We start from the raw sequence: 52,980 nt of genomic DNA on the forward strand, positions 1-52,980 counted from the left end.
AATGTCCGTTCCGGAGCGCCCGCCTTGGCGGAAGCGCTCCGGAAACCGGCAAGGCTCAGCGCGGGGCCATGCGAATGGCACCGTCGAGGCGGATGGTCTCGCCGTTGAGCATCGGGTTCTCGATGATGTGCGAGGCCAGCAGGGCGAACTCCTGCGGCGTGCCCAGACGCTGCGGGAACGGCACGCTGGCGCCCAGCGACTGGCGCACCGGCTCCGGCAGGCGGCCGAGCAGCGGCGTGTCGAAGATGCCGGGCGCGATGGTGTTGACGCGGATGCCGCGGTTGGCCAGGTCGCGTGCGGCGACAATGGTCATGCCAATGATGCCGGCCTTGGCCGAAGCGTACGGGATCTGGCCGATCTGGCCCTCATAGCCAGCCACCGAAGCGGTGTTGATCACCACGCCGCGCTCTTCGCCCACCGGATCATTCTTCGCCATGGCGGCGGCGGCCAGACGCAGCACATTGAACGTGCCGATCAGATTGATGCGCACCACCATTTCATAATGATCGAGCGCGCCAGGATTGCCGGCCTTGTCGAGAATGCGCAGGGCGCCGCCGCGACCGGCGCAGTGCACCACCGCGCGCAGGTTGTTGTTGGCGTTGGCGAGATCGACCGCCGCCTGCATGTCGGCTTCGCTGGTGACGTCGCCGGCCGCGAACTGCGCCTTGGGGCCCAGTTCCTTCGCCGTGTTGGCGCCATCGGAGGTCGGCAGGTCAACGATGACGACGTTGGCGCCGCCGGCGATCAGCTTCTCCGCAGTGGCGCGGCCGAGACCGGACGCGCCGCCGGTGACGAGGGCGGTAATGCCTTCAAGCTTCATGGAAAACTACTCCTGTCGAATGTGATGGCGGCCGGCGCGATGCGTCCGCATGAAAACTGTCTTTCGCCACACCTGTTAGCGCATCTGACGGCGCTTGCCAGCGCCCTGGAGGAAATTCGGTCAACCTCAACCGGAATTTCACCCGACGACGCGGGCCGCCATGCGCCGCCTGAGTGGGTCCTTTACCGCTTGCGCGGAGCACTTGCGGCCTGCGTGGCGCAGTTCACCGCTTGCGCGGGCCTGGCCCCGTGAGTCGCGAACCGGCGTCGTAAGGGACGATTTCGCCGGTCATGAACCGCGAGCCCGGCCCCGCCAGGAACACGGCGGCTTCCGCGACGTCGTCAGGGGTCGGGGCGGCGTTGAGCGGCGTGGTCTGCTTCACCGACTCACGCAGCTTGTCGGCGGCGTCCTGACCGGTGCCTTTCACGAACCAGGGCGTGTCCATATAGCCCGGGCACAGGGCGTTGACGCGGATCAACGGCGCGAGCGCGCGCGCCAGCGACAGGGTAATGCCGTTGAGCGCCGCCTTCGAGCCGACATAAGCGATGGAAGAGCCGATGCCGGAAATGCCGGCGATGGACGACACGTTCACCACCGAGGCGGGAATGCCCCAGGCGTTGGCCCCGGCCTCCAGCAGGCTGCGTGCGGCGCGAACCATCTGGAACGGGCCAACCGTGTTGACGCCATAGATGCGATGAAAATCCTCAGCCGAAAGCTGGTCGAGCGCGCCATGCGGCACATGCATGGTCGTGCCCGCGTTATTGACCAGGGCGTGGATTGCGCCCCAGTCAGCAGCCGCGGCGACGATGCGACGGCAGTCCCCGTCGCTGGAAACATCGCCCTGCACCACGCGCACGTCGCGGGCGCCGGCGGCGCGGCAGGCCTCGGCCGTCGCCTCGCAGGCCTCCTTGCTGGACGAATAATTGAGCGCCAGACGCAATACGCCGGCGCGGGCAAGGCCAATGGCCGTCGCCGCGCCAAGCCCCGTGGCCGCGCCCGTGACAATAACGTTCATATCGCTGAAATCAGCCATGTTTCCTCCCGGCGCGTCTGTTTTTTCATGATCTGCGCGGCGTCCGGCAGACCATGACATTTGTTACTGAACCATGTGTTGCTGACAGCGGTTGTAGAGCAAATGCGGCGAATTTGAACGGCTTTTTGCGCCCGGCAGCCCCGCGCCCCGCCACGTGCGGCGCGACACGCCGCAAAGCACAAAAATTCCCATGATGATGGGAACCATTGGAAGCGGGCCAACGTTACCACGCCAGACAACGGCGAGCCGCCTGATCGTCCGGTCAACCGCCCCGCCCCATATGAAAACAGCACGCACCCGCCGGCACGATCGCGCCGGAATGATCTGGCGCGGCCAGAGGCCAGCCAGACAAGGGCGCGCAACTTCAGAAAGCCCGGCGCGGCAGCGGCGGGGTCAGAGGCGCATCATGACATATGATATCGGTCACCAGGTTTCCGCCGCCCAGGCAAAAGGGGGCCACGCCGGAGCGATCCCGGTTCAGGAAACTGGCCATGAAGGCAGCGTGCGCGCCGCGGTCGTGGCTCTCGTGCTGGTCGTGGTGTCCGCCCTCGCGATTTTCCCGTTTATCCTGCCCAGCGTTCCGGTCTGATACGCGTCAGGCATTCCCCGTAGGCGCAAATGCGCCTGCGACCTGCAAGCCCGGATCTGCGTGACGCATGTTCTTGCCGGACATGCCGCGCGCCGCCAGAAACCCGGAAAACCGCTTCGCTCGCCCCCCAATGAGCCAAGCTCATTGGGTTTTGGGCGTCAGTCCTCCGCCTCGTCATCCATAACCGGACGGCCAGGAATGGCGTAAGACCCCGTGAGCCAGCGGTTGAGATCGACATCCGCGCAACGCGCCGAACAGAATGGATCGTGCGCAGCGCTGGTGGGCTTGCCGCAGACCGGGCAGGCCACAACGCGCGCGGCCTTGCCCGTTGCCGGACCACCAGCGCGTTTGCCGGCCGCACCCCCAGCCTGGGGCTGGTTGTCCTGCTTCAAACTGTTGTCATTCATATCGCAGTCTCCCAAGACCCTTCATGCGCCTTCATGCGCGATCGCGAAGATGCTGACGCGCCTGCGACCTGCAAAAAGCACGCATCAGCGCGGCGCATGTCCTGACCGAAAAATGCCTTGCGTCGCCGGGCCTTGTCCGCTTCACCAATACCGGTCGGGCACAGACCGGGTCTGGCCTCAGCCCGCCGACCAGCTGGCGCGCACGGGATAGCCTTCGCCGGCCAGCAGGTTGACTGTTTCATATAGTGGCAGACCGACCACCGCGGTATAGGAGCCGACCAGCTTGACCACGAAGCTGCCGGCAAGGCCCTGGATGGCGTAACCGCCGGCCTTTCCGCGCCATTCGCCAGAGGCGAGATAGGCCGCCAGATCCTCGCGCGCCAGATTCTTGAAGCGCACCCGCGTTTCAACGATGCGGTCGCGCTCGCCGCCACGCGGCGAAATCAGGCAAACCGACGTGTAAACCCGGTGCGTGCGCCCCGAAAGCAGGCGCAGGCAGGCGTCCGCCTCCTCCACCAGCTCCGTCTTCGGCAGAATGCGACGGCCGACCGAAACCACCGTGTCGGCCGCCAGCACATAAGAATCCGCCTGGGCGTCGGTTTCCCTGAGCAGCCGCTCCGCCTCGCGCGCCTTTTCACGCGCCATGCGCCGGGCGTAGTCGCGCGGCTTTTCCGCCTTCTGCGGCGTCTCGTCGATATCAGCCGGCAACAGGGCCGCGGGCTGGACGCCCGCCTGCTCCAGCAGGGCGAGCCGGCGCGGCGAAGCCGACGCGAGAACCAGGCGCAAGGCCGGCGAAGTTCCTGCCGTCATTCAATCAGTCTCCGGCGATCAGATCAGTACGGAAGAAAACCGGGAGCCGGCTCAGGCCCGGTCATCGGCGGGCGGCGACGCGGCGGCCGCTTCCACGGGCGTCGATGCCGACGCCGCCACAGTCACGGGCGGCTGCCGCTGGAGATTGCGCCGGTACGACAGCACCCCCACCGGAATCAACGCCAGATAGGCGATGGTGATCACCGACAGCACCTCGAAGGTGTAGCTGGCCAGCAGGCCGACCACGAGCACGCAGGCGACGAACAGCGGCAACACCCACTCGCGCGGAATGCGCTGGCCGAGGGTTTTTCCCGACCACGTGGGCGTCTTCGACACCATCAGGAAGGCGATGACCAGCATGAAGACGGCGATCAGCCCGGCGAAATTGCGCGTCGGCAGGCCCAGAAGATGGAAGTAAACCGGCAGCAGGGCGCACAGGGCGCCAGCCGGGGCCGGCATGCCGACGAAATAGTTCTTCATCCATTCCGGACGCGACGGGTCATCCAGCATCACGTTGAAACGGGCGAGCCGCAGCGCGGCGGCCACCGCGTAGACCAGGGCCACGATCCAGCCAACCGAACGCAGGCCGTCGAGCGTGAAGGTGTACATCAACAAGGCTGGAGCGACGCCGAAATTGACGAAGTCAGCCAGCGAATCCAGCTCGGCGCCAAAGCGCGACGTGCCTTTCAGCAGCCGGGCCACCCGCCCGTCGACGCCATCAAGGATCGCGGCGGCGAGGATGGCGACGACCGCCAGCTCCAGCTTGCCCTCGATCCCAAGGCGGATGGCGCTGAGGCCAAGACACAACGCCACCAGGGTGATGACGTTGGGAACCAGGACGCGCAATGGCACCGATTTCAGGCCGCGACGTCTTGGCTCGCCATTGTCAGGCGGGAAAGGTGGAAACAGATCGGCCATCGCGCGCCCTCCAGGTTCAGGCGCTGACGAAAGTGCGGCGCGGGCCGCCGGCGCGCAGGTCAGCCAGCACGGTCTCGCCGGCGACGGCGCGCTGGTTCAGGCCAACCAGCGGCGTGACGCTGATGGGCAGGAACACGTCGACGCGCGAGCCGAAGCGGATCAGGCCATAGCGCTGGCCGGTGGTCAGGGCGTCGCCCTCCTGGACGAATCCGACGATGCGGCGGGCGATCAGGCCCGCGATCTGCACCACGCCGACCGGGCCGCGCGGGGTTTCGATGACCATGGCGCTGCGCTCGTTGTCCTCGCTGGCCTTGTCCAGATCAGCGTTGAGGAACAGGCCCGGCGTATAGGCGATGCGCCGCACCTGACCGGCGACAGGGGCGCGGTTCACGTGCACGTCGAACACGTTCATGAATACGGAAATGCGCAGCATCGGCTCGGTTCCCAGCGCCAGCTCCGGCGGCGGAACCACCTCGACAATGCTGCTGACGCGGCCGTCCGCCGGGGAAATCACCAGGCCTTCGTCCTGGGGCGTGACGCGCACCGGATCGCGGAAGAAATAGCAGATCCACAGGGTGATGAGCGCGCCGATCCAGCCCAGCGGCTCCCACAGCCAACCCAGCAGCAATGACGCCACGACCCCGATGGCGATAAACGGGTACCCCTCCTTGTGGATCGGAACCAGCGTTTCACGGACCGAGTTGTAGATCGACATTCGCGCTCCCTGAGCATCCCCGGCGAAACGACCCCGCTTCCCGGATGACAATGCGTAGAACCAGAACCCCTGGCGTTAAAACAGCCCCGGGCCTTTAAACAACCTTGGGCGACAATACGGTTTGCTCAAATACAGCCGGAACTGGCCGCTCCAGGTTTCCCTGTCTTGAGCGAATTCTGATCGACCAGACACGCCCGTCTGGCTGGAAAGCGCTCAGGCGACCGCGCTGACCTGTCCAGACATGAACGTGATCCCCGAAAACCCGGCGGGCTTTCGGGGATCACGTCGAAGATGCAGCTACGCCGGCCCGACCGGATGGCGACCGCCCGCCCCATTGAGCTGACAGCGATCCGCCAGGGTCACCAGGCGCCTTCACATGCGCCATGTGTGGAACGGCCACGCATCGCCCCTTCACTGTAACACAACGGGCCAGCTGTGAACGCGGCAATTCTGACGCAAGGAGATTTTCAGATGGCGCCGGGACGGCTTCACACAGCCAATTGCACAGGTCGCCCCCGGCCGCGCGCTTCAGCCGGCGGCCTTGGCCCCCGCGGCCATTTCCTCCTCGCCGGTTTCTTTCAGCGTCTGCAGGGCCTGTTCGGCGCGGCGCTGGCGATTCCACAGGCCGGCGTAAACCCCGCCCGCCGCCAGCAGCGCCTCGTGGGTCCCGCGCTCCACCACCTCCCCCTGGTCCATCACCATGATTTCGTCGGCGTTGACGATGGTCGACAGGCGATGGGCGATGACCAGCGTGGTTCGCCCACGGCTCACCGCCGCCAGCGCGTCCTGGATCTCGCGCTCCGTGAAGCTGTCAAGGGCCGAGGTCGCCTCGTCCAGCACCAGGATCGGCGGCGCCTTCAGAATGGTGCGGGCGATGGCGACGCGCTGCTTCTCACCGCCGGAGAGCTTCAGGCCGCGCTCACCCACCAGCGTGTCGTAGCCAGCCGGCATGGCCGCCACCACCGGCGCAAGCTGGGCGAGGCGCGCCGCCTCCCTCACCTCGTCGTCGCTCGCATCCCAGCGGCCATAGCGGATGTTGTAGGCGATGGTGTCGTTAAACAGCACGGTGTCCTGCGGCACCATGCCGATGGCGGCGCGCAGGCTGTCCTGGGTCACCCTGGAAATGTCCTGACCGTCGATGAGAATGCGGCCGGAGGACGGTTCATAGAAACGGAACAGCAGCCGCGACAAGGTGGATTTACCGGCGCCGGAAGCGCCGACGATGGCCAGGGTGCGCCCGGCCGGAGCCTCGAAACTGACGCCTTTCAGGATCTGCCGGTCGGGATGATAGGCGAAGCGCACGTCCTCGAAGCGCACGGCGCCCCCGGTCACGGCCAGCGGCTTCGCATCCGGCGCGTCGCGGATTTCCGGCGCCTGATCGAGCACGGCGAACATCTGGCCAATGTCGAGCAGCGACTGCTTCACCTCGCGGTAGATCATGCCCATGAAGTTTAGCGGAATCGACAGCTGGATCAGCATGGCGTTGATCATGACGAAACCGCCGACCGTGGTCCTGCCGGCGCGGATGTCATGCACGGCCAGCGCCATGGCGGCGGTGAGGCCGAGCGTGAAGATAACCACCTGGCCGGCGTTCAGCACCGCCAGCGACACGTAGCTCTGCACGGAGTTGCGCTCGTAGCGGGCCATGGATTCGTCGTAGCGCTTCGCCTCGCGGGCCTCGGCGCCGAAATATTTCACCGTCTCGAAGTTGAGCAGCGCATCGACGGCGCGGGTCTGCACCAGATTGTCGCTCTCGTTGATGCGCTTGCGGATGGCGATGCGCCAGTTGGTGGCGAAAAAGGTATAGAGAATATAGCTCGTCACCATCACGACGACGATCAGGGCATACCGCCAGTCGAACTCCAGCGTCAGCACCGCCAGCACCAGGCCGAACTCGACGATGGTGGGCAGCAGTTGCAGCACGAACAGGCGCGACAGCTCCTGCACCCCGGTCCGCCCCCGCTCCAGCACCCGGGTCAGGCCGCCCATGCGGCGCTCCAGATGGAAGCGCAGCGACAGCTGGTTCATGTGGGTGAAGGTGTCGCGGGCCAGGCGCCGCACCGCCGCCATGGTCACGGTGGCGAAAATGGCGTCGCGCATCTGGGTGAGCACCGCGATGGCGATGCGGGTCAGCCCATAAAGCAGGGTCAGGACCAGAGGCGCCTGCCACAGCCACGCGAGGCTGGAGCCGGCCGCCAGCGGCTGGTCGCCGGCTAGCGCGTCGGTAGCCCATTTGTAGGCATAGGGCATGCCGACGGTGACCAGCTTGGCCGCCAGGATGAGCACCGTCGAGACATAGATGCGCAGGCGCAGGTCGCCGCGATCGGCCGGCGGCCAGACATAAGGCGCGAGCCGGCGGGCGGCGCCAAGCAGGCCGCCGTTGTCGCCGGACGATGCGGAGGAATCTGGCGCGGGCAGCGCGCCGGCATTACGCCCGAAACCGCGGGACATCCAAAACCTTCCAACCGAATGTCGCCGCTGGCGGCGGAGGCATTCATTCGCTCCAGTCGCCTGACCGCTGCCGGTGAACCCGGTTCGTCAGTAGCGACCGATCGCTTTGATCGGGCCCACTCCATTCGCGGAAAGCGGACCCCACTTTTCCCGAAAGCGCCCTGGCGGCAGCCTTACGCCATCGCGACGACCGGCGCAAAATCCTGTCAAACTGAATCGGGATCTTGCCCTATCGCACTGGACTGGCGGCTTTTTCGCCAGAAAACGTCCAGGCGATGACAAACGCGCCGGCGACCATCGCGGCGCCAGGATGATGATGGCCCCTGTCATATGCAAGCGCTGATTGTCGGCGCGTGCAGGCGAAGTCGCGCCGGGGATCGTCGCCGGGAACCGTCCCTGTCAGCCGGGACAAGCCAAGCGCGCCCGATCGATGGACAAACTGAATCAGAATTCCGCGCTATCCCGCTGTTTTATGGCCGGTTTCAAACGTGGCGACCAGGCTTCGCCAGGTTGCCGCCTTGCTGGCTGATCCGGCTACTTCTCTTCCCCAGGCCTCACGCCATGGTCCGGAGAAGGCCCCCCGGGCGCCGCATCGCCAGCGCGGGGTCGCGCGGTTGGGTCCTTCTCGGGCAGGACAAATACCTGCCCCGGATAAATCCGGTTGGCGTCGGTGATCTGGTCCTGATTGGCGTCGTAGATCGTCGTGTAGCGGGAGCCGAGCTGGTAGGTGCGGCGGCTGATGCTCCACAGGGTGTCGCCGCGCGCCACCACATGGGTGCGCACCGGGACCGCCTGAATGGCGTCCTGCGAGGGCTTCTTCGCGACCGAAGCCGCCTGCCCGTCCTTTGCCTGGCGCCCGGCGCCGCCCGAAACGGTCGCATGGACGTTCTCCCAGGGCGCCTCGGCCCGCGACAGCACCGCCCCCGTCGCCGGATCGACCATGTCCAGCCGCACGCGATAATCGCCCGCTGGCAGCGACGACTGCAGGGCGAACTCGATGACTCCGCTGGCGCTGGCGACGCCCGAAGCCAGCAGTGCGTCGTTGAGGTACAGTCTGACGGTTGCGCCCGGCCTGGCTGACCCGACCACGAACAGGCGCCCGCCATCGTCGGTCTCCACCTGGGATATGCGCGCGGCGGACGTCGCGCCGCCAGCCGCCCCGTTTGGACTGGCGGGCGGCCCGGCCCTGTCGCCGTCGCCAGAACCCGGGTTTTTTGCTTCCGCGTCCTTCGCCCCCGCCATGGCCGGCTTCTGTTCAGGACTTGAGATCAGCACCGTCGGCCTGTCCGGCGCCAGCAAGGCCACCAGCGGCGGCTTCGGCGGTTGTATGGTGACGCTGACGGTCTGGCGGGAGGCCGTCCATGTTCCATCCGGGGCCTTGACCCGCAGGGACAGCACATGGGCGCCTGGGGGCAGCGGGCCATTGGTCATGGCGAACAGGCCTGAGGCATCAGTCACCGCCCGCTGCAACACGCGCGGCTCCGCCGCCGGCGCCGCGCCGCCAGCCTCTGTCATCACCAGCTCGATGGCGGCGTCCGGCCTGGCGCGGCCGCCGATGACCGCCTCTCCGTTTGGCTCGACCCGAACAACGTCGAAGCTTGGCGCCCCTCCTGGCGCGGCCGTCCCTGCGGCGTCGCCTTGCGGAGCGACGGCCTGCCGGGGCGCCCCGCCCGTCGGGCCCGTCCTCTCGCCCGGAACGGCCGTCGCGCCCGATGCGTCGCCAGACGGCGCCTTCGCCGCGGGGCCAGCCTGCGAAAATGGCTGGGGATCTCCGGCGCCCGCGACCGGCGAATGCGAGCCCCTGTCACGCAATGGTCCGAATGTCAGGATCAGAATGCCGGCGCTCGCCAGCGCGACCAGCGCCAACGCCACGCGCGCAATTGTTTTGACGTTGACAGGCGGCAGTGCAGGCTCGCTCATCCGTGCTCAATCTCCATGCGACCACCCGGAAGCAACCGCGATGAGTATACAGACGCGCGTCGCCATTACATCATGCCCAGAGGAAGCAACGTACGCCAAATGACCAGTCCGGATTTCAGACGCCCCGATGGGGAGGCGCGCGCCATCTGCGTATTTTGCGGTTCGGGAGCCGGCGCCAGCCCGCAGTTCACGGAGGCCGCGCGTCTGGTCGGCGCCCTGCTGGCCCAGCAGGGCGTCGGCCTGGTCTATGGCGGCGGCGACATCGGGCTGATGGGCGAGGTGGCGCGCAGCGCGCTGGCCCATGGCGGCCGCGTCACCGGCATCATTCCCGATTTCCTGATCCGCCGCGAACACATGCCGGACCCGGCGGAAGCAGGCCGGGAAACCGTCATCGTCTCTGACATGCACACCCGCAAACGGTTGATGTACGAGCGAGCGGACGCCTTCCTCGCCCTGCCAGGCGGCATCGGCACCCTGGAGGAGCTGGTCGAGCAGATGACCTGGTCGCAGCTTGGCCAGCACACGCGCCCGATCATGGTGCTGAACACCCTGGGCTTCTGGGATCCGCTGTTCGAGCTTTTGCAACACATGCGTCAGGCGATGTTCCTTCGCCCCGGCCTCGACGCCTCCTACATGACCGCCACGGAGCCGGCTGAAGCCATCGACGCCCTGCTCGCCGCCATCGCGGTCGCCCGCGCGGCGGCGCCGGCCCCCGATGACGACCGGCCGCCGGCGCCGGGCCCGTTCTGAGAGGCGCTGCCCGCGCCGCGGCCGGCGGATTGCGCGGTTCGTTCTCAAGCTTCTTGAGCAGGTTGGGGCCTGGTCTGCTGGAGAGCCCTTTCCAGGCCTTTTCGAGTCATGCTCCTATCCTAAAGGCTCACGCGGACGTGATTGCGCCGCCGGGCTCGCCAGGCTAGTAGAGCCCCTTGTCTCATGCATGGCCCGTCAGCCCCTGACCGGTCCGCCATCACGCCGCCCTTTTGGGGAACAGCCCGGACAACGGGCGAGCGGCCCGGCGGGTCCTGGCCCGGAAGCGCGCGGCCGTGCTTCCGGGAGGGAATGATGAAATCCATGTTCTTGCGCTGCCTGGCGCTCAGCCTCGCGGTGGCGACGCCTCTGGCCGGTCTTTCGGCCCAGGAGAAGAAGTCGCTCAACATCGCCGTTCTCAATGACAAAAGCTCGGTGTTCGCCGACGCCGGCGGCGTCCGCTCCGTGCGCGCGGCCGAGCTGGCCGCCCAGGATTTTGGCGGCGAAATCAACGGCATGAAGATCAAGGTTCTGGGGCCTGACCACCAGAACAAGACTGACATGGGCGCCTCGCTGGCCCGCCAGATGTATGATCAGGAAGGCGTCGAGGCGATCTTCGACATCGGCAACTCGGCGATCTCGCTGGCGGTGCAGGAAATCGCCCGCGAGCGCGGCAAGATCGTCGTCCACTCCGGATCGGCCACCGCCGAGGTGTTCGGCAAGTCCTGCTCGCCCACCGGCGCCATGTGGCTGTACGACACCTATTCGCTGGCCAAGGGCTTCGCCAAGTCGGTCGTGGAACAGGGCGGCAAGACCTGGTACTTCATCACCGCCGACTACGCCTTCGGCCACGCCATGCAGAACGAGGTGACCAAGGTCGTTGAAGCCAATGGCGGCAAGGTGCTCGGCTCCGTCCGCCACCCGGTCGGCACCATGGACTTCTCGTCGTTCCTGATGCAGGCCCAGGCCTCCGGCGCCGACATCGTCGCCTTCGCCAATGCCTCCGGCGACACGGTGACCAGCCTGAAGCAGGCCCGCGAGTTCCAGGTGGGCGAAGGCAACCAGAAGCTCGGCGTGCTGATTTTCTATCTGACCTCGGTCCATGCGCTCGGCGCCAAGGCCACCCAGGGCGTGCAGTATCTCTCGGGCTACTATTGGGACCGTGACGATGAAAGCCGCGCGTTCGCCAAGCGCTTCGCCGCTGTCAATGACGGCCGCATGCCAGACCACACCCACGCCGCCGTCTACAGCTCGGTGAAGCATTACCTGCAGGCCGTGAAGGACTCTGGGTCCACCGATGGCAAGACCGTCATGCGCAAGATGAAGGAGACTCCGGTCAACGACTTCTTCGCCCATGGCGCGAAGGTCCGCGCCGACGGCCGCCTGATGAACGACATGCTGCTCGTCGAGGTGAAGAAGCCGGAAGAAGTGAAGAACGGCGAATGGGACCTGCTGAAGATCAAGCAGGTGGTCAAGGCCGACGACATCATGCGTTCGATCGCCGACGGCGGCTGCACCCGTCTCGACCCGCCGGTGGACGCGGAGAAGAAGTAAGCGCTTCTTGTCTGATGCGAACGAAAAGGCTGGCCTCGCGCCAGCCTTTTTTGTTATCCAACAATGGATTGCATCAATATTTCGCCATTGGGATTCAACCAGTCCGAGCAGATGACCCGCTGGCTGTTTACATCGCCTGGGAATAGCCCGGCGTAGACGCATCGCAGGATGTAACCACAACTCCGCGGCGTCTCCCGGAATTCGGCGACGCATGCGTCCCTCGCACTGACAGCGTCCGGCTTCGTTGGGGGCAGCCGCAGGGGGCAACGAACTCTGGTTTCTGCCGCCGCCGGGCTTGACTTGCCTGGATGATCTTCTGCTCCGCAAGGGCGCGATCCGACTCTGGCTGGGACAGGCGTTTCCTGCACATGCTGCGCGCCACAGTAGCAGTCGCTATTGTTAAACGCCCGGCAACCGACGATCTTCAGGAAAAATATGGGAATAAAATATTTGATCTATAAAAATTTACAATCACTACAGATAATTTGATAAATTACAATAAATTCGCCGGAACACACATCGCGTCCGGATCACTGACAACCCAAATTGACGTCTGATTATTCGTGCCGCAAGGCGATCAACCGGCGGCAACATGATCTCATCCGTCACCCGGTGCATCGACATGGTTGAGCTTCCTCCTGACAGTACGGGCAAGAAAAAAATCAACGCTGGCGACATCGGCGCCCCAACGGATTTCCGACATTTTCTTCATATCGCCCCACACTCAAGCCTGCCCGCGCCGAATGACATAGGGGACCTGTTCCAGGTCAGGGCCGAAACCACGACGCACTCTCCTGTTCAGATTCTTCCAGAGAGCAGCGTCCGCCTCCCTGGCGGCGAGGTCGTCCCGCCTCGGGATATCGTGCGAACCCGTATTCTCGGAGATCGCGAGCCGCTGCCTTTTCTTGGAGAATTCCGGGCAAGGCAGGCGAAAGCCGGAAGCGTCCTGCTTCCTCCCCCGCCGCCGAAACGTATCGGATCGCTCGCCGCGGCGCCGTCCCGGGAATTGCCACCGGCGATGGTTCCGCCAATCCCGGACAGGGCAACAAAACCGCGCGCCGCAATGCGCCCCCCGCAGCAAAAGCCAGACTCCATGCCTGCCGCGGCCAGAGCGGAAGAGTTCAGAGGCGCCAGCCGGGTCCACGACAAGACAGCCGGCATCGAAAGGGGTGAGCAGCCTTTGATGGATGCGCTTGAGCACACACCCTTTATCTGACGCCAGCGGGTGAACGCTCCGTGCAATCCGGGACACCGGGGCCCGCCAGAGGCGCCCCCGGCGCGAGCCGCGCACCCCGCCCAGGAACAACGACCGGTTCACAAGACGGGCGCCAACTGTTCCAGTTCGCCCGGTTCCAACGTCGGCTGTCCCTGCCCCGTCCGGTCACGCCTCCGCGCCGCTCTTCACCAGCTTGTAGACGATGGAATCGGTCAGGGCCTGGAACGAGGCGTCGATGATATTGGGGCTGACGCCGACCGTCACCCAGCTGTCGCCGCTACGGTCGCCGCTTTCAATCAGCACCCGGGTCACCGCGTCGGTGCCGCCCTGGAAAACCCGCACCTTGAAGTCGCGCAGGCCGAGGCCCTCGATTAACGGCTGGTACTTGCCCAGATCCTTGCGCAAGGCGACGTCGAGGGCGTTGACCGGGCCGTTGCCCTCGCCCACCGAAATCAGCTCCTCGTCGCCAACCCGGACCTTCACGACCGCCTGGGCCACCGTCACCTGCTCGCCCAGGGCGTTGAACCGGCGCTCGACGCTGACGCTGAAGCGCTCCACGTCGAAAAACTCCGGCAAATCGCCCAGCACGCGGCGGGCCAGCAGGTAAAACGACGCGTCGGCGCCCTCATAGGCGTAGCCCGCCGCTTCCTTTTCCTTCACCACCTCAAGCAGCCGGCCGATGCGGCGGTCATCCCTGTCGACCTGGATGCCGACCCGCTCCAGCTCGGCCAGGATGTTGGACTTGCCAGCCTGCAATGACACCAGCAACTGGCGGCTGTTGCCGACAGTTTCCGGCTCCACGTGCTCATAGGTGCGCGGGTCCTTCAGCACCGCCGAGGCGTGGATGCCGGCCTTGGTGGCGAAGGCGCTGGCGCCGACGTAAGGCGCATGGCGGTTGGGCGCGCGGTTGAGCACCTCATCCAGCGCCCGCGAGGCGTGGGTGAGACCGGCGAGCCCCTCCCGCGTTACGCCAAGCTGGAAGCGCGAGGCGTAGGGCTCCTTCAACATCAGGGTCGGGATCAGCGAGACCAGATTGGCGTTGCCGCAACGCTCACCGAGGCCATTGAGCGTGCCCTGGATCTGCCGGGCGCCGGCGCGCACCGCCGCCAGGGCGTTGGCGACGGCGCAGCCGGTGTCGTCATGGGGGTGGATGCCAAGGTGGTCGCCCGGGACATGGCGCGCGACCTCGCCGACGATGCGCTCCACCTCGTCGGGCAGCGTGCCGCCGTTGGTGTCGCACAGCACCACCCAGCGGGCGCCGGACTCCCAGGCCGCCTTCGCGCAGGCCAGGGCATATTCGGGATTGGCCTTGTAACCATCGAAGAAATGCTCGCAATCAAGCATCACCTCGCGGCCGGTCGCTTTCGCGGCGGCGACGCTGTCACGGATGCCGGCGATATTTTCCTCAAGCGGCACTTCCAGCGCCACGTGCACCTGGTAATCCCAGCTCTTGGCGACGAAGCAGATGGCGTCCGCGCTGCTGTCGAGCAGGGCTGCGACGCCTGGATCGTTGGCGGCGGAGCGGCCAGCCCGGCGGGTCATGCCGAAAGCGGTGAAGGTTGCGTTCTTCGTGCGCTTTTCCTGGAAGAACTCGGTGTCGGTGGGATTGGCCCCCGGATAGCCGCCCTCCACGTAGTCGATCCCAAGCCGGTCAAGCATGCTGGCGATCTGGCGCTTGTCATCGAGGGAGAAGTCGACCCCGGTGGTCTGGGCGCCGTCGCGCAGCGTGGTGTCGAACAGATACAGCCGTTCCCGCGTCATTGCCGCCCCCCAGGCGTGGTGTTTTTGTCATTGTTGCCGGCCAGTTGCTTGCGCATGGCGGTGCGGCCAAGCCAGACGCCGTCGATATCCACGGTCTCGCGCCGTTGCGGCTCAAACCCCAGTTTGCCGAACAGATGCGAGGCCACGTCGCTGACGTCCGCCGTCAACGCCGTGGCGCCGCGCGCCGTCGCCAGCTTTTCCAGGGCGCCGAGCAGCATGGCGCCGACGCCCTGCCCAGCGACGGATGGATGCACGAACAGCATGTCGATGTGGTCCTTGCCGCGCAGCGAGGCGAAACCGGCAGCCGAGCCGCCGACAACGGCGACCAGCGTCAGGTTTCCGGCAAGGCGGCCGGTGAAAGCCTCCGCGTCGTCAGCGGCGGAAGCCCAGGCGTCGCGCTGGGCGTCGTCATAGTCGTCCTCCGCCAGCACATGGATGGCTTCACGAAAGATGTCGGCCAGCACCGGGCCGTCCGACGGCAGAAACGGGCGCAGGCCCGCGCTGAATTGCTGTCCCATGGCCGGCCCCTATTTTCCCGCGACCCATTCGATGGAGACGCCGCCGTCCTTCGTATCCTTGACCACCGCGCCCATGGCGGCGAGTTCGTCGCGAATCCGGTCGGCCTCGGCCCAGTCCTTGCGGGCGCGGGCGTCGGCGCGGTCAGCGATGAGCGCGTTGACCCGCGCCAGTGCGGGATCGTCGTCCGCCTCGCTGCGGAAGGACACCAGACCGTTGGCGTCCGTCTCGATGGCGATCTTCTTGCGCGCCAGCTCCTCGCGGGTGGATTCCAGCAGGCGGGCGTCGCCATTGACGTGCGCCGTGCGCCAGATGCGGCTCATGCTGAAGCCGAACATGCCGGTTTCCGGGCTGAACTGGCCGCAGCCAAGCGGCGCGGCCAGGGCCAGCGGCGTCTGGCGGCTGACCAGGCCGAGGAACGACAAAGCGCGGATCACCTGGCCGGCGGCCTCCAGATCCGAGGCCATGCGGCCGATCAGCCCGCGCACCCAGCCGATGGCGCCGGGGGTGTTGAGATCGTCCAGCAGGAAACCGAGGAACGGCGCCGGCGGCGCCTGATCCAGATCGGCGATCCACCGCCGCAAGGTGATATCGCACCCGCCGAAGAATCGGCCCTGCAGGGCGCCGATGGCGCCAGCGATGGTTTCCAGCTCCGTCTGCGCCCGGGCAAGGCGCTTCTCGGTCCAGTCGATGGGCTGGCGGTAGTGCGTTTCCAGCATGGCCCAGCGGATCACCGGCCCGGCCCACGGGCCGCCGAACTTGCCGCTGGTCAGCAGGTCGCGAATGGTGACGAAATTGCCGAGCGACTTCGACATCTTCTGGCCTTCGACCTGAAGGAAGCCGTTGTGCAGCCAGTAGTTGGCCATGCGCGGCGCATCGAGGGCGCAGCACGACTGGGCGATCTCGTCCTCATGGTGCGGGAACACCAGATCGATGCCGCCGGCGTGAATGTCGAAGACATTGACCTCGGCCGGCTCGCAGGCGACGCGCCCGGCGAAGCCCTGGATCAGGTGCTTCCACGACATGGCCGAGCATTCGATATGCCAGCCGGGGCGGCCTGGAACGGCGATGTCGCCCGGCGACGGCCAGCCCGGCTCGTTCTCCTTCGACGGCTTCCACAGCACGAAATCCATGGGGTCGCGCTTGTAGGGCGCCACCTCGACGCGGGCGCCAGCCAGCATTTCATCCAGCGAGCGGTTGGCGAGGGAGCCATAACGCGGCATGCCTGCCTTGCGCCCCATGGCGGCCACGGAGAACAGCACGTGATCCTCGGCCACGTAGGCGATGTCGCGGGCGATGAGGCGCCCGATGAGATCGCGCATCTCGACGATGTGCTCGGTGGCGCGCGGCTCGATGAAGCGCGGCGGCTCGCCCTCCACGTTCACCTGGTCGGGCATCAGCACGCCAAGGGCGCGGATATCGGCGTGGAAGCGCCGCGCCGTGACTTCGGTGAGGTCGCGGATGGTGACGCCGCGCTCGGCGGCGCGGGCGTTGATCTTGTCGTCGACGTCGGTGATGTTGCGGACGTAGGTCACGCCGCTTTCGCCATAAAGCTGGCGCAGCGCGCGAAACAGCACGTCGAAGACGATGATGGGGCGCGCGTTGCCGATATGGGCGTCGTCGTAAACCGTGGGGCCGCAGGCATACATGCGCACATTGGCCGGATCGATGGGACGGAAGTCGTCCTTCGCGCGGGTCAGGGTGTTGTACAGGCGCAGGGCGCTGTCCCCGGATGCACCGTCCCCGGCCAGGCCTGCGCCAGCCTGCTGCGGCGCGGCGTCGCCGGCGCGGCGCGCGCTGTCGGGCGCGTCGTTCTGCACATCGATTTGCACGGTCGTACCTCTCCCAAGGCCGGCGGCCGGGAGTGCAATCCAATTTTCAGGTTCTGAAAAGGGGACGGCTCCGGGCCGCGCAGCGCGCTAGCCGGTTATAATGCAGATCGCAAAAATAATGCGGGCCGTCGTCATGGGACCGTTTTGCGACGGCGCGGACGCGCCGTCAAGCGCCTGCCGCCGAATGCTTCAGTTCATTTGAGCCAGTCGGCGCACTTCACCGGGCCGCCCTGGCCGCCCCAGGGGGCGATCGGCACGGCGGCGGTGGCGTTCTGGGGCGAGCCTTCGATCACCCGGTCTGAATACACCAGATAAACCAGCGTATTGCGCTTCGCGTCGCAGGCGCGGACGATCTGCATCTTCTTGAAAATCAGCGAACGGCGCTCGGAGAACACCACGTCGCCCTGGGCGAACTTCTCCTTGATCGTGATCGGCCCGGTCTGGTTGCAGGCGAGCGAGATATCGGAAACCTCCTCGGCCACCCCCAGCATGCCCTTGACGCCGCCGCGCTCCGGCAGCGTGTAGTGACAGGCGACGCCGTCAACCAGCGGATCGTCGATGCCATAGACCACCAGCTTGTCGTCCGGCGTCATGAACTTCCAGACGGTGGATTTCTTCAGGATGACGTCCGGCCCGTCAGCCAGGGCGGCCGGAGCCACGGCCATCGTCGCCGTGGCGGCGACAACGCCGGCGGCGAAGAGCCGCAAGGCGGTCCGGGTCAGGCCGCGCCCCGTCCCGACGCCGGTTCGATGGGCGCCGCCATTTTGGCTGGATGTCGTTCCGGCGCTGGTCATGTGCGTTGATTTCCTGCCTGCCAGAGCATGTCCCGCCAGGCGGACGCCGCCATGCCGGAAAACGCTTTATCCCCTGCGGGAAGAACTTCACTTCGGATGGATTCGCCGCCACGAAGGCAACGGCGCCCGGGTTGTCGCGACAATCCGGCTGGGTTCAGGTGGATCACGCCACTGCAATGGTCACACCGCTTCCAGGCACACACATGGCGACGAAGCAGGCGTCTGGCAAGCGAACCCGCCAGGCAAACCCGTCAGGATGCGGACCCGCTGCGCCGTGTCCGCCAGGCCACGCATGTGGGATCATGCAACGCCTGACGCACGCTGAGATCGCTGGAAAACTTGCGAACCGCCGCATTTGCGGCGAGATAGAATGGTCACTTGCGGACAGCTGCCGGATGACAGGCTTCAACACGCCTGAGATCTGGCCCAGGCTGACAGATACGCACTCTAACTTTTTGCTTTGGCGCATTTTCTCCCCGCGACGCGGCGTCCGCGTCTCCTGAAAATGCGATAGCGGGATGATTCGATGAACCTGCGGCGCGCGCCAGCTTCCAATGCCCTGTCCGACGCCACCGTCCCTTCCGGGATCGGCGCCCGACTGTCGGCGACAGGCCGGCGCATGCTGAAAATCGTCAGCCTTGGCGCCATGGCGCTCACGGCAAGCGCCGTCGTGGCTGCGGCGCAGTCGCCGGCCTGCGACCAGTATCGGGCCGAACTCGCGGCGCTGTCGCGCGGCAACCCGCAGGCGGCGGGCCAGGCCAGCCAGATTCGTGGCGAGATCATCCAGTTGCAGGCGCAGCGGTCGCGACTTGGTTGCGATCGCGGCTTCCTGTTCTTTGGCGACCGGCCGCCCCAGTGCAGCCAGATCGACGGGCGCCTGCGCGCGCTGCAGGGCGCCTACGCCAGCGCCCAGGGGCAGGCCCAGGGCAATCCCGCCCGACGCCAGGCGCTCATGGCCGCCATCGCCCGCTATTGCAGCCCCGGCGGCCAGCGTGAGCCAAACTTCTTCGAGCGGCTGTTTGGCGGCGGCCAGGCCGCCCCGCCTCCGCCGGACCAGCAGCAGTATGAAATGAACACGCACCGTCAGGCGACCGAAGGTTCGCCGCGTTACGGTGGCTCCCGCGTGGTCTGCGTGCGTGCTTGCGACGGCTTTTTCTTCCCTCTGCCCTCCAACCGTCGCGAGGGCGCGGAGGACATGTGCCAGGCGCTTTGCCCCAGCACGCAGACGCTGGTGTATTTCATGTCTGGCGATGGGGTCATCGAACGCGCTGGCAATCGTGAGGGCAAGCCCTATACGGAACTGCCGAACGCCGGAAAATACAAGAAATCCTTCGACCCCGCCTGCTCGTGCCGCAAGGCGGACGAGAGCTGGGCGACCGCGTTGCAGCCGGCCGAGAACATGCTGAAATCTGGCCGGGGCGACATGATCGTTACGGAGGAGAAGGCGGAAGAGCTGTCGCGCCCGAAAACCGTCGCCGCCAGCAGGAAGCCGGCGCCGACGCCAGCCGCCGAGGCTGATGAGGAAGCGCCCGTCGATCCGTCCACCCTGCCGACCGCCTCGCACGAATCCTCCGGCATTGGCCCGCAGACGATCAACGAGGAACAGACCGTTGGCGCCCGCGAAGGCCAGGTGCGCGAAACCGTGGGCCAGGGCGGCCAGCGCGCCAAGGTGCGCGTCGTGGCTCCGAACATCTTTGTGGAGCCGACAGAGCCAGGCAAGGAGCGCTGAGCAAGGATCGCTGAGGCAGAGCGCGGCCGGCGCGGCGTTTTGAGCGGCGCCCATCGCGGCGGCGCCAGGCGGCGCGCGGCGCAGCGGTTTTGACTGTCGAAGACCAGCGTCCTGCTGGAACTGGCGGCGCGACGAGACGCCTTGCGGCGCTTTCGGCCCGGGCTGGTGCGGGCCGCCTTTCAGCGGCGCCTTCGCGAATGGCGGCCATGGCAGGTCTTGGGGCAGGTCTTGAGGGCAAGTCTTGGGGGCAGATCTGGGGCAAGTCTGGCCAGGCCAATCCTCGCAAGCGACGAGCGGATGAAAGCCAGCGGCGCGCTGGCAAGGCGGCCGGCTGACTGATCGTCAGATTGACGCCGTCAGGACGTCGTGCGCAGGAACGTCCCGGAGGCCCCCTGCCCGCTTATGCGCCCCCGAGACGGCGCAGGGTCTCGGGCCGGCCGATCAGTGGCAGCAGGGCCGCCAGTTCCGGGCCGTGCTCCCGGCCAGTGAGCGCGAGACGCAGCGGCATGAACAGGGCCTTGCCCCTGGCGCCGGTCTGGTCGCGGATGGCGCTGGTCCACTGTTTCCACGTCTCCGTCGACCAGGGTTCAGCAGGCAGCGCGGCGAGGGCGGCGGCGCGGAAGCCGTCGGTCATGCCTGCATCCGACGCCTGCTCCGGACCTGAGGCGATGATGCGGATCCAGTCCGCCGTCTCGGCAAGACGGCTGATGTTGCCGCGCACCGCCAGCCACAGCGGTTCCGTCGCGGCAAGGCCCAACGCCGCCAGACGCGGCGCGGCGTCAATCCACGCCATGTCATGCAGCAGCCGGGCGTTGAGATTGGCCAGCTCGCTCTCATCGAATTTGGCGGGCGCGCGGGAAATGCCGGACAGATCGACCAGGGCGGCAAGGGCGTCGAGACCGGCGATGGGGCGCACCGCCTCCGCCGTGCCGACCAGAACCGCCAGCGAGGCGACCGCCATCGGCTCCAGGCCGCTGTCGCGCAGGCCGCGCAGGGAGAGGTGGCCGAGACGCTTCGACAACCCCTCGCCGCTCGCCGTGGTCAGCAGGTTATGATGCCCGAACAGTGGCGGCGCCGCGCCCAGCGCTTCAAAAATCTGGATCTGGGCGGCAGTGTTGGTGACATGGTCCTCGCCGCGCACCACATGGGTGATCCCCATGTCAACGTCATCGACCACCGACGGCAGCGTGTAGAGGAAGCTGCCGTCCTCACGGATCAGCACCGGGTCTGACAGCGAGCCGCTCTCCACCCGTGAGTCGCCGCGCACCAGATCGGTCCAGGTCACCACGCCCGGCTCCAGCAGAAAGCGCCAGTGCGGACGACGTCCCTGGGCTTCAAGATCGGCCTTTTCCGCTTCACTCAGCTTCAGCGCCGCGCGGTCATAGACCGGCGGCAACCCGCGCGCCAGCTGGCGCTTGCGGCGTCGGTCCAGTTCATCAGCGGTTTCATAGCAGGCGTACAACCGGCCGGCGTCGCGCAGACGCTGGGCCGCGGCCTCATAGACCGCCATGCGGTCGGACTGGCGGAACTCATCATCCGGCGTCAGGCCAAGCCAGGCCAGATCCTCACGGATCGCCGCCGCGTATTCGGCGCGTGAGCGCTCCAGGTCCGTGTCGTCGAGACGCAGGATAAAGCGCCCGCCGGCGCGCCGCGCCAGCAGCGCGTTCAGCAAGGCCGTGCGCGCGTTGCCGATATGCAGATAGCCGGTGGGCGAAGGGGCGAAACGGACGATCATGGGGACGCTGCCGGGGGCGATCTGGATCATGGGCCGGTTATGACCGAGCCCGGACGCAGAAGCAACGCCAGGGCAGCCCTGCTTCTGGATTTGCCGCCCCGGGCGCCCAGCCAATGGACAGGCCTGGCCCGCCATGCTGCACTCATCGCCACGCGCGCCATGGCGAGGCCCTGAATGCGCGCCTGACGCCCGAGGAGATCGCCGATGCCGCCTGCAACCGATACGCCCCGCACCCTGCTTTCGCTAGCCGGCGCCCAGCCGCAACGCGCCCGGCTTTCCCAGGCGACGCTGGTCATCGTCGACGCCCAGAACGAATATCGCTCCGGCAGCCTGCCGCTGGCCGGAATCGACCGGGCCGTGGAGCGGCTGGCCTTGCTCCTCCAGAGGGCCCGCGCAGCGGCGACGCCCATCATTCATATCGCCCAGATTGGCCGGCCGGGCGGCCTGTTCGATCCTGAAGGACCCGGCGGCGCTTTCCTGACCGAGGCAACGCCCCAGGGGGCCGAGCCGATCGTGCACAAGCGCCTGCCCAACGCCTTCGCCGGAACCGACCTGGACGCAATCGTCCGGGAACTTGGCCGCCCGCAACTGATTATCGCCGGGTTCATGACCCACATGTGCGTCAGCGCCACGGCGCGTTCGGCGCTGGATCATGGGCATAACAGCTTCGTGGCGGCGGACGCCGCCGCGACGCGGGCCCTGCCGGACGCCCTGGACGGCAGCCCTGTCGCGGCGTCTGAGGTGCACCGCGTTGCCCTTGCGGAAATCGCCGATCGCTACGCGGAGGTTATCGAAACCGACAACATCGCCAGTTAACCGGCGCCAGGCGCGCATTCCGGAAAAAAAAAAGCCCCGGATCGGCAGGATCCGGGGCTTTTGCCTGTCTGGCGCTTGTCGGTCTTACTCGGCCGCGGCGGCGCGCTGGTCGCGCAGCTTGTCGGAGCGCTCCTGCTTCAGGCGCTCGGCGACCAGGAAGGCCAGCTCGATCGCCTGCTCCGCGTTGAGGCGCGGGTCGCAGTGGGTGTGGTACCGGTCGGACAGACCGGCCTCGGAGATGGCGCGGGCGCCGCCGGTGCATTCGGTGACGTCCTTGCCGGTCATCTCCAGGTGGATGCCGCCGGCGTAGGTTCCCTCAGCCGCATGCACGTCGAAGAAGGTTTTGACTTCCGACATGATGAGGTCGAACGGCCGGGTCTTGAACGAGCCAGCCTTCACCGTGTTGCCGTGCATCGGATCGCACGACCACACCACCGAACGGCCCTCGCGCTGCACCGCCCGCACCAGGCCTGGCAGATGATCGCCAGCCTTGTCGGCGCCGAAGCGGCAGATCAGCGTCAGGCGGCCTGGCTCGTTCTCCGGGTTCAGCACGTCGATCAGCTTCAGTAGTTCATCGCCGCTGAGCGAGGGACCGCACTTGACGCCAATCGGGTTCTGCACGCCGCGGAAATACTCCACGTGGGCATGGTCGAGCTGACGGGTGCGATCGCCGATCCACAGCATGTGGCCGGAGGTGGCGTACCAGTCGCCGGTCGTCGAATCGACGCGGGTCAGCGCCTGTTCGTAACCGAGCAGCAGCGCCTCATGGCTGGTGTAGAACTCGGTCGAGCGCATCTCCGGATGGGTTTCCGGATCGATGCCGATGGCCCGCATGAAGTCGAGCGATTCGGTGATGCGGTTGGCCAGCTCCTGGTAACGGCCCGACTGCGGGCTGTCCTTGACGAAGCCCAGCATCCAGCGATGAACGTTGTCCAGATTGGCGTAGCCGCCGTTGGCGAAGGCGCGGATCAGGTTCAGCGTCGCGGCCGACTGGCGGAACGCCATGAGCTGGCGACGCGGATCCGGCGAACGCGCATCGGCGGTGAAACCGATGTCGTTGACAATGTCGCCGCGATAGCTCGGCAGTTCGACGCCGTCGATGGTCTCGGTGTTGGCCGAGCGCGGCTTGGCGAACTGACCGGCGACGCGGCCAACCTTCACCACCGGCGAGGCGCCGGCGAAGGTGAGCACCACCGCCATCTGCAGGAAGACGCGGAAAAAGTCGCGGATATTGTCGGCGCTATGTTCGGCAAATGCTTCGGCGCAATCGCCGCCCTGAAGCAGAAAAGCTTCGCCAGCAGCGACCTTGCCGAGCGCGCGCTTCAGTTGCCGAGCCTCACCGGCAAAAACCAGCGGCGGAAACGCGGACAGCTGCTCCTCGACAGCCGCAAGGGCGGCGGCGTCGGGATAGGCTGGCATCTGCTGCACTGGTTTCTGGCGCCATGAGGCGGGCGTCCACCGCTCACTCATCTTCGTCACTCCCGCGGCGGGCCGTTTGTGGATGGCAGCCGCCGCACTGCCCCCGGGCATTTGCCTGAAACGCAACCGCCCATGATGACGAATGCGCCCTGCCCGTTATTGTCGGGCGCCTCGCCGGCTGACGCTGTTGCGCTGCGACGGACATTCCCGGAAGCGGGGCTTATACCGCCGAAGTTAACAATAATGAAGTCTTTTGAGCGGCGCCTTCAGGGCGGAGCGACCTGGGGGCTGCGCGCCGCCCGGAGGCGCTCAAAAACAGGCGGGTCGCGCCCGCCTGTTTCCGGGTTACGGATTGACCGGCGTGCGCAGGGTCACCAACTCCTCGGCCGCGGTGGGATGCACGGCGATGGTCCGGTCAAAGTCCGCCTTGGTCGCGCCCATGCTCACGGCGATGCCGAGGACCTGGATCATCTCGCCCGCCCCTTCGCCAAGAATGTGCACGCCAAGCACCCGATCCGTGACGCGATCGACGATGATCTTCATCATCATCCGCTCGGCGCTGCCGGAGAGGGTCGCCTTCATGGGGCGGAACGCGGTGCGGAAGATCAGCACGTCGCCGTGGCTGGCGCGCGCCTGCTCCTCCGTCAGGCCGACGGTTCCGATCTCCGGCGTCGAGAACACCGCGGTCGGAATCAGGCGATGATCGACTGTGGTGGGACGACCGCCATACACGGTGTCGGCGAAGGCGTGGCCTTCGCGAATGGCGACCGGGGTCAGATTGACGCGATTGGTCACGTCGCCCACGGCATAGATCGACGGAACGCTGGTGCAGGAATAGTCGTCCACCTGCACCGCGCCCAGCGCATCCAGCTTGACGCGGGCTTCTTCCAGCCCCAGGCCACGGGTATTTGGCAGGCGGCCGATCGCCATCAGCACCGCGTCGACCTGAACCGTTTCGCCATCGCTCAACGCAACGTCCAGGCCGTCGCCGGTGCGATCGATGCGCGCCAACTGGCGGCCGAGGCGCAGGTCCATCTGCTGGTCAAGGGCGGCTGCGAGGCCATCCTGCAGGTCATGATCGAAGCCGCGCAACAGCCGGTCGCCACGATGAACAAGCGTCACCTCGCTGCCGAGGCCGGCGAAAATGCCCGCGAATTCCACGGCGATGTAGCCGGCGCCAACGACCATGATGCGGCGCGGCTGGCGCGGCAGGTGCAGGGCCTCATTGGAGGTGATGGCGTGCTCGACGCCAGGCACGCCGGGAAGCTGCGTCGGCCAGGCGCCGGTGGCGACGAGGATGCGCTCCGCGGTGACGATGCGGCCATCGGGCAGCAAGCGCACGGCGTTGGGACCGGCGATCACGGCGCGGGCGTCGACGATCTCGACGCCGGAATTGGCCAGATTGTTGCGATACAGGCCTTCCAGCCGGGTGATTTCCGCGTCCTTGCGGGCGATCAGGCTGGCCCAGTCGAACGCCGGGGCCTGGGGCAGCGTCCAGCCGAAACCGGCGGAGTCGCTGAATTCGTGAGCGAAACGGCTGGCGTAAACCAGCAGTTTCTTCGGCACGCAGCCGCGAATGACGCAGGTGCCGCCCATGCGAAACTCTTCTGCGACCATGACGCGGGCGCCGTGGGTCGCCGCGATGCGCGCCGCGCGCACGCCGCCGGAACCACCGCCAATGACAAACAGGTCCACGTCATACGCGCTCATCTGGCAAGCTCCTGTGACGGCGCGCCCCAAAGCTGGCGCCGTCTCTTTTCAAAAAACAGCCCCTGGAGCAATTCCCGAGCTACATGGATCGGGGATTGCTCCAGTTTCCTTGTTTGGAGCGAATTCTGATCGACCAGACCATTCCGTCTGGTCAAAAAGCGCTCTAGCTGGCGAGAGTGTCGCCCGCCGCGGAAGGTGGCGCCGTGTCGTATCGCACGGCTTCGAAGGATTTGCAGAACCAGATAGCCGCCGCGCCGAGAATGGCCAGCCACCACCCCTGCCAGGCGCCGTGCCCCACCTCGGCGATGATGATGACGGCGGATATCGCCGCCAGCGCGGGAGGCAACTCCTCGCGCCGGCGCAGCATCAGCAGCGCCTTGCCGAGCCAGGCGAGCGCCACCGCCGCCAGCAGCGCGCCAAGCGCGCCCAGTTCGGACCAGATCTGCAGAAACATGTCGTGGGGATGGCCAACGGCAAGCAGGGTTCGATGCTCGCCAGGAATCAGCCGCGCCACCGGCGCGTCGCCCATTTTCGGGCTGACGCCGAAGCCAACGCCGGTAAACGGCTGCAGCAGAACCACTTCGCCGAAGCTCTGCCAGATCTCGACCCGATCGCGGGCGTGCAGGGCTTGCAAACGGTCCAGCGCCCAGCCGGGCACGGCGCGCTGGGCCAGGTCGCCCTTCAGCGGCGCCAGAGCCAATGCGGCGAACAGGCCGGCCATCACCAGCCCCCAGGCGAAACGCGGGGCGAGACGGGCCAAGCCAAAAGTCAGGCCGCCGCATATCAGCGCCAGCATGGCGGCGCCGGAGACAGACTTGAACACCGCCACGGCCATCAGCAGACCCAGCGCGCCCATCGTCAGCCCGCGACGCGGCATGCCTTCCGACAGGCTCCATAGCGGCCAGTACAGCACGACGAAGCAGATCACCGGCTTGTTGAGCACGAACAACGCCGGACGCATGCCAACGGCGTAACGCCAGGCCATGCCGGTGAACAGCTCGACCAGCACCTCGACGCAGGCCAGGGCAAACAGGCTGGCGAACAGGATAAAGACAGCGCGTCGTTGCAGCCGGCCAAGGCTGAGGCCGAGGATGACGGCGGCGACCAGCGGCGCGAACGCCTCGCCCATGGCGAACAGTCCAAGCCGGGGAAACGGATGCCAGAGCAAAGACACGGCGGCGAGCGCCGCGAACAGGGGCAGGAAGGCGCCGGGCAGCGACCTGGCGCCGGCCCAGGCCCTGGCGACAAGAGCGCGCCCGCGCCCGCCAGTCACGGCGCCGGTCAGGGCAAGCAACGCGGCGACGCCAATGAGCGCCGCCGAGGAGCGCACGGCGAAGGCCAGGGCCAGCGGCATGGCCGCCAGCACCACCCATGCGGCCCGCTCCAGATAATCGCCAGGGCTGCGGGCGGGCGCCGGGGCTGGCATGTGGTTCAAGGGCGTGGCTCTCGACATGTCTGGCGTTCCCCGCCCTGTTCTTGCGCCATCTCGCAGGTAACCGGAACAGATCCGGCCATGACCCTGCGGGTGGGGTTGCGGCCGGAGCAGCAGTCAATATCCGCCCGCGCCATTGCCGTCGGCGCCAACCCGTCGACATCAGGCAACAACCGTCGCCCCATCGCCGTCAGCGCCGACGTCACGCCCGGAGCTGCTCCGGGCCTTCACGTCTTTGCGCGCATTGACGAACCGCCAGCTCCTCTGGCTGGACCAGAACGTCTTGTATCAGAATGTCTTGCCGCGCTTGCGCAGTTCGTTGCGGATGCGCTCGACCACGACGCCCGAGAGGGACTGCGTCCAGTCCTGCATGCGCGCCATCATCTCCTGCATGACGGCCGGCTGGCTCTGCACATATTTCACGCCCGCCGGCGAGGTGAAGAAGGCCGCGATCTGCTTGAGATCAGCTTCGGGAATCTGCTCGGCGAAAATTTTCGCCGCCACGTTGACCATGTCATTGGTCTTCGCGTTGATCTCGGGCGTGATCGTGGTGATGATTTCCTCAACGTCCGTCCTGATTTCGGGGCGCGTCACCAGCTGTTCGCGCACCTGGGCGAACAGGCCCGGAACCACGGCCTCAAAGGAACGGTCGAGGCCGGAAGCCTTCACGACTTCACGGGCCACGGTCATCTGGGCCTCAGTCGGCTCCTTGCTCTGGGCCAAAGCGGCGCCGGCGGCCAGAGGCGCCGTAACCGCGATCAGGCCGACGGCGGCAAGGCGGGCAAATCGATTCATCAGTCTCTCCAGCTCACCAGTTTCCAGAGCCATGCAGCTCCAACCTGTCGTCCTGCGCACCGCACGCGCGGGTTCGCGCGCCGTCGTCAGAAAACGTTTTCACCTCGCACCAAATTCCCGTGCGCGAAATCCTGTCGCCTGGGTGCATCCCCGGCGCCTGAACCTCATACGATCATTTTTGGCCTCGGGCCACCGCGTGTTCAGGAGCGGCGACAGCGCGCGTCATGTACGACGCCGTCGCGTCGTATTTCCGCGCCGCCGCCTGCAACGCCGCGTCCGGCGAAGACGCAAAGCCGCACCGTCGCCAGAATGCCGCTGCGCCATTCACCGCCACCAGGCCAAGGCAATCAAGGCCAGCTTGCGCCGCCACCGCCGCGGCGCGGGCCACCGCCGCCCGCGCCGCGCCGGTTCCGCGCGCGACGGGCAACAGAGCCAGGTCATGCAGATAATACAGCGCCGGAAACGGCGGCAACGCGCCGAGCAGGCTGTCAAGCGCGGGCGGCGCGCCGGCGGTCCATGGGTGGGAAACCAGATACCCGCCCAAACGGCCGCCAGCATCGCCACCGGGATCGTCCCCCGCCGCTGCCGGCGTCTCCAGCACCATGCAGCCTTGCGGATACAGGCCGAGACGCTCGGCGAACACGGCGGCGTCCTCGGGGTAGTCGGGGTGAATGACGGCGGCCAGCTTCAACACCTCCGCCAGATCCCCGGCGGCCATTGCGCGCCAGGTTCCGCCGCCGGAAGCCGCCGCCGCCATGCTCACACCTGCCCCAGTTCGATCAGCCCGCCTGGCGCGGCCAGCACCACGCCGGTGGCCAGGCCAATGAACAGGCCATGCTCCACCACGCCCGGGATGGCGACGAGCGCGTCGGCCAGCGCCTCCGGCTGCGGCAGAACGCCGAAGTGGCAGTCGATGATGCAATGGCCGCCATCCGTGACGAAAGTCTTGCCATCGCGCTGGCGCAGAGTCAGTTCGCCATTGCAGCCACAGCGGGCGGCGGCGGCGGCGATCTGCCGGCGGGTCACTTCCAGGCCGAACGGATTGACCTCGACGGGCAGCGGGAACTTGCCAAGCGTGGCGACCTTCTTGCTGTCGTCAGCAATGACGATCATGCGCCGGCTAGCTGAGGCGACGATCTTCTCGCGCAGCAGGGCGCCGCCGCCGCCCTTCACCAGGCGCAGCTGTTCATCCAGTTCGTCGGCGCCGTCGACCACCAGGTCAAGCTCTGGCGTCTCGTCCAGGGTGGACATGGGAATGCCCTCGCCCTCGGCCTGGGCCTGGGTCGCTTCCGACGTGGCCACGCAGACCACTTTCAGCCCACCGCGAACCCGGTCGCCCAGCAACTCGACGAAATGTTTCGCCGTGGAGCCGGTGCCCAACCCCAGACGCATGCCGTCGGTCACCGCCTCGAGGGCGCGCGCCGCCGCCTGGCGCTTCAGATCTTCTGAACTCATCCTGTCCTGTCCCGGTCGCGCCGCCTCTCGCGGCGGATTGTCTGGAGCAAAACGCGATCCTGCCGGACCCGGATTGCGCCAGACGCTGAAATGATGCGTTTTGCATGACTGACGCCTGCCCCCAACGCGACGCGCGCCCGACGTCGCCGAAACCGCTTATCTGGCCTGCGGCGTGCAGACGACCTTCTCATTGAAGACGTAGCAGATGCTCATCTCGCCGGTGCGATCGTTGATGCGGAACACGCCGCCTTCCCGCTCGTGACGTGAGGTCACCAGCCGGTAATCGCCCGGCGTCTGCGCGCCGCCGCCTTCGCCCGGTCCATAGCACAGGGTGACGCCGACAGAACCTTCTTTCAGGCCGTACTGACAGGCGCCCATTTCGCCGGTGACGCGCTCGACGCGGTAGATGCGGTTGAGGTCGACCTGCGGCGCGGGGGCGAAATCAAAATTGCCGGCGCTTGCCGCCGTAGCGCCCAGCGCGGACACGGCCAGCGCCCCCGCAAACACCACGCGCCGCAAACCGGCTGACGCGGCGCTCTTCTTCTGCGACATGTATCCAATCCCCGTGACAAGAAGCGACGAATCGACCGCTGGCGGACACCGACGGCGCTACTGTATCAGAGTCGCTGACGGCCATATCATGACCGGCGCAATTTCTGCCCGAACCCAGTTCTGCTTGCATACGAGGCTGCTTGCATACAAGCCTGCTTGATAAAGGCCTGAAATCAGTGCGTCGCCGCATCCGCCAGTCAACCTGTCCGGCGGGGCGGTCCATATTCCGCAGGAGCAGACATGATCACCCCGCCGACCCTGGTGCTGGATCTGGACGGAACCCTGGTGGACACCGCGCCGGACCTGCTGGCGACGCTGAACGCCGTGCTGGCGAGTGAGCGCCTGCCGCCCGTGAACCTCGACCAGGTGCGGGCGATGACCGGCGCCGGCGCCCGCGCCCTGCTGGAGCGCGGCATGGCGGCCGCCGGCGTGGCGGCCGCGCCTGAGCGGATGGATGCGCTGTTCGCCGCATTCATCGACCATTACGCAGCGCATATCGCCGACCATTCGCAACTGTTTCCCGGCGCGCTGGAGTCGCTGCAACGGTTTTCCGACGCTGGCTGGCGGCTGGCTGTCTGCACAAATAAACTGGAAGGCCTGGCGCGCCTGCTGCTCGATACGCTGGAGCTGACGCCGCGCTTCGACGCCATCGCCGGCGGCGACACCTTCGCCTTCCGCAAACCGCATCCCGGCCATATCCTGGAGACCGTGCGGCTGGCCGGCGGCGATCCGGCGCTGGCGGTGATGGTGGGCGACAGCGCCGCCGACATCAACGCCGCCCGGGCCAGCGGCGTGCCGGTTGTCGGCATGACATTTGGCTACACCGACATTCCGGTGGCCGAGCTGAACCCCGACGTTGTGCTCGACCATTTCGACGACCTGTATGAGGCCGTCGCCGGGCTGTTGCCGGCGCGCCGCCAGGCCGCCGGGGGCTGACCGGCGCACCGGGAGCGCCGCGCACGCCACCTTGCGACGCCCTGGGAATGACGGGTTCCGGAAGACCGGGCCGCCGACGCGTTCCCGCCCGCATGCGCCAGCGCCTCTCGACAGGGCGCCGCCGGCGTGCTGTTTCTGGGCAAAGCCAGCTCAGAACGAAGCACAACGGGAGACACGCCATGGACGCCGCCACCGCGCCGACGGTTCAGGAAGTTCTGTATGACGTTGACAGCCACGTCGCGACCATCACCCTCAACGCCCCGGAGCGGATGAACACCATCTCCGGCCCCATGCTGGACGAACTGACCCAGCTGCTGGTGCGCGCCAACGAGGACCCGGACGTCCGCTGCGTCATCCTCACGGGCAAGGGCCGCGCCTTCTGCGCCGGCCTCGACCTGCGCCCCAAAGGCGAGGCCGGCGCCAAGCTGATGAGCTCCGCCTCCTCGCCCACCAACCTGAACCTGCGCAACACGCCGCCCACCGTGATGCACGCCATGGACAAGCCGATCATCTGCGCGGTGAACGGCGGCGCCGCCGGCTATGGCATGGACACGGCGCTGGGCTGCGACATCCGCATCATGGCGAAATCGGCCAAGCTGGCGGCGGCCTTCACCCGGCGCGGCGTGGTGCCGGAATCGGGCGGCACCTGGTTTCTGCCGCGCATGATCGGCTGGTCGAAAGCGGCGGAGCTGATCTTCACCGGGCGCACGCTTTCGGCTGACGAATCGGTTGAATGGGGCCTCGCCTCTTATGTGGTCGAGGACGACCAGCTAATGGCGAAAGCCCGCGAACTGGCGCTGGATATCGCCAGCAACGCCCCGCTCGCCGTGCAGGCCTCCAAGCGCATGATGCGCATGGGTCTTTCCGAGCAGTTCAATGACCACGTGCACCACGTGTTCCTGCAATTGCTGCCGCTGTTCAAATCGGAAGACGCGGCGGAAGGCATGACGGCCTTCATGGAAAAACGCCCCGCAGTGTTCAAAGGCCGCTGAGGTTCGGACAACGTCTGGAACTTGCCCGCCGGCAATGACGCTCCACAGGCAGGGCCCAAAAGTGAGGCGGCCATTGACGGCGGGCGCCGCCCCGGGCCAACCTCGCTCCAAACAAATGCGCACATGGATGTGACTGCGACGGCGCGACCGGCGATCTCCGCAACGGAGCATCGCAGCCGTGCTGCGCGCATCCATGCCCACAATGAATACGAAAAGACGGCGGCCTGCCCCAGGCGACCGCCGGCCGGGGAGGAAACCCATGAAACACCTGCTGAAAGCCGGCGTCGCCGCGCTTGCGCTGATCGCCTGCGTCGCGGCGGCCCAGGCTGAAACCATCCGCATCGGCGTGCTCACCGACATTGCCGGCCCGCTCTCCGACGCCCAGGGGCCGGGATCGGTGGAAGCTGCGCGAATGGCGGTGGAAGACTTTGGCGGCAAGCTGCTGGGCGAGAAGGTCGAGGTCATCGGCGCCGATCACCAGAACAAGGCCGACATCGGCGCCGCCATCGCCCGCGACTGGTACGACACCCGCAACGTGCGGATGATCATGGATCTTGGCAGTTCCGCCGTGGCCATTGCCGTGCAGAACATCGCCAAGGACAAGAATCGCCTCTCCGTCGCCACCGGCGCCGCCAGCAGCGAGCTCACCAACAAGCATTGCAACGCCAACGCCATCCAGTGGGGCTATGACACCTACCAGTTCGCCAAGGGCATCACCGGCCCGGTGGTGAAGTCCGGCGGCGACAAATGGTTCTTCATCTCGGCCGACTACGCCTTCGGCCATGCGCTGGAGAACGACACCCGCAAGAACGTGGAGGCCATGGGCGGCAAGGTGCTGGGCTCGGTGCGCCACCCGATCAACAATCTCGACTTCTCCTCCTTCCTGATGCAGGCCAAGAACTCCGGCGCCAATGTCATCGCCATCGCCAGCGCCATCGCCGACCAGCAGAACGCGCTGAAGCAGGGCCAGGAGTTCGGCATTTTCGACGACAAGACCAAGGCGGCGGCCATGGCGCTGCTGCTCTCCGACGTGCATTCGGTGGGCCTGAAGGCGTCGCAGAACACCACGGTGTCGTCGATTTTCTATTGGGACGCGGATGATGAGAGCCGCGCCTTCTCCGAGCGTTACGCCAAAAAGATGGGCCGCCCGCCGTCCGAGACGCAGGCCATGAACTACAGCGGCACGCTGGCCTGGCTGCGCGCGGCGGAAGCGGCGAAATCCGTGGAAACCGACAAGGTGCTGGCGCAACTGCGCAGCGGCCCGATCAAGGCGCCCTTCATCAGGAACGGCGAACTGCGCGCCGACGGCAAGCTGGTCCGCGATATCTGGCTGATGAAGGTGAAAGCCCCTGAAGCCTCGAAGAAGCCGTGGGATTATCTGGAGATCACCGGCACGATCGCCGGCAAGGACGCGTTCCGGCCGGTTTCGGAGTCCGAGTGCAAGTTGCTGAAGGGGTGAAGAACTGACGTTCACCAGACCAGACGCCCGGCTCACCGCCGGGCGTCCGCGTCACGTTCTTGTATATACCCAATTCTTCCAGATATGACCTGAAGCCAATAGACACAAAATCTGCAAACACACCTGAATACCCGGATAATATACTGCTCATATTTTATACGAAAGTATAATATTCATTCAAATACATCTCCACGCAATCACATTGCGACCCCCTGCCATATCCGCCATGATCCGTCCGGAACCAGAACAAACGGTCCGGAGGAAACATGACCACTATCCGCAAGGCGTTTGCCTCTGCGCTGTTTGGCGCGACGGCTGTTGGGGCAATGGCAATTGGCGCAACGACACTTGGGGCGGCGCTTGCCGCGCCAGCGGCGGCGCAGACCGCTGACAGGCCAGTGAAGATCGGCATGATGGGCGACCTGGCGTCGGTGTATTCAGACATCGGCGGCAAGGGCGGCATTGAAGCCATCAAGATGGCCATTGAGGACTTCGGCGGCGAAGTGCTCGGCAAGAAAATCGAGTTCGTCGCGGCCGACAGCCTCAACAAGCCGGACCAGGCCTCCGCCATTGCCCGCCAGTGGTACGACAATGACGGCGTCGACGTCATTCTCGACCTGCCAACCTCGGCCACCGCGCTGGCCACCATGCAGATCGCCAATGATCGCAAAAAGGTCGTGATGGTGACGGGCGCCGGCAGTTCCGACATCACCGGCAAGCACTGCTCGCCCTACACCGCTCACTGGACCTGGGACACTTACGCCAACGGCAAGACCGTGGGTCAGGCGATTGTGAAGGAAGGTGGCGACACCTGGTTCTTCATCACCGCGGATTATGTGTTCGGCCACTCGCTGGAGCGCGACACCAGCGAGTTCGTCAAGGCAGCCGGCGGCAAGGTGCTGGGCAGCGCCAGACACCCACTCAACAACCAGGACTTCTCTTCGTTCCTGCTGCAGGCGCAGAACTCGAAGGCGAAGATCGTTGGCCTGGCCAACGGCGGCGGCGACACCATCAACTCCATCAAGCAGGCGGCTGAATTCGGCCTGGGACAGAGCGGCCAGAAACTGGCCGGCCTGGTCATGTTTATTTCCGACATTCACAGCCTCGGCCTGAAGACGGCGCAGGGCCTGGTGATCACCGAGGCCTGGTACTGGGACAAGGACGAGAAGACCCGGGAGTTCGCCAACCGTTTCTTCAAGCGCACAGGCCGCATGCCGACCATGAACCAGGCCGCGAACTGGAGCGCCGCCACCCATTACCTCAAGGCGGTGAAGGCCGTGGGCTCCACCGACGCTGACAAGGTGATGGCGAAGATGCGCGAGACCCCGGTGAAGGACATGTTCACCGACAATGGCGTGCTGCGCCAGGATGGCCGCATGGTGCACTCCATGCTGCTGCTGGAAGTGAAAAAGCCGGAAGAATCGAAGAAGCCCTGGGACTACTACAAGATCATTGCCGAAGTGCCCGGCGACCAGGCTTTCCGCTCCCTCAAGGATGGCGGCTGCCCGTTGGTCAAGCAGTAACGTCAGGATTGTTTCCGGCGGGGCGGACGCCGCTTCGCCGGAAACATCCGCAGCCACCTCACGACAAAGCTCCCGGCCAACCAGGAGCGTTCCGCAGCATGCCAGCCATACGCAAGAGCGGCCAATGTCCGCCGCGCGTTGATGTCTGGTTGAATTTTCAGGAAGATGGTGGGCGGTACTGGGATTGAACCAGTGACCCCACGCGTGTGAAGCGTGTGCTCTCCCGCTGAGCTAACCGCCCTAACCGGTTGCGACGCATGACGTCGCCGGGAATGCGCCACTCATAGGCGCCGCCGCGGACGTCGTCAAGCGCCCCCCTCGCCGTCATGCACAGTTTCCCCGAAGACCTCTTCAGGCCGCCCACCGCCGCCCACGGCAACTGTTGCCTATGGATCACGCCCCCCTGGCAATCGCCCCTTCCGGCGCCCCGCCGCATTGCCTGTTAACCCCACCTTGAGCATTTTGTCGCAAACAAGGGAACATTGCGCCAGTTCGGCGTATTTCCCGATATGTAACGTCACATTTCACCCCAGGTTTCCCGGACGAGGCAATGATGCGTCGCTTGACTTTCGGTATGGTCGGTCTGTTGGCAGGACTGGCGTCGTTCGCGCCGTCTGCATTTGCCTATCCCGAGATCGATCCGCTCACCCGCCAGCCGCTCGTCTATGATGCTCCCAACTTCAGGGCGAAAGCGACGAATATCCCGCGCACGGTCGTGGAATATTCTGGCAAATACGCGCCTGGCACCGTCGTCATTTCGACCTCCGAGCGGCGGCTGTATTTCGTGCTGCCGGACGGCAAGGCCATCCGCTATGGCATCGGCGTCGGTCGCGAGGGCTTCTCGTGGGCGGGCTCCGAGCGCGTCACCATGAAGCGTGAATGGCCGACGTGGACGCCCCCCGCCTCCATGCTGAAGCGACGCCCTGACCTGCCGCGTTTCATGCCCGGCGGCGAAGACAATCCGATGGGCGCGCGCGCGCTGTATCTCGGCAACACGCTTTATCGCATCCATGGCTCCAACGAGCCGGAAACGATTGGCCAGGCGGTCTCGTCCGGCTGCATCCGGATGATGAATGAGGACGTGATCGACCTTTACGCCCGCGTGCCGGTCGGCACGCGCGTGGTGGTGGTGCGTTAAGGCGAGTTGCCGCCGCGACATCAAGAAGAATGAAAAGGGCCGGAGTTTCCGGCCCTTTTTTATTTTATGCGTCAATCACAGCGCATTCCGCCGATGCAGCCTGCCCGGCCGGGGCAGCGACATCCGGCTCCAGCGAAAAGCGGAGCCCGTCGCAGCGGGAAATCTGCGACCCTCCTGATTTAACGCCCCTTCTTCAGGAAACCCGGGCTCGCCTTTCCCGGAAATGCCTGGCGACTCATGCCCTTGTGCGCGAGCTCAGCCAGGTACTCGCCCCACATGGCCTCCTGCCTGGTGACCATGCTGCGGAGCAGGCGCCAGCCATACAGGCCGGTGTCATGGCCATCATCGAAAACAATGCGCACGGCGTAATTGCCGATCGGCTCCAGCGCGGTGATGCGCACGCCTTGCTTGCCGCCAACGGTTTTGCGATCGGCGGCGCCATGGCCTCTCACCTCCGCCGACGGGCTCCAGACCCGCAAAAATTCGGCTGACAGTTCGCCGCTCACGCCATCGGTGAAGGTAATGACCAGCCCATCCTTGCCAGAGCGCAACCGGAGTTCCTCCGGCCATGCCCCATCATCCCCAGCGTCATGTCCGCCCATGCTGTCCTCTCCGGGGCGCTTTCCAGCGAACGCCCAGCCATGCCCGAAAGCCCTGACCGGGCCGCGCGTCAAGCGCATTCAGTCCGGGCGCATTCAATTCATGTCCATTCAATCATGCAGCCCACGCTGCATTCCAGCGTGATGAAGCCACACCCGGGCAACCTTTCGCGCAAGATCACAGCTGCAGCGCCGCCGGCGCCCAATGCACGGCCAGCAGGCGGCACATTCTGCTGTTCCGCCCAAATGTCCCCGGAAAAAGCAAAACGCCAGCCGAAAGGCTGGCGCTCTTCCTTCTCAGCTCTCTCCCCCGGCGGCTGCGCAAGGTCGACGCCGGCCGGTCAGGACGCTTCCGGTGAAACCTCACTCACTGGAAACCTCCCGCCCCGTTGACCGGGCGCGCTGCCGGCGCGAAAGCACTATCCTCCCCTGGCGCGGGCGCGGATCATGAAATTGTCGAAGGTATATTCGGCGACCTGCCACCACAGATACGAATCGTTGCGGAAGGTGCGGACGGCCTCATACACCTTCTTGAACTCGGGATTCTTGGCGGAGATCTCGTCATAGAGCTGGTTTGAAACCTTGTAACAGGCTTCCATGACGTCCTGGGGGAACGCCCGGAGCTGGGCGCCGCCAGCAACCAGACGCTTGATGGCGCCTGGATTCTTGGTGTCGTAGTTCGCCTGCATCTGCTGGTTGGCCATCAGCGCCGCCGTGCGCACCACTGCCTGATAGGTTTTCGGCAGCTCGTTAAACTTGGCCTGATTGATGAAGAAGTTGAGGGCGGCGCAGCCCTCCCACCAGCCAGGATAGTAATAATATTTGGCGACGCGGGCGAAGCCGAGCTTCTCGTCGTCATACGGCCCCACCCATTCGGCGGCGTCGATGGTGCCCTTTTCCAGCGCCGGATAAATATCGCCGCCGGCGATCTGTTGCGGCACGCCGCCGAGGCGCTGCAGAATTTGCCCAGCGATGCCGGCGATGCGCATCTTGAGCCCGTTCAGATCCTGAACCGAGTTGATCTCCTTGCGGAACCAGCCGCCCATCTGGGTGCCGGTATTGCCGCCGGGCAGCATGGTCACGTTATATTTCTTGTAGAACTCGTTGAGCATGTCGAGACCACCGCCGGTGAGGAACCAGGCGTTGATCATGCGCGCATTGAGACCAAACGGAATCGCCGAACCAAAGGCAAAGGTCGGATCCTTGCCGACGTAATAGTATGAAGCCGTGTGACACATCTCCACGGTGCCCGCCTGGACAGCGTCCAGCGCCTGCAGGCCGGGAACAATTTCATTCGACGCGAAGACATGGATCTGGAATTTGCCGTCGGTCATATCCGAAACGGCCCTGGCGAAATCTTCCGCCGCCCCGAAAATAGTATCCAGCGATTTTGGAAAGCTCGACGTGCAACGCCAGCGTACTTCAGGGGCAGATTGAGCAATAGCTGGAGAAGCAACCGCAGCGCCCACAACGCCTGTGCTGGCGGCCTGCAAAAACTGACGACGCTTCATCGCGTTTTCCTCCCGCGGATCCGGAACCGAACCATCTACGTGCAAGAGAAAACCAGCGCGACAGGCATCGCGCAACAGAAATTACCAGCCGTGGCATCATACATTGGTTGAGACGCCCAGGATTGATGCTGATGTCTGCGCCCGGATCGCCGGGCCTCCCCACTCCTGCTGCAAGGCGTGAAGCGCTGGATGAAGCCGCGGCGCCTGTCACCAGCCGGCGACAGGCGGCCAGACCACATGGCGCGCGACCGACAACAACGGCGCGTCCCTCTCCGGGAAAACCACCGGGGTCCGCCGTTGCTCCAGGGCGAGCCCTGTCCGAGCCCGATCCGACGCCGCCGCATGGCGTCCGGATTCACCGATGAGAACGCCGTACCCGCCAACAACAGTCAGAAGAACAGCTCCGACCACCGGCGAACGCACCCGGCGCGCCTGCCGGAGGGCGTCGATGGGCCCGCCTGTCACGTCGGCGGCGCGCAGGGGACAGACAGAAAACGGAATATCGTGGCGGCCTGGCATGCGCGCCTCCTCTTCCTTGCATACCTGGAGCTGGCGCAGCTGGAACTGGCGATCAGGAGCCGGATTGATCCCAGGTGCTCGCGGACCTGACGCCCACGCGAACCAGTTGCCAGATGCTATGAAAACGCCCGCCGCCAGTAAAGCAGCAAACCTCGCCGCAAACCGCGACATCTGCGCGCGGTAAATCATCATTATTCTGAAAATAAATTTGTCACATTTTACTCATTCAAGAAATATTCTGCGACAATACGTCGTAATACGAACGTATGATCCAGCTGCGCTCCCGCTTTTGGGCACGCCGCCGCGCGTATGCCCCCCGGGTGCGCGGCGCGCCCGGGTGAACGCTGGTTCGATCGGGTTCCGGGGGCGCGACGCCGGCGGTTCAGCGTCCGGCAGCAGCGCCCGGGCTCGGCCCGACGAGACGCGCATCGCCACGCAGCGCCCCTGCCGCACCGCTTTCCGTCCCCGGTGCTGGCGTCGTCCTCAATCGATGACGATGCGCGGAGCCTGACGGGCCGGGGCGCCAGCGACCAGACGGGAGGCGACGGCCTCCGCGATGCTCCGGTAGGCCGCCGCGTGCGGCCCATCCGGCTCGGAGATCACCACCGGACGGCCCGCATCCGAGGTTTCGCGAATGGTCATGTGCAATGGAATCTCGCCGAGGAATGGCGCGCCGATGCGCTCCGCCTCGTGGCGGGCGCCGCCATGACCGAAAATATCAGAGCGGGTCCCGCAAGCGGGGCAGATGAAGGTGGACATGTTTTCCGCCACGCCCAGCACCGGCACGTCGACCTTGTCAAACATGGCGACGCCGCGCCGGGCGTCGATCAGCGCCAGATCCTGCGGCGTCGAGACGATGACCGCGCCGGCCAGCGGCACGTTCTGCGCCATGGTCAGTTGGGCGTCGCCCGTGCCCGGCGGCATGTCGACCACCAGCACGTCCAGATCGCCCCAGACCACCTCGCGCAGCAGCTGCTGCAAGGCCGACATCACCATGGGCCCGCGCCAGATGATGGCCGCCTCGGGATCGACCAGAAAACCGATGGACATCACCTTCACGCCCCACCGCACCGGCGGCTTCAGCATGCGGTTCTCAAGCATCTCCGGCTTTTCTGAAATACCGAACAGGCGCGGGGCCGAAGGGCCGTAAATGTCCGCATCGAGCAGGCCGACGCTGAGACCCAGCCCCGAGAGCGCCAGAGCCAGATTGCAGGCGGTGGTGGACTTGCCGACGCCGCCCTTGCCGCTGGCCACCGCCACGATATGACGCACGCCCGGAACCGCGGCGCGGTTGCGCCCCGCAGCGGCGCGCGACGCGCCAGGACCCTGGCCGGCGCCGCGACCTGGCCCCGGGCCTGGGCGTCCGCCAGCCCCAGGCGTCGATTCGGCGGTGAGCGTCACCAGCGCGCCAGCGACGCCCGGCAGCGCCGCGATGGCCTGCTCGGCCGCGCGGCACAAGGGCTCCATTGCGGCGGCCCGCGCCGGTTCCGTGCGGATCGCCACATAAACGCGGTCGCCATTGATGGCGACATCCGACATGAGGCCCGTTTCCGGCAACGGCGTCGCGCCGTCCGGCCCGGGCACGCGGGCGAGCGCCGCCAGCACCTGGTCCCTGGTGATCATGGCGTTGGTATGAGGCGCCGTCCCCAGGGCGGTCAATGCGTCCGTGGCGCGCGGCTGTCTCTCCCCGTCTGGCTGCGGCGGCGGTCGCCACGCCGCCGCAAGATGCTCTATGAAGGGCTGGCGCGTTTCCCCTTCAGATCTGAATCAGTGAAACGCTTTTCATCTGGTCGGATGCATTGTCGTCGCACATGGCGCGCACCCCTGGACCGAAACGTCATGGCGCCAGCCATCGACGCGTTTTCGACGACGTGCGCGCCGCTTTGCGTTAAGGAAACGCGTTCGATCAAACGGGCGGAGCAAATTCCCGTTCAGTGTGGACGGATTTTGGCTCTGGCGGGCGCAAGAGGAGTGCGGCATGGCGAAGACGGCGTTTCTGGGCCTGGGCGTGATGGGCTTTCCCATGGCCGGGCATCTGCGGGCCAACGGGCACGAGGTCACGGTTTACAACCGCACGGCGTCCAAAGCGGAGGCCTGGGCGGCCCGCCATGGCGGACGCATCGCCGCGACGCCGCGCGAGGCCGCCGCCGGCTGCGACTTCGTTTTCGCCTGCGTCGGCAATGATGACGATCTGCGGCAGGTCTGCTCCGGACCAGACGGCGCCTTCCACGGCATGAAGCCTGGCGCGATTTTTGTGGATCACACGACAGCCTCCGCCGATGTGGCGCGGGAGCTGGCGGCGGACGCCGCGGCGCGTGGCCTCGGCTTCATTGACGCGCCGGTGTCGGGCGGCCAGGCCGGAGCGGAAAACGGCGCCCTCACCGTCATGTGCGGCGGCGACGCCGGGCAGTACGCCAGGGCGGAGCCGGTTATCGCCAGCTTCGCGCGCGCCTGCCGGCTGATGGGGCCAGCTGGCGCCGGACAGTTGACCAAGATGGTCAACCAGATCTGCATCGCCGGCCTTGTTCAGGCCCTGGCGGAGGGCGTCAGCTTCGCGCAGCACGCCGGACTGGATGTTGAAGCCGTGGTGGATGTGATCTCAAAGGGAGCGGCGCAGTCCTGGCAGATGGAGAACCGTCACAAGACCATGAACGACGGGCAATTCGCGTTCGGCTTCGCCGTCGACTGGATGCGCAAGGACCTGTCGATTTGTCTGGCCGAAGCAGGTCGCAATGGCGCCAGCCTGCCGGTGACAGCCCTTGTCGACCAGTTTTATGGAGAGGTGCAGGCGCTTGGCGGCGCCCGTTGGGACACCTCAAGCCTCATCGCCCGCCTGCCAAAAGCCGGCAAGGCCTGAGTAGCCTGCCCCGTCTGGCGAACCGGAGGCCGGAGATACGGGTCTCCGGGCTTGCTGGACGATGACCGGCTTGCGTCACGCTCACGCCAGATCGCGAAGATGCTGGCGTATTTGCGGTGAAACCCGGTTCACCCGAAATGCTCCATCGCTTTAACCTGGCGCATCCGCGACCTGAAAAGCCTAAATCAATGTGAAGCATTTCCCGCAGGACATACTTTGCGCCGCTCAGGTTTTACCAAACCCAAAGTGTCATGTTCATTGAGTTCTGGCGTCACACCTCCACGACCAGCCCATCGTGCGCCAGCATGTAGCCGCGCGCGTGGGCATGGGCGGTTGCTTCATCCGTCAACATGCCCGGCCCCATGTGGGTCAGCATGATGCGCCGCGCCCGCAGCAGGTCGCGTTTCGCTTCGATGACTTCCAGGTCCAGATGTGAGGGCACGACGCCATAACGTCCCTTGCCGCGCCCCATGCACTCCAGAATCAGCAGGTCGGCGCCGTCAGCCACATCAGGCAGCGCATCGGTCCAGGTGGTGTCGCCGGAAAAGGCAAGCAGCCGCTCGCCATGACGCACGCGCAACCCGGTGGCCGGCGCGCCGGAAGGGTGGATCACCTCAATGCTTTCCACGGTAAAGCCGGCGACCTCCACAGGCGTCCGCAGCGGCAACTCCGCCAGGTGCATCGGGAACCGCCACGACGTCCGCCATGTTCCCGCGAACATCGCCTCACACAACGTCGGCAGGCGCGTCGCCATCCCGGGCGGCCCCATCAGCAGCAACGGACGGCGCCGGTGCGCCTCATACTGGCTGTCCAGCAGCAGGAACGGCAACCCGCCGTAGTGGTCGCCATGCAGATGCGACACCACCACGGCGTCAACATCGGTCGACGCCAAACCCAGCTTTTTCAGTGCAATCAGCGAGGATGCGCCAAAATCAAGCGCAAGGGTCCGCCCGCCCGCATGGACCAGGAAGCAGGTGTTGAACCTGCCTCCGGCTCCAAAAGCGTCGCCACATCCGACGACCGTTACGCGCATGCTCAGGTCGCGCTGGCGCTGGGGCGGGCCGAGACATCCGCCCGCCAGCGATTGAAGTTCGCCAGATCGTCCGGAGGGGCGATTTTCGCCACCTTGCCGAAATCAACCACGCAGATGGCGGTGATGTCGGCGATGGAGAACGCGTCGCCGGCGATGAACGCGCGGTTCGCCAGCTCCTGGTCCAGCACGCGCATGAAATCCACGGCCTTGACCTTGTTGGCCTCGCCCCATTCGGCGATCTGCGGCTGCTCCATGGCGGCCATGGCCGGGTTGATATGGCGGAAGGCGGCGAAAATCGGTTGGGCCAGGTAGAACTCCACGTGGCGGTTCCACATTTCAACCAGCGCCCGCTCTTTGGCGTCGCGGCCGAACAGGGCCGGCTCGGGATGCAATTCCTCAAGATACCGGCAGATCGCGACCGACTCGGCGATCACGGTTCCATCGTCCAGCTCCAGCGCCGGCACGCGCTGCACGGCCGTCACCTTGCGAAAAGCGTCGCCCTTGTGCTCCGCCGTCGCGAGATTGATGGCGACGCGCGGAATATCAATATTTTTTTCGGCCATGAAAATGTGCACGCGGCGTGGGTTGGGCGTGCGCGGCGTCTCGTAAAGCTTCATCCCTGGCTCCCATACGATCTTGGCGTCAGGGGAACATTGCGCACACGGGAGGTCAACAGCTCCGCAACGCGGCCCGGGTCTTACCCACACGCTCCAGCGCGGCGGCCTTGACGCGCCAACGGGTCTGTTTCCGAAAGTTCGGGCTCCAGGGATCCGCGACAGCCAAAGAAAAAGGGCACGCACCGCCTGGTGACAATGCACCACGCCGTGACATGCCCTGTAGTCAGGGGGGTCTCAAGATCGGGGTCAGGATCAGAATGATCGCTGCGATCTTATGCTTAACGTCGACAACGGCCGGAGGTTCCGTGCTCTGGTAAAATTACGTTGCCAGAAAACCGGATTTTCCCAGGGACTCTGAGACAGGCGCACGCCGCGCCCTGCCCCAGACCAGGAGCCCGGACCAGGGGCCTGGACCAGGAGTCCCCATCGCTTTGGCCTGGCGCAGGCTGCTCACGACAGGGCGCGGCCACTTTTTCCGAAAATGCGCGCAGCTGACGCCAGCGCCTCTGTCCGCGCCACGGCGTTGTCAGAGTTTCGGCAGGCTGGACCCATGGATATCGGGCCGGGACGGGCGCGACGGCGCGCCGTCGCAAAAGAAAAGGCGCCGCGTGGGGGGAACGCGACGCCTTCAGGGGGGCTGTGTCAAATCTCTACGGAGGTCGTCGGGATTTGATGGATTGACCATACGGCGCCCACCCCCTCGCGTACGTGCGCCAGCGCACATAACTTTGGGGTAGACGCCACAGCGGACGCATAGGTGAAAATTGAGATATGCGCTCTGAGCATGTCCAGCCATTTACACTCAGGCAGGCGTGCGCGGCAGACGCCCGCACATCCAGACCCGCAGCGCCGAAGCATCTGCCCCCTTGGAGGCTTCCTGTCCGGACCTCGCGTATTTTCGATGGAAGCCGGTTCACATAAAATGATCAAACCGTTGAATTTGATGAACTTTCTTCACAAAAGCAGGCGCCGCCTTTCCCGAACATGCCCTAAGGGTTCCGGTCACGGCGGGGATGCAGCCGTCGCCACTCCTGCGGCGTCATGAATTGCCCGGCCCAGACGCCGCGCCGCGCCGCGCGCGCCTCGGCCTCCTCGCGCCCATAGTCGCCATAGGACACGGCCATGCCGTCGCGCACCAGGGCAGCGTTGATGTCCTCTCCGGCCACGGAGCAGACCGCAAGGGTGCGGCCGTAGCGATCAATCCCCTGGCTTCGGCAGCTTGCATCGGCGCGGCCAAGCCGCGTGGCCAGAAAGCTGCGGGCGGCCTCGCCGCAGTTCCAGCTCTGGCCATTGCGTTCACAGGTCTGGCGCAGCTCGGGCGCATCCAGACCGGCAAGGCGAATTTCCACGCCATTGAGGCGAACGGAATCGCCATCGACGGCCCGCGCGCGCCCCTGGAGCAGCTCACCCTTCTCCTTCTCCGGAAGCATGGTGACAACGGCGGCGCAAGCTGCCAGCAACGACACGGCGAGCAGCAGATCAGCGGCGCTGTAGCGCCGGGGGGAGAACAACGCCCCCTGGCGCGGCCTGCGGCTCACCCGACAGCGCCTTTGCCGGACACGCCGGCGGTCGCGAACGTCGCCATGTCGTTATGGCAGGCGACAGCGGCGCGGATGACCCCAGCGGCCAGCGCCGCCCCGGTGCCCTCGCCCAGCCGCATGCCCAGCTCAAGGATCGGCTTCTTGCCCAACCGCTCCAGCACGTCGGCATGGGCGCCCTCCGCCGAGCAGTGGCCTGCGACGCAATGATCGATCAGGGTAGGCTCCAGCGCGTGCAGGATGGCGGCGGCGGCGGTGATGACGTAACCGTCGATCACCACCGGAATACGCTGGGCCCGCGCCGCCAGAATGGCGCCGGCGGACGCGGCGATTTCCCGGCCGCCGATGCGGCGCAGAACTTCCAGCGGGTCTTTCAGATTGGCGCCATGATGGGCCAACGCCGCCTCCACGGCCGCGACCTTGCGCGCCATGCCCGCGTCATCGACGCCGCTGCCGCGCCCGACCCAATGGGCGGCGTCGCCCCCATAAAGGGCGGCGAAGATGGCGGCGGCGACGGTGGTGTTGCCAATGCCAAGTTCGCCCAGGCACAGCAGATCGGTTCCGCCAGCAATCGCCTCCATGCCGAAAGCCATGGTGGCGACGCAGGACTTCTCGTCCAGCGCGTCCTCACAGGTAATGTCGCCGGTCGGCACGTCGAGCGCCAGGTCGAACACCTTGAAGCCCAGATCATAAGCGGCGCAGATCTGATTGATCGCAGCGCCGCCCGCGGCGAAATTTTCCAGCATCTGCCGGGTGACGCTCTGCGGATAAGCGGAAACGCCGCGCGCCGTCACGCCGTGATTGCCTGCGAACACGCACACCACCGGGCGATTGACCGAAGGCTTTGAGCGCCCCTGCCAGGCCGCCAGCCACTCAACCAGCGATTCCAGCCGGCCCAGCGATCCCGCCGGCTTGGTCAACTCCGCATCGCGTTCGCGAACATTGGCGGCGGCGTCCACGTCCGGACCCGGCAATTCACGAATCATGTGGCGGATATCGTCGAACGGGAGTCCTGAGAAGCTGGGGGCCATGGCGTTCCTGTTGCCGGCGCGGGCAGCGATCCGCCGGCGCAGCCGGTCGGTTCGCCGGCCCGAACCCGATGTAGCGGAGCGGCGGGCGCCCCAAAACCTGGATGGTTGAGACGCCGCAGGCGTCCGGATGACCGCTGCTATACTCCCCGCCGCCTCCCGGGTGAAGGGCGTTGGCGGACGGGACGCGCCCGCCCGGCGCAATGCGCCGCTTCCTACAGCCGCAGCAGATAGGAATGCCGCCCCTCCAGCACCATTTCGCCCTTCTGGTTCTCCACCGTGGCGCGCATATGGACGAGGCCCGTGGAGCGCTGGCGAACCAGTTCGGTGATTTCGAGCAGCGGATACAGGGTGTCGTCCGGAAACACGCCCTTGAGGAATTTGGCCTGCACCTCGACAAAGCCAATCAGCTTCGGACCAATCACATGCGGGAATAGCCCCGCGCCGGCCGCCGTGGCGCTCAACACCTGCAGGCCGTGCGCCAGCAGATCCGGGTGGCCGGTCGCCTGGCAATAATCCCTGTCGTAGTGGATGGGGTGATTGTCGCCGCTCACCACCTGAAACGCCGAGAAATGCGCCATCGTTATCGTGCGCGCCGGGCACGGATAACGTTCGCCCACTTTCAGCTCATCAAAACCGCGTAGTGGCACAAGCGGGCGCGATAGCGGATCGAACTTCGTCTGACGTCCCGCGTCGGCGTGCGCTGCATCGGCCATGGCGTTCTCCCATTTCCCGGGCGAACCGGTCGTTCGGCGCCGGATCACCCTGATGTTTGTCTGAAGCGACTTCCCCCGCATGCGAAAGCGCTCGCCTGCGGGCAATGCTTGCCGGGGAGACTGCCAGCCTTGCGGGGGAGCGGCAAGCGCCCTACTGCGCCGCGACGCGCTCCGGGAAAGGCCGCACCAGGTTCATGGCGTCGATGAGCACCTGCCGGTCCGCGCCAGGCCTTGTGGCGTGCGTGGCGAGATGGCGACGGAAAGCCCGGGCGCCAGGTTGCCCGGGGAACAGGCCCAGCAGATGGCGGGTGATCTGCGACAGACGCAGACCCGCTTCCAGACGTTCGTCAATGTAGGGCAGCAGCGCCTCGAGGGCGTCGCGCTCGCCAGCCACAGGCGCCGCCTCGCCGAACAGTTCCGGATCGACCAGCAACAGTTGCCCCGGATTCTGATATGCGGCGCGACCCAGCATGACGCCATCGAGCCCCGTCAGGTGCGTTTTCGCCGCGTCGATCGACACAAGGCCGCCATTGAGGATGACCGGGAGATCCGGCCAGGTCTGCTTCAGACGATGGACGCGATCATAGTCGAGCGGCGGAATATCGCGGTTTTCCTTCGGCGACAGCCCCTGCAGCCACGCCTTGCGCGCATGCACGATGAGGGCGTCGACGCCGGCGGCGGCGACGGCGCGGGTCAGTTCCTCAAGGGCGACTTCCGGATCCTGGTCATCAACGCCAATGCGACACTTCACGGTGACAGGAATGCTCACCGCCGCCTTCATGGCGGCGACGCAATCGCCCACCAGCTCCGGCTGCCGCATCAGACAGGCGCCAAAGGCCCCATCCTGCACCCGATCTGACGGACAGCCGACATTGAGGTTGACCTCGTCATAGCCAAGGTCAGCGCAAATGCGGGCGCACTGCGCCAGCGCCGCCGGATCATTGCCACCCAACTGGATGGCGACAGGGTGCTCCTGCCGGCTGTACCCCAGCAACCGCGCCCGATCGCCATGAATGATGGCGCCGGTGGTGATCATCTCCGTATACAGCCGGGCGCGCCGGCTCAGCAGCCGGTGAAAGAACCGGCATTCCCGATCCGACCAGTCGATCATCGGAGCCACGCAGAAACGCCAAGGCGATGGCTTGGCGGGAATCGTTGGCGTTCCTTGGGTTTTTGGCTGTCCTGCGACGTCTGTCATGATGCGTATGGCTGTGTGTTTTGCGTTTTCAGGGGTGTGTTTCGGACCGGCGTCACAATGTGACGCCGGCGCGGCGCATATGATGCCGATATGGGAACCATCGGGGCGCGAAAGCGCGCTGACAGCAGTATCGCCTATCTGGCGAAGATCGTCATCAAACGCCAGGACGAAGTCGTCTACCGCGAGAACCAGACATTTGACAGGCAGCACGTTGCCTCTGCCTGGATCGCCAAGCGGGAAACCGGAAGCGCAAACCCGGCGCGCCGGAGCCGGCCATAACTGTTGCCGACGCGATCAACGGCTTCATCGCCGGGAACAGGCGGTCGCCCGGCCGGTCGCTGCAAGCAGGTCATGAACTCCCTGGGCGGGTCCGAATTCGTCCAGACGCGGTGCGACGACGTCACCAGCCAGCGCATCGCCGCCTTTGCCAGCGACTTCATCGTCCGTCAGATCACCTTGATCCAAAGCAACTTTCCGCGAAAAGAGCGTAAATCACTCACCACGCGATTTAAGAATCAATTTTAGCAAATAAATTTGGCATGAAAAACAATTTATAATAATTTAAATTATTTAACTTGTAATTATATCGAAAACAATTCATTCTTCACCTCAATCAAATAACGTCGACAGCCCTTCGTTCATTCGCAGAGCAGGACCAACCAATGACATATAACATTGCTCATTGCGTCGATGCAGACAGAATACAAACTTGGAGGCACGGAAAATCCCGGATACCAGACTGGGTGTCGCCACATATGGTCGGGGACATTGCGGCAAATGGAACATTTATAATTAATGCATTGCCGGGGCGTATACGCGTTCATCCGGGAAGTATTATTATCGAACGCAGCGGAGATCTATGGGTTTGCGCTGCTGAGGAATACAACAAATTTATGGAAAATTTCAGGCGCAGTTCGAGCCTCGCAAGTACAAATATCGGACCTGGAAAAACACATCAATTTGGCGCCGAGACCAGAAAGAAAGGCCCGAAACGGGAAAATCGCAGCGCCGGTCATCATGCCAAGTATGTTGACCCACTGGGGACATTGCCAACTATAGAGTGGATTCATTTGGATCGTCTCTCTGTCGACCACGCATATCAGCGATCAACAGAAAATGAGGCGTCAAGCAGATTGATCATGAGTATCGCTGCAAAATTCGACTGGCGGCTTTGCGCGCCATTGGTGGTGTCCAGACGCGCGGATGAAGCGCTCACAATTATCGATGGTCAGCATCGCTGGATGGCCGCCCGTGAACGAGGCGACATTCCGCAACTGCCGTGTTGTGTTTTCAGATATGGAAACATGGAAGAAGAAGCGCGTATGTTTATTCTAGCAAACCGGGCGCGGAAGCCGATTAACAGGCTTGACGACTTCCATGCCGCCCTGACAGCCGCGGATGAAGACGCAATCGAGATACAGCAACTGGTTACAGACGCCGGCCTCCGGGTTGCCAGAACCACCTCGTCGGCGGCATGGCGTCCGGGCGACGTCGCATTCACATCATCGATAGCAAAGGCGATCCGCAAATACGGCCCTGCTGTTACATCGGCTGCCCTGACCAACATGGCTGAAGCCTTTGGCGAACAGAGACTATCCCATGGTAGCGCAATATTTGGCGGACTTGTCCGGATCCTCTGCAATCCAAAACCAGATTTTGACCCTGATCGCCTTCTGAGCGTGCTGCAAACCCGAACAGCCGATACATGGGGTGGCCATGCAGCGGGGTTGCGCGGGGGCGATCGACGCGTCATGGCGCTACAAAACGCAATCCTGCAAGCTTATGAAGCCCAGACATCAGGCGCGGACATCCCTGACAGTTGCTGATCCTTTTACAGTTTCCACGAAATGCCTGCCGCCAGATTTTATTGTCATCATACGCCAGTGCCCTGGATCGCGCCTCATAACTTCAACCCGAACTCCCAAATATCTGACTCTGCGACCAGATGTAATCACGATATAATTACATCGCTTGAGCATTGAAACGCGACAAGGCCGCAGGAACAAATATGGAGATAGCTTTTGGGTGGACTTTGAAGTGGCCTGGCGTTGCGGTGACGATTTCGCCGTCTGTATTGATCGGCATGGGCTTTTTCGTCACGATGTCAAACTCAACGCAGCGCGCGGTGCGCACCTCGCTCCATGCTCCATGTGTGCCGGAGCGGAATGACCGCAGCATCAGCGCCAGTTTCCAGAGGTTCTTCATTTCCAGGCTGTAGAGGTCGAGGTGGCCGTCATCGATCTCGGCGCTCTCCTGCACCACATTGCCGCCGCCGTAGTGCCGGCCGTTGCCGACGGCGATCTGGTAAGTTTCCACGTCGATCGCCCCGCCCTTCTCCATGATGGTGGCGTGGAAGCGCGATGCGCCGGACAGCACCTTCAGGGCCGCCAGCGCATAGCCAAACCGGCCGAAGCGCTTCTTGATGTCAGGATCCAGACGTTGGGCGAGATCGCTGCTCAACCCGATGCTGGCGACGTTGAAGAACGCATGGCCATTGACCGTGCCGACATCCACGGCCCGCATCTGGCCCTGGGCGATCACGTCGGCTGCGGCCGGCAGATCCATCGGTATGTTGAGCGTGCGGGCAAGGTCGTTGGCGGTGCCCATGGGAATAATGCCCAAAGGCAGGCCACTTTCCATCGCGGCCAGCGCCGCCGAAGAAACCGAACCATCGCCGCCGCAGACGATCACCAGATCGGCTCGGTCGCGCAGCCGCACAATATCGCGGGCAATTTCCGGCAAGGCCTCAAACGTCTCAACTGTCACATCAAGCCCGCCACGCTCCAGGCGCTGCAGCACCGGTGCGATCGACTCCTGGCCACGCCGCGCATGCGGGTTGCGCAACAACAGTGCGCGTTTTCCAGATTGCTGAATCATAAGGGAAGATATTCTCGTGAATCCTGAAGGCCCCAGATAGGGAGCCCCAGCATCCACTTCAACTGTGGCGGTCGTTGGCGCCCGAAGCCGGATCCGCTTTCATTCGCTCGGACCCGGGCGCCCGCTGCCGCATTGAACAGAAGAGCAGTCTATCGCCCCTGGCGGCTGCGCGGTGGGAAGCCACCGCCACGAAGTCCGCCGGACAACCACCGGTCAGCAAAAAGCCCGCAAATATGCGGGCTTTTCTTTCAGGCAACCAAAGGCCGCCGCAAGCGTATCGGACTCAAATCACTCCCACTCAATCGTCCAAACCAACATTAAGCCGTTGATATCACGTATAATTATGGCCTTGGGGCGCGCAAAAACCGACTACTGGCTAGTCAAAATGTTACGCTTTTGATTTTAAAGGGAAAAAGGGTCGAAAAAAAATTTGTGGGTTTCAAGGACAATCGGCGTCAATCGCCAGTCTCGACCCTGTGAACGCCGTCCCACAGATTGACCCAATCTGTAGCAGAAAACACCGCTGACCACAACGAGCAGCCTGCCTCGGACAAGAGGTCAGTTTGCGTTTATGCCGATTTGCTAACCACAAAGCAGCAAACCAGGGCATCTTCAAACTGGCGCTTGGTTTGAAAATATGCTAAAACACTCACTATGAGTGAGCAAACAATAGGAAAGTTAAAGCAACTGGAACAGGTCCTGCCTGAGGGCCTGCTCGTCGATGCCGCGTGGCTTTCCGCTCAAGGCTACTCAACCTCGCTGCGCACCAAATATGTTGCCTCTGGCTGGCTCGAGCAGCCGGCACGCCGAGTGTATCGGCGCCCTCGCGGACAGCTTGGCTGGCAGCAGGTGGTCGTCTCGCTGCAGACGCTTCTCGGCTATCGTCTCACCGTTGGCGGCCGGACAGCCCTCGAGCTGCAAGGCTATGCCCATTACCTCTCACAGGATCGTTCCGAGATCCATCTTCACGGTCCAGCGAAGCCGCCCAGCTGGCTCACGACGCTCCCACTGAAGGAACGGTTCGTGTATCACAACAGCTCGCCGCTCTTCGGGGCCGACCTGGAGGATGTCAGCTTTCCTTCCCTCGTTTCGGACCGCGCACCTGATGCGCGAGTTGCGGGATCTTTTCAGGACGCCGGATTGCGCGCTCTGCCCTGGGGGCAATGGGATTGGCCGTTGACGGTATCGACGCCCGAACGGGCGGTTCTCGAACTTCTCGATGAGCTGCCCCAGCGTGAGAGCTTCGATCAGGTCGACGTGCTGATGGAAGGTCTGAGCGATCTTGCGCCGAGGCGGCTCCAGAAGCTGCTTGTCCGCTGCCGCAGTGTGAAGGTGAAGCGCCTGTTCTTCTTCTTTGCCGATCGGCATCGCCATGCATGGCTCAAGCAAGTCGACCGGACCGCAATCGAACTGGGTTCGGGCAAGCGCATGCTGGTCAAGGACGGCAGGTACGACCCGACCTACGAGATCACTGTCCCCAAGGAACTGGCCGAGGCGTATTGATGGCATTTGCGGACACTTACCGAAATCAGGTCGCATTACTGATCCGCACACTGCCTTCGGTGGTTGCGGAAGAGTGCTTCGCGATGAAGGGTGGCACGGCGATCAATCTGTTCGTGCGCGACCTGCCGCGCCTCTCGGTCGATATCGATCTTACCTACCTGCCAGTGCAGGACCGCGCGACCTCGCTTGCAACGATCAATGCGGCGATGGCGCGCATCGCTGAGCGCATTACCGAGTCAGTCCGCGGCTCCCGTGTCGCTCCGTCACGCTCGCGCGAGAATGTGATCACTAAGCTCGTCGTCCGTGGCGATGGCGCGCAAATCAAGATTGAGGTGACGCCGGTCCTGCGTGGCTGCGTGTTCGAGCCCGCCATACGGTCGGTCTCCCCCAGCGTGGAAGATGAATTCGGCTTTGCCGAAATGCGGATCGTCTCGTTTCCCGATCTCTACGCCGGCAAGATTGTCGCCGCCCTCGACCGTCAGCATCCACGCGATCTGTTCGACGTGCGTGATCTTCTGGCGAATGAAGGCATCGACGATGCGCTGCGTCGGGCCTTCCTCATCTACCTGATCAGCCACGACCGCCCCATGGCCGAAGTTCTGGCGGTGCGGCGCAAAGATATTGCGGTAGAATTTGACCGAGGTTTCGTCGGCATGACGCGACAACCGGTCGAACTCGAGACCCTGCTTGCGGCGCGTGAAGCACTGATTGCCGACATCGTCGGAGAGATGCCCAATGCGCACCGCCAATTTCTGTTGGCGTTCGAGCGCGGCGAACCCGACTGGCCAGCCCTCAACCTGGAGGCCGGCGCCGAACTGCCGGCCGTGCGATGGCGGCAACAAAACCTCGATGGTTTGAAGGCTGAGAAACGCCAGGCAGTGGTGCGGCAGCTTGAAGAGGTTCTGGCAACATAGGGTCGTAGAAGGCCGGAGCCGTCATCATCATCGGCGAGCAAATCAGGTGGCGGCCGAAAGGTTCACGCGCTCCATCAGCGCTTCGGCGCTTTCCTTGCGCTCCGAATAGCGATCGGTGAGATAGGTCGAGACATCCCGTGTGAGCAACGTGAACTTGACCAGCTCCTCCATCACGTCGACCACGCGATCGTAGTAGGAGGACGGTTTCATGCGGCCGGCCTCGTCGAATTGCTGGAACTGCGTGTTCCACGGGATGGTGGGCACTGATTCCACCGGATGATGGGCGCGCGTTCCAC

48 protein-coding genes, 1 tRNA gene and 1 pseudogene are annotated in these 52,980 nt (G+C 65.1%); 17 read left to right on the forward strand and 33 right to left on the reverse strand.

From position 1 onward, the window contains the following. Positions 1-55: 55 nt before the first annotated feature. Positions 56-820, reverse strand: coding sequence for an SDR family NAD(P)-dependent oxidoreductase (locus IE243_RS14335; protein ID WP_191320075.1), 765 nt, complete (start codon positions 818-820; stop codon positions 56-58). Between the two features lie 223 nt (positions 821-1,043). Next, a complete protein-coding gene (locus IE243_RS14340) occupies positions 1,044-1,853 on the reverse strand; it encodes an SDR family NAD(P)-dependent oxidoreductase (protein WP_191320076.1) in 810 nt (269 codons plus the stop codon). A 406-nt stretch (positions 1,854-2,259) separates the two neighbouring features. On the opposite strand from IE243_RS14340, the gene IE243_RS14345 reads away from it, so the two are divergent. Continuing rightward, positions 2,260-2,442, forward strand: coding sequence for a hypothetical protein (locus tag IE243_RS14345; protein ID WP_191320077.1), 183 nt, complete (start codon positions 2,260-2,262; stop codon positions 2,440-2,442). A 158-nt stretch (positions 2,443-2,600) separates the two neighbouring features. Here the strand turns inward: IE243_RS14345 and yacG are convergent, their stop codons facing one another. The 6 genes from yacG to IE243_RS14375 all read right to left on the reverse strand — a co-directional run bounded on the left by yacG (position 2,601) and on the right by IE243_RS14375 (position 9,663). Next, on the reverse strand, positions 2,601-2,849 hold the full coding sequence (gene yacG, locus IE243_RS23950; protein WP_191320078.1) for a DNA gyrase inhibitor YacG: 249 nt from the start codon (positions 2,847-2,849) through the stop codon (positions 2,601-2,603). A gap of 177 nt (positions 2,850-3,026) precedes the next feature. After that, the gene (locus tag IE243_RS14355; protein WP_191320079.1) at positions 3,027-3,659 is read right to left on the reverse strand and encodes a Maf-like protein; all 633 of its coding nucleotides are present in this window, start codon (positions 3,657-3,659) and stop codon (positions 3,027-3,029) included. 51 nt (positions 3,660-3,710) lie between these two features. After that, positions 3,711-4,577, reverse strand: a complete 867-nt coding sequence (gene pssA / locus IE243_RS14360) for a CDP-diacylglycerol--serine O-phosphatidyltransferase (protein WP_191320080.1) — start codon at positions 4,575-4,577, stop codon at positions 3,711-3,713. A 16-nt stretch (positions 4,578-4,593) separates the two neighbouring features. After that, positions 4,594-5,292 (reverse strand): phosphatidylserine decarboxylase, encoded by a 699-nt coding sequence (locus tag IE243_RS14365; RefSeq protein ID WP_191320081.1) that lies wholly within the window; start codon positions 5,290-5,292, stop codon positions 4,594-4,596. A gap of 528 nt (positions 5,293-5,820) precedes the next feature. Then, positions 5,821-7,743: an ABCB family ABC transporter ATP-binding protein/permease gene (locus tag IE243_RS14370; protein WP_191320082.1), complete on the reverse strand. Its 1,923-nt coding sequence runs from the start codon at positions 7,741-7,743 to the stop codon at positions 5,821-5,823. Positions 7,744-8,277: 534 nt separating this feature from the next. Continuing rightward, a complete protein-coding gene (locus tag IE243_RS14375; protein WP_191320083.1) occupies positions 8,278-9,663 on the reverse strand; it encodes a LysM peptidoglycan-binding domain-containing protein in 1,386 nt (461 codons plus the stop codon). A gap of 99 nt (positions 9,664-9,762) precedes the next feature. Here IE243_RS14375 and IE243_RS14380 point away from each other — a divergent pair, with 99 nt between their 5' ends. From IE243_RS14380 to IE243_RS14390, 3 genes are all read left to right on the forward strand, one after another. Next, positions 9,763-10,413: an LOG family protein gene (locus tag IE243_RS14380; RefSeq protein WP_191320084.1), complete on the forward strand. Its 651-nt coding sequence runs from the start codon at positions 9,763-9,765 to the stop codon at positions 10,411-10,413. Positions 10,414-10,725: 312 nt separating this feature from the next. Then, complete coding sequence (locus IE243_RS14385) at positions 10,726-11,964, forward strand: ABC transporter substrate-binding protein (protein ID WP_244643178.1); 1,239 nt, start codon at positions 10,726-10,728, stop codon at positions 11,962-11,964. A 592-nt stretch (positions 11,965-12,556) separates the two neighbouring features. Continuing rightward, entirely contained in the window at positions 12,557-13,180 is a 624-nt protein-coding gene (locus IE243_RS14390; RefSeq protein WP_191320086.1) for a hypothetical protein, read from the forward strand. Between the two features lie 165 nt (positions 13,181-13,345). Here IE243_RS14390 and cimA read toward each other — a convergent pair whose 3' ends face one another. The 4 genes from cimA to IE243_RS14410 all read right to left on the reverse strand — a co-directional run bounded on the left by cimA (position 13,346) and on the right by IE243_RS14410 (position 17,954). Further along, entirely contained in the window at positions 13,346-14,941 is a 1,596-nt protein-coding gene (gene cimA / locus IE243_RS14395; protein WP_191320087.1) for a citramalate synthase, read from the reverse strand. Then, positions 14,938-15,459, reverse strand: a complete 522-nt coding sequence (locus tag IE243_RS14400; protein ID WP_191320088.1) for a GNAT family N-acetyltransferase — start codon at positions 15,457-15,459, stop codon at positions 14,938-14,940. The genes cimA and IE243_RS14400 overlap by 4 nt, the downstream gene beginning before the upstream one ends. A gap of 9 nt (positions 15,460-15,468) precedes the next feature. Then, on the reverse strand, positions 15,469-17,175 hold the full coding sequence (gene cysS / locus IE243_RS14405; RefSeq protein ID WP_191320126.1) for a cysteine--tRNA ligase: 1,707 nt from the start codon (positions 17,173-17,175) through the stop codon (positions 15,469-15,471). 308 nt (positions 17,176-17,483) lie between these two features. Then, on the reverse strand, positions 17,484-17,954 hold the full coding sequence (locus IE243_RS14410; RefSeq protein ID WP_244643188.1) for a CreA family protein: 471 nt from the start codon (positions 17,952-17,954) through the stop codon (positions 17,484-17,486). Positions 17,955-18,609: 655 nt separating this feature from the next. Here IE243_RS14410 and IE243_RS14415 point away from each other — a divergent pair. Continuing rightward, on the forward strand, positions 18,610-19,812 hold the full coding sequence (locus IE243_RS14415; RefSeq protein ID WP_191320090.1) for a DUF2865 domain-containing protein: 1,203 nt from the start codon (positions 18,610-18,612) through the stop codon (positions 19,810-19,812). Between the two features lie 400 nt (positions 19,813-20,212). Here IE243_RS14415 and gltX read toward each other — a convergent pair whose 3' ends face one another. Further along, positions 20,213-21,547, reverse strand: coding sequence for a glutamate--tRNA ligase (gene gltX / locus IE243_RS14420; RefSeq protein WP_191320127.1), 1,335 nt, complete (start codon positions 21,545-21,547; stop codon positions 20,213-20,215). A 204-nt stretch (positions 21,548-21,751) separates the two neighbouring features. Between gltX and IE243_RS14425 the strand changes: the two genes are divergently transcribed. Then, complete coding sequence (locus tag IE243_RS14425) at positions 21,752-22,363, forward strand: cysteine hydrolase family protein (RefSeq protein ID WP_191320091.1); 612 nt, start codon at positions 21,752-21,754, stop codon at positions 22,361-22,363. Between the two features lie 84 nt (positions 22,364-22,447). Here the strand turns inward: IE243_RS14425 and IE243_RS14430 are convergent, their stop codons facing one another. The 7 genes from IE243_RS14430 to IE243_RS14460 all read right to left on the reverse strand — a co-directional run bounded on the left by IE243_RS14430 (position 22,448) and on the right by IE243_RS14460 (position 29,726). After that, positions 22,448-23,833, reverse strand: a complete 1,386-nt coding sequence (locus IE243_RS14430; RefSeq protein ID WP_191320092.1) for a class II 3-deoxy-7-phosphoheptulonate synthase — start codon at positions 23,831-23,833, stop codon at positions 22,448-22,450. Between the two features lie 294 nt (positions 23,834-24,127). Further along, positions 24,128-25,492 (reverse strand): glutathione-disulfide reductase, encoded by a 1,365-nt coding sequence (gor, locus tag IE243_RS14435; RefSeq protein WP_191320093.1) that lies wholly within the window; start codon positions 25,490-25,492, stop codon positions 24,128-24,130. Between the two features lie 163 nt (positions 25,493-25,655). After that, the gene (locus tag IE243_RS14440) at positions 25,656-26,945 is read right to left on the reverse strand and encodes an O-antigen ligase family protein (RefSeq protein WP_191320094.1); all 1,290 of its coding nucleotides are present in this window, start codon (positions 26,943-26,945) and stop codon (positions 25,656-25,658) included. 267 nt (positions 26,946-27,212) lie between these two features. Further along, positions 27,213-27,719: a DUF2059 domain-containing protein gene (locus tag IE243_RS14445; RefSeq protein WP_191320095.1), complete on the reverse strand. Its 507-nt coding sequence runs from the start codon at positions 27,717-27,719 to the stop codon at positions 27,213-27,215. A gap of 172 nt (positions 27,720-27,891) precedes the next feature. Next, positions 27,892-28,476, reverse strand: a complete 585-nt coding sequence (locus IE243_RS14450) for a GNAT family N-acetyltransferase (RefSeq protein WP_210319866.1) — start codon at positions 28,474-28,476, stop codon at positions 27,892-27,894. Positions 28,477-28,478: 2 nt separating this feature from the next. Continuing rightward, entirely contained in the window at positions 28,479-29,174 is a 696-nt protein-coding gene (rpiA, locus tag IE243_RS14455) for a ribose-5-phosphate isomerase RpiA (protein ID WP_191320096.1), read from the reverse strand. Positions 29,175-29,330: 156 nt separating this feature from the next. Beyond that, positions 29,331-29,726, reverse strand: coding sequence for a hypothetical protein (locus tag IE243_RS14460; RefSeq protein WP_191320097.1), 396 nt, complete (start codon positions 29,724-29,726; stop codon positions 29,331-29,333). 240 nt (positions 29,727-29,966) lie between these two features. Here IE243_RS14460 and gph point away from each other — a divergent pair, with 240 nt between their 5' ends. The 4 genes from gph to IE243_RS14480 all read left to right on the forward strand — a co-directional run bounded on the left by gph (position 29,967) and on the right by IE243_RS14480 (position 34,636). After that, positions 29,967-30,662, forward strand: coding sequence for a phosphoglycolate phosphatase (gene gph / locus IE243_RS14465; RefSeq protein ID WP_191320098.1), 696 nt, complete (start codon positions 29,967-29,969; stop codon positions 30,660-30,662). A 179-nt stretch (positions 30,663-30,841) separates the two neighbouring features. Further along, on the forward strand, positions 30,842-31,654 hold the full coding sequence (locus tag IE243_RS14470; protein ID WP_191320099.1) for an enoyl-CoA hydratase/isomerase family protein: 813 nt from the start codon (positions 30,842-30,844) through the stop codon (positions 31,652-31,654). A 259-nt stretch (positions 31,655-31,913) separates the two neighbouring features. After that, positions 31,914-33,113 (forward strand): ABC transporter substrate-binding protein, encoded by a 1,200-nt coding sequence (locus tag IE243_RS14475; protein ID WP_191320100.1) that lies wholly within the window; start codon positions 31,914-31,916, stop codon positions 33,111-33,113. A gap of 326 nt (positions 33,114-33,439) precedes the next feature. Continuing rightward, the gene (locus IE243_RS14480) at positions 33,440-34,636 is read left to right on the forward strand and encodes an ABC transporter substrate-binding protein (protein ID WP_191320129.1); all 1,197 of its coding nucleotides are present in this window, start codon (positions 33,440-33,442) and stop codon (positions 34,634-34,636) included. A 166-nt stretch (positions 34,637-34,802) separates the two neighbouring features. Here IE243_RS14480 and IE243_RS14485 read toward each other — a convergent pair. After that, positions 34,803-34,877 (reverse strand) — tRNA-Val (locus IE243_RS14485). A gap of 312 nt (positions 34,878-35,189) precedes the next feature. Between IE243_RS14485 and IE243_RS14490 the strand changes: the two genes are divergently transcribed. Beyond that, positions 35,190-35,774, forward strand: coding sequence for a L,D-transpeptidase (locus IE243_RS14490; protein WP_191320130.1), 585 nt, complete (start codon positions 35,190-35,192; stop codon positions 35,772-35,774). Positions 35,775-35,953: 179 nt separating this feature from the next. On the opposite strand, the gene IE243_RS14495 is transcribed toward IE243_RS14490, so the two are convergent. From IE243_RS14495 to IE243_RS14510, 4 genes are all read right to left on the reverse strand, one after another. After that, the gene (locus IE243_RS14495; protein WP_191320101.1) at positions 35,954-36,376 is read right to left on the reverse strand and encodes a gamma-butyrobetaine hydroxylase family protein; all 423 of its coding nucleotides are present in this window, start codon (positions 36,374-36,376) and stop codon (positions 35,954-35,956) included. A gap of 416 nt (positions 36,377-36,792) precedes the next feature. Beyond that, positions 36,793-37,884, reverse strand: a complete 1,092-nt coding sequence (locus IE243_RS14500; RefSeq protein ID WP_191320102.1) for a TRAP transporter substrate-binding protein — start codon at positions 37,882-37,884, stop codon at positions 36,793-36,795. A gap of 207 nt (positions 37,885-38,091) precedes the next feature. Then, positions 38,092-38,403 carry a hypothetical protein gene (locus tag IE243_RS14505; RefSeq protein WP_191320103.1) on the reverse strand — a complete coding sequence of 104 codons (312 nt, stop codon included), beginning with the start codon at positions 38,401-38,403 and terminating at the stop codon, positions 38,092-38,094. Positions 38,404-38,886: 483 nt separating this feature from the next. Beyond that, positions 38,887-40,026, reverse strand: coding sequence for an Mrp/NBP35 family ATP-binding protein (locus IE243_RS14510; RefSeq protein WP_191320104.1), 1,140 nt, complete (start codon positions 40,024-40,026; stop codon positions 38,887-38,889). 355 nt (positions 40,027-40,381) lie between these two features. Between IE243_RS14510 and IE243_RS14515 the strand changes: the two genes are divergently transcribed. After that, positions 40,382-41,260, forward strand: coding sequence for an NAD(P)-dependent oxidoreductase (locus IE243_RS14515; protein WP_191320105.1), 879 nt, complete (start codon positions 40,382-40,384; stop codon positions 41,258-41,260). 271 nt (positions 41,261-41,531) lie between these two features. On the opposite strand, the gene IE243_RS14520 is transcribed toward IE243_RS14515, so the two are convergent. The 6 genes from IE243_RS14520 to dusA all read right to left on the reverse strand — a co-directional run bounded on the left by IE243_RS14520 (position 41,532) and on the right by dusA (position 47,390). Next, complete coding sequence (locus IE243_RS14520) at positions 41,532-42,293, reverse strand: MBL fold metallo-hydrolase (protein ID WP_244643181.1); 762 nt, start codon at positions 42,291-42,293, stop codon at positions 41,532-41,534. A 2-nt stretch (positions 42,294-42,295) separates the two neighbouring features. After that, positions 42,296-42,910, reverse strand: a complete 615-nt coding sequence (locus IE243_RS14525; protein ID WP_191320107.1) for a glutathione S-transferase family protein — start codon at positions 42,908-42,910, stop codon at positions 42,296-42,298. Positions 42,911-43,899: 989 nt separating this feature from the next. Beyond that, positions 43,900-44,448 (reverse strand): thermonuclease family protein, encoded by a 549-nt coding sequence (locus IE243_RS14530; protein ID WP_191320108.1) that lies wholly within the window; start codon positions 44,446-44,448, stop codon positions 43,900-43,902. Continuing rightward, positions 44,445-45,479 carry a nicotinate-nucleotide--dimethylbenzimidazole phosphoribosyltransferase gene (gene cobT, locus IE243_RS14535; RefSeq protein ID WP_191320109.1) on the reverse strand — a complete coding sequence of 345 codons (1,035 nt, stop codon included), beginning with the start codon at positions 45,477-45,479 and terminating at the stop codon, positions 44,445-44,447. Before cobT ends, IE243_RS14530 begins: the two co-directional genes overlap by 4 nt. A 212-nt stretch (positions 45,480-45,691) precedes the next feature. Beyond that, positions 45,692-46,192, reverse strand: a complete 501-nt coding sequence (locus IE243_RS14540; protein WP_191320110.1) for a MaoC family dehydratase — start codon at positions 46,190-46,192, stop codon at positions 45,692-45,694. A 151-nt stretch (positions 46,193-46,343) separates the two neighbouring features. Next, complete coding sequence (gene dusA / locus IE243_RS14545) at positions 46,344-47,390, reverse strand: tRNA dihydrouridine(20/20a) synthase DusA (protein ID WP_191320111.1); 1,047 nt, start codon at positions 47,388-47,390, stop codon at positions 46,344-46,346. Positions 47,391-47,480: 90 nt separating this feature from the next. Here dusA and IE243_RS14550 point away from each other — a divergent pair, with 90 nt between their 5' ends. From IE243_RS14550 to IE243_RS14560, 3 genes are all read left to right on the forward strand, one after another. Further along, positions 47,481-47,669 (forward strand): hypothetical protein, encoded by a 189-nt coding sequence (locus IE243_RS14550; RefSeq protein WP_191320112.1) that lies wholly within the window; start codon positions 47,481-47,483, stop codon positions 47,667-47,669. 72 nt (positions 47,670-47,741) lie between these two features. Continuing rightward, positions 47,742-47,915 (forward strand): hypothetical protein, encoded by a 174-nt coding sequence (locus IE243_RS14555; RefSeq protein ID WP_191320113.1) that lies wholly within the window; start codon positions 47,742-47,744, stop codon positions 47,913-47,915. A gap of 137 nt (positions 47,916-48,052) precedes the next feature. Next, positions 48,053-49,216 (forward strand): DUF6551 family protein, encoded by a 1,164-nt coding sequence (locus IE243_RS14560; protein ID WP_191320114.1) that lies wholly within the window; start codon positions 48,053-48,055, stop codon positions 49,214-49,216. A 136-nt stretch (positions 49,217-49,352) separates the two neighbouring features. Here IE243_RS14560 and IE243_RS14565 read toward each other — a convergent pair whose 3' ends face one another. Continuing rightward, on the reverse strand, positions 49,353-50,267 hold the full coding sequence (locus IE243_RS14565) for a lipid kinase (protein ID WP_191320115.1): 915 nt from the start codon (positions 50,265-50,267) through the stop codon (positions 49,353-49,355). 654 nt (positions 50,268-50,921) lie between these two features. Here IE243_RS14565 and IE243_RS14570 point away from each other — a divergent pair. Continuing rightward, positions 50,922-51,770 carry a type IV toxin-antitoxin system AbiEi family antitoxin domain-containing protein gene (locus tag IE243_RS14570; protein WP_047165823.1) on the forward strand — a complete coding sequence of 283 codons (849 nt, stop codon included), beginning with the start codon at positions 50,922-50,924 and terminating at the stop codon, positions 51,768-51,770. Then, positions 51,770-52,684 carry a nucleotidyl transferase AbiEii/AbiGii toxin family protein gene (locus IE243_RS14575; protein ID WP_191320116.1) on the forward strand — a complete coding sequence of 305 codons (915 nt, stop codon included), beginning with the start codon at positions 51,770-51,772 and terminating at the stop codon, positions 52,682-52,684. Before IE243_RS14570 ends, IE243_RS14575 begins: the two co-directional genes overlap by 1 nt. A 42-nt stretch (positions 52,685-52,726) precedes the next feature. On the opposite strand, the pseudogene IE243_RS14580 reads toward IE243_RS14575, so the two are convergent. Continuing rightward, a pseudogene (locus IE243_RS14580) lies at positions 52,727-52,980 on the reverse strand (hypothetical protein); the annotation flags it as partial.

Source organism: Camelimonas fluminis (assembly GCF_014656355.1).
In the GTDB taxonomy this organism is placed as follows: Bacteria; Pseudomonadota; Alphaproteobacteria; order Rhizobiales; family Beijerinckiaceae; genus Camelimonas; species Camelimonas fluminis.

Bases quoted from the DNA above. Each gene is read 5' to 3' on its own strand.
- IE243_RS14335 (WP_191320075.1), bottom strand. From the start codon at position 820: ATGAAGCTTGAAGGCATTACCGCCCTCGTCACCGGCGGCGCGTCCGGT.
- IE243_RS14340 (WP_191320076.1), bottom strand. From the start codon at position 1,853: ATGGCTGATTTCAGCGATATGAACGTTATTGTCACGGGCGCGGCCACG.
- IE243_RS14345 (WP_191320077.1), top strand. From the start codon at position 2,260: ATGACATATGATATCGGTCACCAGGTTTCCGCCGCCCAGGCAAAAGGG.
- yacG (WP_191320078.1), bottom strand. From the start codon at position 2,849: ATGAATGACAACAGTTTGAAGCAGGACAACCAGCCCCAGGCTGGGGGT.
- IE243_RS14355 (WP_191320079.1), bottom strand. From the start codon at position 3,659: ATGACGGCAGGAACTTCGCCGGCCTTGCGCCTGGTTCTCGCGTCGGCT.
- pssA (WP_191320080.1), bottom strand. From the start codon at position 4,577: ATGGCCGATCTGTTTCCACCTTTCCCGCCTGACAATGGCGAGCCAAGA.
- IE243_RS14365 (WP_191320081.1), bottom strand. From the start codon at position 5,292: ATGTCGATCTACAACTCGGTCCGTGAAACGCTGGTTCCGATCCACAAG.
- IE243_RS14370 (WP_191320082.1), bottom strand. From the start codon at position 7,743: ATGTCCCGCGGTTTCGGGCGTAATGCCGGCGCGCTGCCCGCGCCAGAT.
- IE243_RS14375 (WP_191320083.1), bottom strand. From the start codon at position 9,663: ATGAGCGAGCCTGCACTGCCGCCTGTCAACGTCAAAACAATTGCGCGC.
- IE243_RS14380 (WP_191320084.1), top strand. From the start codon at position 9,763: ATGACCAGTCCGGATTTCAGACGCCCCGATGGGGAGGCGCGCGCCATC.
- IE243_RS14385 (WP_244643178.1), top strand. From the start codon at position 10,726: ATGAAATCCATGTTCTTGCGCTGCCTGGCGCTCAGCCTCGCGGTGGCG.
- IE243_RS14390 (WP_191320086.1), top strand. From the start codon at position 12,557: ATGATCTCATCCGTCACCCGGTGCATCGACATGGTTGAGCTTCCTCCT.
- cimA (WP_191320087.1), bottom strand. From the start codon at position 14,941: ATGACGCGGGAACGGCTGTATCTGTTCGACACCACGCTGCGCGACGGC.
- IE243_RS14400 (WP_191320088.1), bottom strand. From the start codon at position 15,459: ATGGGACAGCAATTCAGCGCGGGCCTGCGCCCGTTTCTGCCGTCGGAC.
- IE243_RS14410 (WP_244643188.1), bottom strand. From the start codon at position 17,954: ATGGCCGTGGCTCCGGCCGCCCTGGCTGACGGGCCGGACGTCATCCTG.
- IE243_RS14415 (WP_191320090.1), top strand. From the start codon at position 18,610: ATGAACCTGCGGCGCGCGCCAGCTTCCAATGCCCTGTCCGACGCCACC.
- gltX (WP_191320127.1), bottom strand. From the start codon at position 21,547: ATGATCGTCCGTTTCGCCCCTTCGCCCACCGGCTATCTGCATATCGGC.
- IE243_RS14425 (WP_191320091.1), top strand. From the start codon at position 21,752: ATGCCGCCTGCAACCGATACGCCCCGCACCCTGCTTTCGCTAGCCGGC.
- IE243_RS14430 (WP_191320092.1), bottom strand. From the start codon at position 23,833: ATGAGTGAGCGGTGGACGCCCGCCTCATGGCGCCAGAAACCAGTGCAG.
- gor (WP_191320093.1), bottom strand. From the start codon at position 25,492: ATGAGCGCGTATGACGTGGACCTGTTTGTCATTGGCGGTGGTTCCGGC.
- IE243_RS14440 (WP_191320094.1), bottom strand. From the start codon at position 26,945: ATGTCGAGAGCCACGCCCTTGAACCACATGCCAGCCCCGGCGCCCGCC.
- IE243_RS14445 (WP_191320095.1), bottom strand. From the start codon at position 27,719: ATGAATCGATTTGCCCGCCTTGCCGCCGTCGGCCTGATCGCGGTTACG.
- IE243_RS14450 (WP_210319866.1), bottom strand. From the start codon at position 28,476: ATGGCGGCGGCGGCTTCCGGCGGCGGAACCTGGCGCGCAATGGCCGCC.
- rpiA (WP_191320096.1), bottom strand. From the start codon at position 29,174: ATGAGTTCAGAAGATCTGAAGCGCCAGGCGGCGGCGCGCGCCCTCGAG.
- IE243_RS14460 (WP_191320097.1), bottom strand. From the start codon at position 29,726: ATGTCGCAGAAGAAGAGCGCCGCGTCAGCCGGTTTGCGGCGCGTGGTG.
- gph (WP_191320098.1), top strand. From the start codon at position 29,967: ATGATCACCCCGCCGACCCTGGTGCTGGATCTGGACGGAACCCTGGTG.
- IE243_RS14470 (WP_191320099.1), top strand. From the start codon at position 30,842: ATGGACGCCGCCACCGCGCCGACGGTTCAGGAAGTTCTGTATGACGTT.
- IE243_RS14475 (WP_191320100.1), top strand. From the start codon at position 31,914: ATGAAACACCTGCTGAAAGCCGGCGTCGCCGCGCTTGCGCTGATCGCC.
- IE243_RS14480 (WP_191320129.1), top strand. From the start codon at position 33,440: ATGGCAATTGGCGCAACGACACTTGGGGCGGCGCTTGCCGCGCCAGCG.
- IE243_RS14490 (WP_191320130.1), top strand. From the start codon at position 35,190: ATGCGTCGCTTGACTTTCGGTATGGTCGGTCTGTTGGCAGGACTGGCG.
- IE243_RS14495 (WP_191320101.1), bottom strand. From the start codon at position 36,376: ATGGGCGGACATGACGCTGGGGATGATGGGGCATGGCCGGAGGAACTC.
- IE243_RS14500 (WP_191320102.1), bottom strand. From the start codon at position 37,884: ATGAAGCGTCGTCAGTTTTTGCAGGCCGCCAGCACAGGCGTTGTGGGC.
- IE243_RS14505 (WP_191320103.1), bottom strand. From the start codon at position 38,403: ATGCCAGGCCGCCACGATATTCCGTTTTCTGTCTGTCCCCTGCGCGCC.
- IE243_RS14510 (WP_191320104.1), bottom strand. From the start codon at position 40,026: ATGATCACCAGGGACCAGGTGCTGGCGGCGCTCGCCCGCGTGCCCGGG.
- IE243_RS14515 (WP_191320105.1), top strand. From the start codon at position 40,382: ATGGCGAAGACGGCGTTTCTGGGCCTGGGCGTGATGGGCTTTCCCATG.
- IE243_RS14520 (WP_244643181.1), bottom strand. From the start codon at position 42,293: ATGCGCGTAACGGTCGTCGGATGTGGCGACGCTTTTGGAGCCGGAGGC.
- IE243_RS14525 (WP_191320107.1), bottom strand. From the start codon at position 42,910: ATGAAGCTTTACGAGACGCCGCGCACGCCCAACCCACGCCGCGTGCAC.
- cobT (WP_191320109.1), bottom strand. From the start codon at position 45,479: ATGGCCCCCAGCTTCTCAGGACTCCCGTTCGACGATATCCGCCACATG.
- IE243_RS14540 (WP_191320110.1), bottom strand. From the start codon at position 46,192: ATGGCCGATGCAGCGCACGCCGACGCGGGACGTCAGACGAAGTTCGAT.
- dusA (WP_191320111.1), bottom strand. From the start codon at position 47,390: ATGACAGACGTCGCAGGACAGCCAAAAACCCAAGGAACGCCAACGATT.
- IE243_RS14550 (WP_191320112.1), top strand. From the start codon at position 47,481: ATGGGAACCATCGGGGCGCGAAAGCGCGCTGACAGCAGTATCGCCTAT.
- IE243_RS14555 (WP_191320113.1), top strand. From the start codon at position 47,742: ATGAACTCCCTGGGCGGGTCCGAATTCGTCCAGACGCGGTGCGACGAC.
- IE243_RS14560 (WP_191320114.1), top strand. From the start codon at position 48,053: ATGACATATAACATTGCTCATTGCGTCGATGCAGACAGAATACAAACT.
- IE243_RS14565 (WP_191320115.1), bottom strand. From the start codon at position 50,267: ATGATTCAGCAATCTGGAAAACGCGCACTGTTGTTGCGCAACCCGCAT.
- IE243_RS14570 (WP_047165823.1), top strand. From the start codon at position 50,922: ATGAGTGAGCAAACAATAGGAAAGTTAAAGCAACTGGAACAGGTCCTG.
- IE243_RS14575 (WP_191320116.1), top strand. From the start codon at position 51,770: ATGGCATTTGCGGACACTTACCGAAATCAGGTCGCATTACTGATCCGC.